Source organism: Streptomyces sp. GQ60 (assembly GCF_059758875.1).
Map to the genome: position 1 here is coordinate 1 of NZ_JCAXEG010000008.1, position 56,441 is coordinate 56,441.

Genomic DNA, 56,441 nt, shown 5'->3' on the forward strand with positions numbered 1-56,441 from the left:
ATGACGGTCATGGATCACGGCGCACACCACACCAGCACCTCGCCCGACCACACCGCACACCAGGCACGCCAGGCGCACCAAGCGCACGCCGGGCATCGGCCGGGCCCGGTGACCTGGGGATCCGCGGCGAAGGCGACGCTGCACTGCCTCACCGGGTGCGCCATAGGCGAGATCCTCGGCATGGTCATAGGCACCGCGCTGATGTGGGGCAACGTCCAGACGATGGCCCTGGCGATCACCCTGGCGTTCATCTTCGGCTATTCCTTCACCCTGTTCGCCGTCCGCAAGGCCGGGCTGGGCTGGAAGAGCGCGATCAAGGTGGCACTGGCCGCGGACACCGTCTCGATCGCCGTGATGGAGATCGTCGACAACGGCATCATCGCCTTGACCCCCGGGGCGCTGGACGCCCACCTGTCCGACGCCCTGTTCTGGTCCGCGCTGCTGGGCGGCTTCGCCGTCGCCTTCGTGATCACCACACCGGTCAACAAGTGGATGATCGGCCGCGGCAAGGGGCACGCCGTCGTCCACGCCCACCACTGAGCCGACCGCCGGACCCGGCCGCACAGGCCGCACAGGCCGCACAGGCCGGAGACTGCCCGGGCGCATCGTGAGGGTGCGTTCGGGCAGCTTCGCGTCGAGGCCGAGCGGGGGGCCTTCGGGTGGCCCACGGCGCGACTCGGGCCCGCGTTCCGGCCCGCCCGCGTCCTGCTTCCCGCGCCGGGCAGGATCGGCGCTGCGTGCGTGCGACGCACGAGGCTGGTGGACAGCGCCGCCGGGCCGCCGGGTAGGGTCGCGCCATGGTCACGGCCCGGGCTGCATTCGGCACGACGCGGACCCGCCGACCGGCGGGCCCGCTCAGGCTGCTGTGGCTGGCCGCGCTGCTGTTCGCCTTCCTCTACACCCACGCCGCCGGGGCCGAGAGCGCCTCCGCGCACGTCACCGGCGGGGCCGTGACAGTGCCCCACCAGGTGCCCGCCGAGGGCGACGGCCTCCACACGGCGCACGGCGACGGCGACGACGCTGGCGATGACGATGACGACGGCCAGAACCCCGACGGCCGATCCGGCGACGGCCAGCACGCACACCCCGCCGAGGCGTGCGCCTCCGGCCAGCCGCAGCACGGGATCGAGCTGCCCTGCCCGCACCTGGTCCCCCTGGGCGGGCTCACTCCGGCTTTCGCCGCGATGACGTCGCAGCCGTGGACCCAGACCCTCCCCTGCGGTCTGCCTCCCTTGCGGAGTTGCCTCGGTTCAGTGGTGCAGCAGGTATAGATCCGGGCCGTTCGCCCCGATCTGTCCCGACTCTCATCACCCAGTCCGGCCCGCCCCACCGCGGCGGTCCGCCGGGTGGCTGAGCCACGCACGCAGCACCCAAGGAACTCCACGACATGACCTCTCCCCGGCTCCTCGACGCCCGGACCGCAGACCACACGCCGCACGCCACCGGGCGGGCCGCCCGGCGCAAGGCGCACTCCTCGCGCAAGCGTTCGCTGGCCGCCCGCTACCTCGGGTACGTCGGCTACTTCGTCGGCGCCGGCCTGATCAGCGGCGCCGTCGTCCACCACCCGCTCGACCCCGACCGCTACACCCGCATCGCCGGCTACGGCGCACTCGTCTTCCTCGCCGCGACCGTCCTCAACGAGTTCCTCCTCACCCGCGAGCGGCCCGGACCCGCGCGCATGCTGGTCGTGATCGGCTCCTCGCTGCTGCTCTCGTTCGGCATCGGCATGCTCAGCGGCGGACTCCAGCACTTCGACGACTTCCCCGCCCGCGGCGCCGTCCTCGTCCCCGCCGGCATCGTCGTCTCCTTCGTCGCCTACGTCATCAAGGACGCGGACACCCCCTGGCAGCGCATCTTCAGCCTGCTGGGCCTGAGCGTCCTCGCCGTAGCGGCCCTCGCCCTGTTCGGCCTGCGCGAGATCGCGGCATCCATGGAGCCCGCGCCCGGCGGCCACGGCCACGGCACCGCGGACGCACCCGCCGCGGACGACCACGCCCCCGCCGACAGTCCCTCCACGGCCACCACTCCGGCACCGGCCTCCACTCCCGCACCCACGTCGGCCTCCACACCTCCGGCCCACAACGACGGTCACGGCCACTGACGACCGGACTCGGCACGGCCGCGCCCCCGGCAACCGGGCAACACCCTGTTGCCGGGGGGGCACGGCACGGCCAGGAACCGCCGGGCGGGAAGGGCGGGAGGGGCGGGAGGGGAAAGGTCGAACGGATGGGCGGGGTTACCCGTGGGTCCGGTGGCGCGTTGGCCCGGTATGACCACGATGGAGACTTCCACACCGAGGGCGGGGCGCCGTCGGCGTGCGCCCGCCGCAGGGTACGAAGAATCGGTTCGGCAGGCCCCCGACCCGCCCATCTACAGCGCGCTGCTCACCCGCTGGGAGGAGGACGGCCGGACCGTGCCGGGGCAGCGCGATCCGGAGTGGTCCCGGATCGCCTCCTCCCCCATCTGGCCGACCGGCCCCCTCTTCGGGGCGTAGGCCGTCCGCTCCGGACCGCCCTCGCGGCTCCGGCCCCGGCCCGCGGATCCCCGAACGGGGACGGGAACGGGAGAGGCTAGCGGGATTCCGGGCCCGCCAGGTGGCGGGCGATGACCATGCGCTGGATCTGGTTCGTGCCCTCCACGATCTGCAGGACCTTCGCTTCGCGCATCAGCCGCTCGACCGGGAAGTCCGCCGTGTAGCCGTAGCCGCCGAGCACCTGGACCGCGTCCGTCGTGACGGCCATCGCCGCGTCGGTGCAGAAGAGCTTGGCCATGGCCGCCTGCCGGGAGAAGGGCTTGCCCGCGTCCCGCAGCCGCGCCGCCGCCAGGTACAGTGCGCGGCCCGCCTCGATCTTCGTCGCCATGTCGGCCAGCATGAACCGCAGGCCCTGGAAGTCCGCGATGGGGTGTCCGAACTGCTTGCGGTCCAGGGCGTAGGCCACTGCCTCGTCGAGCGCGGCCTGCGCCACGCCGATCGCGCAGGCGGCGATGCCCAGACGGCCCGCGTCCAGGGCGGCGAGGGCGATGCTGAAGCCCTGGCCCTCCTCGCCGATGCGGCGCGAGTCCGGGACCCGTACGCCGTCGAAGTGCAGCTGGGCGGTGGGCGAGCCCTTCATGCCCATCTTCTTCTCGGGGACCGCCGCCGTGAGGCCCTCCGCGTCGCCCGGGACCAGGAAGGCCGTGATGCCCTTCGGGCCTTCCACGCCCGTGCGGGCCAGCACGGTGTAGAAGTCGGCGACCCCGCCGTGGGTGATCCAGGCCTTGGTCCCGGTGATCACCCAGTCGTCGCCGTCCCGGACCGCCTTGGTGGCCAGGGAGGCCGCGTCCGAGCCCGCGGCAGGCTCGGAGAGGCAGTACGCGCCGAGCAGTCCGCCGCCGAGCATCGCGGGCAGATGGGCGCTCCGCTGCTCCTTGGTCCCGTAGCCCGCCAGGCCGTGGCAGGCCAGCGAGTGGACGCTGACGCCGAGGCCTACGGTCAGGCGGGCCGCGGCCAGCTCCTCCAGCACCTGGAGGTAGACCTCGTACGGCTGGTCGCCGCCGCCGAACTCGCCGGCGTACGGGAGTCCCAGCAGCCCGGCCTCGGAAAGGAGTCCGAAGACCTCCCGGGGGAACCGGCCGGCGTCCTCCTCCTCGGCGGCCCGGGGGCGGATCTCCCGCTGCGCGATCTCGCGTACGAGCGCGAGCAGGTCTCGGGACTCCTCGGTGGGCAGCGATCGGTCCACCTGCGGCGCGCGGTCGGTCATGGCTGCGCTCTCCTCACTCGTCAAGCACGGGGCGGCGCGTGAGGGTGGTACGCGTCGCCGGGTCTCGGGGCTCACAGCCGATGGTGCCCTCCCGGATCGCGGGAAGGTCCAGTTCAAGGGGCTGCGGCGGTTGAGTATGCCCGATCAGGGGCTTCTCGTCACGGGTAGAGATCATCTTCGGGGACGGGCGGGGCCGGGCACTCGGGAACGAACTCCTCGATCACCGTCAGGGTCGCGCGCAGCGTGCGCACCAGCAGGGCGCCGACCTCGGCCCGGTCGGGGTGTCCGGGACGGCCGGGAGCCCCGGGTCCGCGGCCCTCCCGGGCCCGTGCCGGGGCCTGGGGAGAGGTCTGGGCAGAGGCCTGGAGAGGGGCCTGGTCAGGGAGCTCCTCAGGCGCCTGGTCAGGGGCCTGTGCAGCGGACCGGGCGGAGCCCTGCGCCGGCACCTGGGCCGGCGCCTCCGCCGGGCCGATCCAGTCGAGGGTGCTGCCCTCGACGCCGGCCAGCCAGCCGACCAGTGCCAGCCGGGCGACCGGCGGGATCTCGCGGCGGCCGTACGCGCCTTCGGCGATGGTCGCGATGAGTTCCTCGCGGACGGCGTCGCGGATGGCGAGGACCTCGGAGTCGGAGCCGACGCCGCCGGTGACGATGGTGCGGTAGGCGGCCTGGTGGTGCTCGGCGTAGTAGAGGTAGCCGTCGATGGTGGTGCGCACCCGCTGGGCGTTGGGCAGTTCGCTCTCGCCCGCGGCGCGGGCCACGAGCTCGGCCACCGAGTCCTCGACGATGGCCAGGTAGTAGCCGCGTTTGCTCTTGAAGTAGTAGTAGATGAGCCCCTTGGCCACGCCCGCGTGCTTGGCGATGTCGTCCATGGAGAGCGCGTCGTACGAGGTGTCGGCGAACAACTTGCGGCCGATCGCTATCAGTTCGGCCCGCCGAACCTGCGAACGTCCGGTCGTTCCGCGCTGTTGACTATTATTCAAATTCAGCCCTAGCCTCGAACTGCCACAGGATGCCCGAAGTATGGCAGACCCGTGTGCACTCCCTTTTGCACTTCCCTTTGCACTCCCCCTGCGCACCGGACGACGTACGGGAGGACCACATCATGGGCAACGGCAGGACGAGCACGACGAGAAACACCCCCGAGGGCCGGGTCAACTGGAAGAGGACGGCGGCCGTCGCGATGCCCGCGGTCGTCGCGGTCGGGGCGATGGCGATGGTCATGGCGCAGGGCGCGCTCGCCGCCTCCTTCGCCGTCTCGGGGACCAGCTTCCAGGTCTCCTCGTCGAAACTGAGCAGCAAGGGCCTGGCCTCCTACGTGCACACGGACCGCTCCGTCGACGGCAAGGGGCATCCCGTCGCGCTGCTCGGCATCGGCGAGGCCACCCTCACGGACATCTGCCAGGCCGCCGAGGTGGACACCCCGGTGGGCAGGGTGGTCTTCAAGCTGACCGCCGGCGGACCGGCCGGCAACGTCACCGCCAGCAATCTCGTCATCGACGGCGAGGACCTGGCCGGCGACGCGGTCTTCGGAACGGCCCAGATCGGCCGCGACGCCTCGACCCTCGACCAAGTCGGCGGGATCAAGGGCGAGGCCGGCAAGTTCGGCCTCCAGGCCGGGGACATCGAGGTCGTGGACGTGAAGTCGCACGCCTGGTCGGCGACGGGCGGCAACTTCCACCTCAAGGGCCTGAAGCTGAACGTCAGTCTGGACGGCAGGAAGTGCTTCTAGGCCAGCGCGGGCCCGCCGGGCCGGGCAGCGGGTGGCTGGAGCGACGGCTCCCGCTGCCCGGCCCCCGGCGGCGGCTGCGCGCCTGGCGCCGCACCCGCCCCTTCTGGGGCGGGCTGCTGGTGATCCTGGGCGGGACCGAGCTGCTGCTGGTCCCACTCTCCCCGCTCACCGTGCTGGTCAGCCTGGGACTCGGCGGTATCGCCGCCATCGGGATCGGCCTCGCGCTGATCGCGGCCGGCGTGTTCCTGTGGCTGCTGCCCCAGGCCCGGGCCTACGTCTCCGTCCACGCGCTGCTGCTCTCGGTGCTGTCCTTCGTGGCGACCAACCTCGGCGGCTTCCTCGTCGGCATGCTGCTCGGCATCGCGGGCAGCGCGCTGGCCTTCGGCTGGACCCCGCTGCCCGATCCGGAGGCGGGCGAAGAGGGCCCGTACGTCCCGAGCCTGGACGGGAGCGGGCCGCGCACGCTGGCCGCCGCGCTGCCGGTGGTGCTGCTCGCCTCGCTGGTGGCGGGCGGCGCTCCGCGGGCGGCGGCGGCCGGGCAGGGCGCGCCGATGGCGGCGCGCACTCCCCCGACCGTGACCACCTCGCTCTTCGCGCCGCAGGGGTTCGCCTTCGCCGGGGTCACCCACGTGCCCACGGTGGACGGCCCGCTGAAGGTGCTCGTGCTGCGGATGCGGGCCGCCACGCTCACCGACTACGAGCTGCGCAGCCGCGACGGCCGCGAGGAGTACGGGCTGGCCGCGAAGAGGCTCGACCTGAGCGGCGACGTGACCTTGTACCTGACGAGGTTCAGCGGCTGCATCGAAGGGCTGCTGTGCGTGACCTTCAGCCCGGACGGGCTGCCCGCTCCCCCGGTCATCCCGCCGTTCGTCTTCATGACCCGGGTCAGCGCGGAGCAGGCGCTCGTCACCTCCGACGTGATCAAGACGCAGCGCCTGCGGCTGGTGGCCTCGTGATCCCCGTCCAGGCCGCGCCGCTGTGGGCGTACGGCATCGGCGCCACCTTCGCGGTGGCCGCCGGGCGCCAGCTCCAGTGGTGGGAGCGGTCGGTCCGGGGCGAGGGAGTCCGTACGAGGAGCCGCGCGGCCCATCCGTACCTGGCGCTCACCCTGCTCTACGCGGCCCTGCTGCCCGCCCCGACCGGGGTCTACCTGCTCTGGCAGAACCCGGCCTGGTCGACGATGCACGTGGCCCGCGACCACGACGGGGTGTGGGCCGGCTTCGCCCTCTTCCACGTGGCCTCGGTGGTCGTCGGCGCCCTGCTCGGGTTCCTGGCGGCGCGGCTGTTCGTCCTGGTCGGCGCCGGATACTGGGGGTACCTCCAGGCGGTGGCCGGGTACTTCCTGCTGTTCCTCACCCTGATCCACGGGTGGGACGGCACGGGGTACGAGCGGCTGCTGAGCGCCGATCCGCAGGCCTTCGCCGACTGGGACGCGGGCGGCGTGGTGAACGGCGTCCTGGCCTTCGCGACCTCGGGCACCTTCCTGGCCGTGCTGATCTTCGGGACGGCCGTCATCGGCACGATGCTGCTGGCCGAGATCGGCTGGCTGGTGGAGGGCTGGCGGCTGCCGGGGGCCGCGGCGGACCTGAAGGTGCCCAGGGTGATCGCGGTGGCGATCGCCGGGGCCGGGGTCTACGGGCTGCCGTTCGCGGGGGCGGTCGGCGCGAGCGTCCTCGTCCGGCTGCTGGGGTGGTGGGCCGGGATCGGGGTGTTCGCCCTGCTGGCCGGGGTGGTGCTGCTGCCGGCGCGCTCGCCCGTGCGGACGCTGTACGGGCTGGTGGGCGTTCCGGACCGGCACTGGCGGGTGGAGCCCGAGGTTAGAAGAACCAGCCGACCTGGGTGACGAACATGGCCACGACCACGACCAGGGTCCAGCCGAGCACGTGCTCCAGCCAGGAGGACGAATCGCCCTCGGGTCCGCCGGTGCGGGCCAGGCTGCGGGTGCGGGCGGTCGGGGCGGCGCTGTGTGCGGTCATGCCCACCAATGTGACAGCGGGTGCGGCCCTCGCGGTAGAGACGACGGTCACTGGTGGCATGTCTCACGCCCCCGGCCGCGTGGTGCGGACCGGGGGCGCGAGGGGTGCGCGACGGATCAGGTGGTGCGGTCGCGGCCCGCCATGCCCGCCATGGCCAGGGCCAGGCACAGGGCGATACCGCCGGCGATGACGTTGCTCCACACCGTGCGCGTGGTGCTGACGTCGCCGGCGATGACGAAGGGCGCGACGATCGTCCAGGCGGCGAGACCGACCGCCGTCCAGGCCATGGCGTGGGTGCGCTCGTAAGCGGAGCCGAGTCCGCTCATGCACAGGCAGTACGCCAGGCCCGCGATCAGGTTGTTGATCGCCAGCGAGCTGAGCCCGCTGAATCCGGCGATCCACGGCGAGGCGGCGATGTACAGGCCCGTCATCAGGGCGAGCGCCTCGACGACCTGGGCGGTCGGGGTGCTGGTGACCCGCTCGAACCGCGAGCGCATCTCAGCGAGGTCGGGGTGGTGTTCGATTCTCGGTTGGGTGGTCATGACGGGCTGCCTCCTATGAGAAGCTCCTATTGCCCTTTTGCCCTTTATGTTCCACTTACATGCCGTCCGTGGCAACGCGAGTTCTCAGAGCACGCCGACCGCCCGCAGCGCGAGCACCTGGGCAGGGTTCGGCCGGATCGGACCGTAGAGGTAGCAGACGCCTCCGGTGCCCGAGACGACCTTGCCGGCGGCGTTGTACCGCTTGGTCCGCAGCCAGTTGTTTTCGAACTGCCGGCGCCGGTAGACGCGGCGCACGGCGGCGTTGTCTGCGGAGTTCGGGTCGTTGGCGACCACGTCGCCCGAGGCGGTGAAGCCGATGACGGTCATCAGGTGGCCGGCCGTGCCGTAGCCGGCGCCCGTGAGCTCCTCGGCCGTGAAGGACTGGGAGGTGATGACCGGGACCCCGGCCCGGACCAGGGTCTCCAGGTCGGCGAGGGAGGCGAGGCGGGTGACCACGCCGGCCAACTGCCGGTAGGTGGCGGCGTAGGCGGCGTTGAAGGGCCAGTTTCCGCAGCCCTTGTAGGCGGAGTCGTAGGTGGAGCGGGCGGCGTGGCAGACCTGCGGGTCCGCGTAGTCCTTCTTGACCCAGGCCACGGCGGAGACGCTGGCCCGGCGGCCCCAGAACTCGATGGTCATCTGCGAGGAGGTGGGGCTGCACCAGGCCTCGCCGCCGTTGTCGTACTCCGGGTACTGGCCGACGTGCGTCTCCTGCGAGTACCTCGGCACCTTCAGCTCGTGGGCCCCGCCGGAGGCGGCGGAGGCGGGGACCGTGAACCGGTCCGGGACGTCCGAGGCCATGGCGCCGGCCAGCCACACCGTGGGGCCACGGCTCGCCCCGGGCTTGCGGTACAGGGTCAGGCGCAGCCGCCAGTCCTTGATCCGGAGCCCGCCCGCGGGGGCGTCCACGGCCAGGGTGTCCGTCCAGACGGTGGACTTGCCGTCGGTCTGCCCGTCCACGGAGGTGCGCCGGATGTCGCCGTCGCCCGAGGCCCAGCGGCCCATCACGTACCAGGGGGTGGCCGTGCCGTCGGTATAGGTGCCGCGCAGTTCGGCCTGGATCCAGGTGCCGCCCGGGGTGCGGGCGTTCCAGGAGGCGATGGCCTCGGTGGCGGGCACGGTGGAGGTGTGGACCGGGGAGGTCCAGGTGGCGTACTCCCAGGTGCTCTTCTTCCCGGTGTGCGGGTCCTTGTACTCGGTGCGGCCCGTCGGGGTCTTGATCTCCAGGCCGGGGCGGGCGCCGCCGATGGCGGTGGTGCCCTGGTGGAGGCCCGCGGTCCAGTGGGCGTACGAGTACCAGAAGCGGTTGTCCACCGTCTTGCGGGGGGCTCCGCCGGTCGACCCGGCGGGCGGCGGGGCGGCCGGGGCCCGGCCCGGGGCCCCGGTGGCGGGCGCCTGCTGGGTCGCGGAGGCTCGGCCGCCGGGGACGGTGGCGGCGGCTGCCGCCAGGGCTACCGCCAGTAGGGCGCGGCGGGGTGTGGGTGCGGTCATCGGCGTGGCCCCCAGGGGTCGGTGCGGCGGGTCGGCTCCCGCACACCCTTCCAGTTCCCGCCTGCGGGGCGGTGAAGCCGGGGGGCCGTGTCGGGGTGACGGGCGCGGCCCCCGGCCCCGTTCCTCCCTCCCGGCCCCTGCGGGGCCGTCCCCCCGTCCTCCCCCGGACTCCGTCCGGGGGACTCCCGGTTCCGCCGTTCTCCGGGGCTTCGCCCCGGACCCGGTTCCGCGTGCGGCGCCGTTTCCGGGGGCCGGCCCCCGGACCCCCGCTCCTCAAACGCCGGAGGGGCTGGATTCTGGCCGGCGTCCGGCCGGGTGCGGTTCGCACGTGCCCGCACCTGCAGGCCGCACCCGGCTGAATCCAGCCTCGCCCGCCCGTTGCGGCGCGTGGTCTGGGGCGGAGCCTCAGCGGGTGCGGGCTGGGAACCGGCGGAGCCCGGGGAACCGGTGGGGGCAGGTCGGGGCTTCGCTCCGCGAAGCGGCAAGGGTCGCTGCGGGGGCTTTGCTCCGCAGGGCCCGTCCCTCGTGCGGGGGTGGAGGTCATACGGTGGGGGTGTGGAAGATCAACCGTCACTTCAGGCCCTCGCGCGCGAGATCCTCGCCCTGCCGCCCTCCCTCGGGCCCGTCCGTCTCGTCGGGATCGACGGGCACGCGGGGTCGGGGAAGACGACGTTCGCCACGGCGCTCGCCGCATCGCTCGGCGGGGTTCCGGTGTTGCGGCTCGACGATGTGGCCACCCACGAGGAGCTGTTCGGATGGGTGGGGCGGCTGCGTGCGCAGGTGCTGGAGCCGCTCGCCGCGGGGCGGGCCGCGCACTGGGAACCGTACGACTGGGTCGAGCGGCGGTTCGGTCCCGAGCGGGTGCTGGAGCCCGGTCCCGTGCTGCTCGTGGAGGGGGTCGGCGCCGGACGGCGCGCCTTGCGCCCGCACCTGGCGCGGCTGCTGTGGATGGAGACCCCGCGCGCGAAGTCCTGGGGGCGCGGGCGCGACCGGGACGGGCGTGAACTGTCCGACTTCTGGGACGGATGGGAGCGCGCGGAACTCGCGCACTTCTCGGATGATCCTTCGCGCCCCTTCGCGGACACCCTGGTACGCCAGAGCGGTACGGGATACGAGTGGACTTCCGGGGCTGCCGGGGCGGCTGAAATCGCCGCATGCGTGACTGAGGGTGACGAGGCCCCCCAGGCCTGACGGGCCGCGGGCAGACCCTCTCCGCAGGCACCTCCCGGGCGCTTGACCCGGGGGCCGGGGCGGCCTTACGTTCTGAAGAAGCGGCCCTCACCGGCGGCCGCGGACGCGAAGCCCCCGATTGTTCCCCCGTGATCGGGGGCTTCGTTCTGCCCCCGGTCTCCCGTGAAGTCCCGCCCGGCACTCCCCCGGCACGGCGTCGCACGGGTCACGTCCCGGCCGTTTTCTCACCCTGTGTCACCGCGGACTGCCCGGAAGCGCACCCGGCCCGTCTTCGCCACCCCCTACGTAAGGTGCGTAACCGCAGGTACGATGCACCCCTGATTTCATCGGCGCAGGGACAACTCGCGTACGCATCGCGGGGGTTGCTGGGCACCACGGGGGCAGGCTTGTGGGGGATGTGATGGATTTCGCCGCGCACGGCAGCAGCGCGCACGCCCCGGCCGAACTCGCCTGGCTGCGAGGAGTGGACGCCTGCACGATGGGCGCCTACCCGCAGGCCGAGGAGGAGTTCCGGACGGCCGTACGACTCGATCCCGCGATGGCCGACGCCTGGCTGGGGCTGCACGCGCTCCGCGTGGACACCACCAACGCGTTACTGCGCATGTACGCCCACCGGGACCGCTTCGGGGAACAGCGGGCCCGCCACCGGCGGACACTGAACTCCTGGTACTGGCTGGGCTGGTGGGTGCAGCCGGTACTGGAGACCCGGCGGGACCTGTTGCTGGCGCACGCCTCGCACTGGCTGGACGGGCGCCACGTCCCCGAGCTGGACCAGGCGCTCGCGGCCCTGCCTCCGGTGGACACCGACCCGCACGTCCGCTTCCTGCACGCCTGCCGGGCGTACCTGGTCAAGGACTGGGAGCAGTTGGTCCGCTCCACCGAATCACTGGTCGACGATCCGCTGCTGGGCATCGAGGCGGGCCTGTTCGGCGGGATGGCCCGGGTCCGGCTGGAGATGTACGGGCAGGCCGAGCCGCTGCTGGCGGCCTCCCTGATGCGCTGCCGCAGCGAGCAGCCCCAGCGCAAGGAGCTGCGGTACTGGCTGGCGCGGGCGCACGAGGGGACCGGGCGCAGCGCGGCGGCGCTGCCGCTGTACCGGGCGGTGCACCGGGTGGACCCGGCGTTCATGGACACGGCGGCCCGGCTGACGGCGATCGAGGACAGCGAGGACGCCGACGGCCTGGCCGGCTACGCGAGCGGCGCCGGGTACGAGGCCTTCGGCGGGCACGGACCGGCCCCGTCGGGCGGGGACTTCGCGGCGGTGGCCCTGGGCGGCGGCGGTCCGGTCCAGGGGCTCGCCGCGGACGGGCAGCCGGATCCGGACCCGCTGACCGCGGGCGACCCGCCGGAGCCGCGGCACGGCCCGGGAGCCCCGGGGCCCGGCGCGGGACTGCCGGCCGGCGTACGGCACAAGGCCTCGCTGCCCGCGCAGCCGGGACCGGTGGGGCTGCCGGCCGGGCCGGCGGATCCGGCGGCGCTGGCCGAGGCGCTCGCGGAGCTGGAGCGGATGGTGGGCCTGGAGCCGGTCAAGCGGCAGGTGAAGGCGCTCTCCGCGCAGCTCCACATGGCCGGGCTGCGGACGGGGCAGGGGCTGCCGGTGCAGCCGCCGAAACGGCACTTCGTCTTCTCCGGGCCGTCGGGCACGGGCAAGACCACGGTGGCGCGGATCCTGGGCCGGGTCTTCTACGCGCTGGGCCTGCTCGGCGGCGACCATCTGGTGGAGGCCGGGCGCGCGGACCTGGTCGGCGAGTTCCTCGGGCAGACCGCCGTGAAGGCGAACGAGCTGATCGACTCGGCGATCGGCGGGGTGCTGTTCGTGGACGAGGCGTACAGCCTCTCCAACTCCGGTTACAGCAAGGGCGACGCGTACGGTGACGAGGCCCTGCAGGTGCTGTTGAAGCGGGCGGAGGACAACCGCGACCGCCTCGTGGTGATCCTGGCGGGCTATCCGGCGGGGATGGACCGGCTGCTCGCCACGAATCCCGGACTGTCCTCGCGGTTCACCACACGGGTGGACTTCCCCAGCTACCGGCCGCTGGAACTCACGTCGATCGGCGGGGTGCTGGCGGACGCCAACGGCGACCGGTGGGACGAGGAGGCGCTGGAGGAACTGCGGAGCATCAGCGGACACGTGGTGGAGCAGGGGTGGATCGACGAGCTGGGGAACGGACGGTTCCTGCGCACGCTGTACGAGAAGAGCTGCGCGTACCGGGACCTGCGGCTGGCCGGTTTCGCGGGTGATCCCTCGCGGGACGACCTGTCCACCCTGCGGCTGGCCGACCTGATGCAGGCCTACGGGGAGGTCCTGTCGGGCCGTGGCCCCCAGGAGCGGCCGGAGCCGCCGCCGCTGTAGTCCGCTGCGCGGGGCGGAGTTCCCCTACCCGCCCTTCCACCGTTCCCCGGGGCTCCGCCCCAGACCCCGCGCCTCAAGCGCCGGCGAGGCTGAAATGTGCCGCACGGCGGCACATCCAGCCCGTCCGGCGTTTGAGGACCGGATCCGGGCGGAGCCCGGGGAACGGAAAGGGCGGGTAGGGGACTCGCCCCGCAGGGCCCGCCCCTGCTACGCGCTCCGGGCGTACCCCCGGTGGGCCGGGTCGCGGACCTCGCCGACCAGGGTTTCGAGGACGTCCTCCATGGCGACCAGGCCCAGCACCCGACCGGAGGGATCCGCCACCTGCGCCAGGTGCGTCGCGTCGCGGCGCATGACCGTCAGGGCGTCGTCCAGCGGGAGCGTCGAGCAGACCGTGGTCATGCGGCGCCAGACCCGCTGGGGCACGGCCCGTTCCCGGTCCTCCAGGTCCAGGACGTCCTTCACGTGCAGGTAGCCCATGAAGGCACCGCTGTCGGTGCGGACCGGGAAGCGGGAGTACCCGGTGCGGACCGTGAGCTGCTCGATCTGGCGCGGGGTGACCGCGGGGCCGACCGTGACCAGCCGTTCCGGGGCGAGGAGGACGTCGGTGACCGGGCGGCTGCCCAGTTCCAGTGCGTCCTCCAGGCGCTCCTGTTCGACCGGCTCCAGGAGTCCGGCCTGCCGGGAGTCCTGGAGCAGGCGGCCCAGCTGGGCGGAGGTGTAGACGGCCTCGACCTCGTCCTTGGGCTCCACCTTGAAGAGCTTCAGGACCAGCGTGGCGCAGGCGCCGAGGGCCGTGGTGACCGGGCCGCAGACCCGCGCGAAGGCGACCAGTCCGGGGCTGAACCACAGGGCCGTCTTCTCCGGGGCGGCCATGGCGAGGTTCTTGGGGACCATCTCGCCGATGACCAGGTGCAGGAAGATCACCGCGGTGAGGGCCACCGCGTAGCCCAGCGGGTGGATCAGGCCTTCGGGCACGTGCGCCGCGTGGAAGACGGGCTCCAGGAGCCGGGCCACGGTGGGCTCGGCGACGGCTCCGAGGGTGAGCGAGCAGAGGGTGATGCCGAACTGCGCGGCGGCCATCATGCGCGGCAGGTTCTCCAGGCCGTGGAGCACCTGGCGGGCCCGCTTGGAGCCGGCCGCCAGGGGTTCGATCTGGCTGCGGCGGACGGAGACGAGGGCGAACTCGGCGCCGACGAAGAAGCCGTTGGCCAGGACGAGGAGCAGGGCGAAGAGCAGTTGGAGCGCGTTCACCGGCCACCCACCTGGGCCAGCTCGGCGGAGGCGGCGGGCACCGGGCCGAGCCCGTGGGAGCCGAGCCCGCCCGAGCCCTGCCCCGTGCGGCCCTGCCCGTCGGAGCCCGGCGTGCCGGTGCCGGCGGGGGCGGTGCGCACGAGGCGGACCCGCTCGGCGCGGTAGCGGCGGACCTGGCGCACGGAGAGCTTCCAGCCGGGCAGTTCGGCGCGGTCACCGGGGGCGGGGATGCGGCCGAGCAGGTCGGCGACGAGTCCGGCGACGGTCTCGTACGGGCCTTCGGGGACCTCCAGGCCTATCCGGCGCAGGGTCTGCACGCGGCAGCTCCCGTCGGCCTCCCAGGAGGGGCGGCCGTCCTCGGCGGGTACGGCGGCCAGTTCTGGGCTGCCGTCCTCCGCGAGGTCGTGCTCGTCGCGGACTTCGCCGACGAGCTCCTCCACGATGTCCTCCAGGGTGACGACGCCGGCGGTGCCGCCGTACTCGTCGACGACCACGGCCATGGGCTGTTCGCTGCGCAGCCGTTCCAGCAGCGGCTGCACCGGCAGCGAGCCGGGCACCAGCAGCGGGGCCACGCAGATCCCGCTGACGCTGGTGCGGGCGCGCTCGGACTCGGGCACGGCGAGGGCGTCCTTGAGGTGGACGACCCCGGTGATCTCGTCGATGCGCTCGCGGTAGACGGGGAAGCGGGACAGGCCCGTGGCGCGGGTCAGGTTGAGCACGTCGGCGGCGGTGGCCGTGTGCTGGAGGGCGCTGACCTTGACCCGGGGGGTCATGACCAGCTGCGCCGTGAGCTCGCCCAGCGAGAGGGTCCGTACGAAGAGGTCCGCGGTGTCCTGTTCCAGGGCGCCGGCCTGGGCCGAATGGCGGACCAGGGAGACCAGTTCGCCGGGGGTGCGGGCGGAGGCCATCTCTTCGGTGGGCTCCACGCCGAGCGCCCGGACGAGCCGGTTGGCGACGGCGTTGAGGCCCGCGATGACCGGCCGGAAGACCCGGGAGAAGGCGTGCTGCGGGCCGGCCACGAAACGGGCCACCTGGAGCGGCCGGGAGACGGCCCAGTTCTTCGGGACGAGCTCGCCGACGACCATCTGGACGGCGGAGGCGAGCAGCATGCCGATGACGACGGCCACGCCGGGTACGGCGCCCCTGGGGAGGCCGGTCGCTTCGAGCGGCCCGGCCAGCAGGGCGGCGAGGGCGGGCTCGGCGAGCATGCCGACCACGAGGGAGGTGATGGTGATGCCGAGCTGGGTGCCGGAGAGCTGGAAGGACAGCTCCCGCAGGGCTGCGACGACCGTGCGGGCACGGCGGTCGCCCTCGGCCGCGGCGCGTTCGGCCTCGGGTCTCTCGACGGTGACGAGGCCGAACTCGGCTGCCACGAAGAAACCGTTGGCGAGGATCAGGGCGAATGCCGCCACGAGCAGGAGTAGCGGGATGGTCATGCCGCCGCCTCCGTGGGGAGGGCGGCGCGTGTACTACCGGACGATCCGTCCATTGCTGGAGGGAGTCACTCCTCGAGTCGCAGGTGTCCACGGGCCTCGGGGTCCCGGGGCCGGTGGGAGGGCGCACGGTCGCGCCCCCACACCAGGTTAGTCATTGAGATCGCCGCCGCAATGGGACGCAGCGACGAGGCCGGCCGGGCTCAGTCGTTCTTTGAGCCGGTTCCGTGGGCTTCGGCCAGGGCGCGCAGGGCGCGGGCGTCGCCGATCGCCTGGGCCTTGGCGACTCCGGGCTGGATGCCGAGGGCGGGCAGGGTGGTGCCGTCGTTCAGGTCGAGGAACACCCAGGCGTCGCCGGGGCGGAGGTTGACGCGCAGGATCTGCGCCCACTCCAGGCGGCGGGTGGTGGTGAGGTTGACGACCGTGACCCCGGTCTCGTCCGCGACCACCTTGGGGCGGCTGAGCAGGACGAGGACGGAGGAGAGCAGGGCGGCGGTGAAGACGAAGGCGATCCGCTCACCGGGGTGCAGGGTTTCGAGGACCAGCGCGATCGCCGTGATCGTGACGAACATGACGGCGCCCACGCCCAGCAGGACGGCCCGGGTGCGGGTCGGCCGGAAGGTGACCGGCAGGGCGGGCGGTGCGGGCTGGGCGGTGGCGTCGGCCATGTTCGTCAGATGCCTTCGGGTGGTGCCGGATGGTGAGGCGGATGGTGAGGCGGATGGTGACGGATGCGCGCGGCGGAGCGCCGGCGGACCCGTCAGAGGCGGCAGGCGTGGATCGAGGTGGTGAGGATCGCGCGGGCGCCGAGCTCGTACAGGTCGTCCATGATCCGCTGGGCCTCCTTGGCGGGGACCATGGCGCGGACGGCGACCCAGCCCTCGTTGTGCAGCGGGGAGACGGTGGGCGACTCCAGGCCCGGGGTGAGGGCCACGGCGCGCTCCAGGTGCTCGGCGCGGCAGTCGTAGTCCATCATCACGTAGCTGCGGGCGACCAGGACGCCCTGGAGGCGGCGCAGGAACTGCTGGGCCCGGGGGTCCTCGGGGTCGGTGCCGTTGCCGCGGATGACGACGGCCTCGGAGGTCATGATCGGCTCGCCGATGACCTCGAGTCCGGCGTTGCGCAGGCTGGTGCCGGTCTCGACGACGTCGGCGATGATCTGGGCGACGCCGAGCTGGATGGCGGTCTCGACCGCTCCGTCGAGGTGGACGACGGAGGCCTCGATGCCCTTGTCGGCCAAGTGCTTCGCGACGATTCCCTCGTACGAGGTCGCGATGGTCATCCCGTGGAAGTCCTCGGGGCCCTTCGCGGTGCCGGGGATGGTGGCGTAGCGGAAGGTGGAGCGGCCGAAGTTCAGCGGCAGGATCTCCTCGGCGCTGGCGCCGGAGTCGAGCAGCAGGTCGCGGCCGGTGATCCCGATGTCCAGCTTGCCGGAGGACACGTAGATCGCGATGTCCTTGGGGCGGAGGTAGAAGAACTCCACCTCGTTGTCGGGGTCGACGACCACGAGCTCCTTGGACTCCTTGCGCATCCGGTAGCCGGCCTCATGGAGCATCGCCGACGCCGGTCCGGAGAGTGAACCCTTGTTGGGGACGGCGATGCGCAGCATGGGGCTTCCTTTGGTGCGTAGGGGCGAAAGGGTGTGCTGGTACGGGTACGGGCGCGCGGACGCCCCGGCACGATGCGCCGGGGCCCGCCGGAGCTGCCGCGGTCTGAGGACTGCCGCGGCCTAGAGGTGCGCGTAGACGTCTTCGAGGGTGATCCCGCGCGCCACCATCATCACCTGGACGTGGTAGAGCAGCTGGGAGATCTCCTCGGCGGCGGCTTCCTTGCCCTCGTACTCGGCGGCCATCCAGACTTCGGCGGCCTCCTCGACGACCTTCTTGCCGATGGCATGGACACCCTTGCCGACCAGCTCTGCGGTACGGGAGGTGCTCGGGTCACCGTTGGCCTTGAGCTGGAGCTCGGTGAAGAGCTCTTCGAAGCTCTTGGGGGTTTTGTTCGCCATGATGGTCCTCAGAATACGGGGTCCGCGGCCGCCTACTGGCGCCAGGGTTCGCTGACGGTCCGCAGGGTCATGGCGGTGGAGACGGCGGCGGTGACCGCTTCGTGCCCCTTGTCCTCGTTCGACCCCTCGAGTCCGGCGCGGTCCAGCGCCTGCTCGTCGTTGTCGCAGGTCAGTACGCCGAAGCCGACGGGGACTCCGGTGTCGATGGACACCTGCACCAGGCCCTGGGTGACGCCCTGGCAGACGTAGTCGAAGTGCGGGGTGCCGCCGCGGATGACCACGCCGAGGGCGACGATGGCATCGTAACCGCGACCGGCCAGTACCTTCGCCACGACCGGGAGCTCGAAGCTGCCCGGGACGCGCAGCAGGGTGGGCTCGTCGATCCCCAGCTCGTGCAGGGCCCGCAGGGCGCCGTCCACCAGGCCGTCCATGACCTTCTCGTGCCACTGGGCCGCGATCACTGCGACGCGCAGGTCTCCGCAGTTCTTCACGCTCAGTTCGGGTGCGCCCTTGCCGCTCACAGCTCTGCTCCTCGGTGCGATTCGTGTGGTGTGGGGTGGTGCTCGGGGATGGTGTTACCGGTTACCGGTTACTGGTTACTGGTTGCCGCAGGCGGACGTGGTGGAGGCCCCGTCCAGCCAGGGCAGGTCGTGGCCCATCCGGTCCCGCTTCGTGCGCAGGTAGCGAAGGTTGTGCTCGCCCGCCTCCATGGGCATCGACTCCCGGTCGGAAACCTTGATGCCGTGGCTGATGAGGGCCGCCGACTTCTCGGGGTTGTTGGTCAGCAGCCGGACGCTGTGAACGCCGAGGTCGGCGAGCATCTGCGCGCCGGCCCCGTAGTCGCGGGCGTCCGCGGGCAGGCCCAGTTCCAGGTTGGCGTCGAGGGTGTCGCGGCCGCGCTCCTGGAGCTCGTACGCGCGCAGCTTGGACAGCAGGCCGATGCCGCGGCCCTCGTGGCCGCGCAGGTAGACGATCACACCGCGGCCGGCCGCCTGGACGCGCTCCATGGCGGTGTGCAGCTGGGGGCCGCAGTCGCAGCGCTGCGACTGGAAGATGTCTCCGGTCAGGCACTCGGAGTGCATCCGGACCAGGACGTCCTCGCCGTCGCCGATCTCTCCGTGGACGAGGGCGACGTGCTCGACCCCGTCCACGGTGGAGCGGAACCCGTACGCGGTGAAGTGGCCGAAGGAGGTCGGCAGATTGACCTGGGCCTCGCGGCGCACGGTCGGCTCGGCGGAGCGACGGTAGGCGATCAGGTCCTCGATGGAGATGATCGTCAGGCCGTGCTTGCGGGCGAAGGGGATCAGCTCGGGCAGCCGCAGCATCACCCCGTCCTCGCCGGCGATCTCCACGATGGCGCCGGCCGGGCGCAGGCCCGCGAGGCGGGCGAGGTCGACGGCGGCCTCGGTGTGGCCGTTGCGGACCAGGACGCCCCCGGGCTTGGCGCGCAACGGGAAGACGTGCCCGGGGCGGACGAAGTCGGCGGGGCCCGAGACCCCGTCGGCCAGCAGCCGCAGGGTGGTGGCGCGGTCGGCGGCCGAGATGCCGGTGGTGACGCCGTGGGCGCCGCTCGCGTCGACGGAGACGGTGAAGGCGGTCTGCATCGACTCGGTGTTGTGCTGGACCATCTGCGGGAGTTCGAGCCGCTCCAGCTCGTCGCCCTCCATCGGGGCGCAGATCAGGCCGCGGCACTCGCTCATCATGAACGCGATGATCTCGGGGGTGGCCTTCTCGGCCGCGATGACGAGGTCGCCCTCGTTCTCGCGGTCCTCGTCGTCCACGACGACCACCGGGCGGCCGGCCGCGATGTCGCGGATGGCCTGCTCGACGGGGTCGAGCCGGAACGTCTCCAGCTCGACGTCGGGCACGGGCCTGAGGACGGGGTTCGGGGTGTTCATGCCGTTGCTCCTTCCAGAGCCGGGGCGATAGTGGTGCGCGAGCGCTGGTACCAGTCGTAGGCGCCCCAGAGGACGAGGGCGAAGTACACGACGTAGACGAGGCCGGAGAAGGCCAGTCCGCTGTTGAAGGCGAGGGGTACGCCGACCAGGTCGACGAGGAGCCAGGCGAACCAGAATTCGACCAGGCCGCGGGCCTGGGCGACCATCGCGACGATGGTGCCGACGAAGATGTAGGCGTCCGCCCACGGGCTCCACGACAGGCTGGGGTAGAGGCTGAACAGTCCGCCGACGGCCAGGGTCCCGGCGGCCGCGCCGGCCAGCAGGAGGCCGCGCTCCTTCCAGGTGGCGGTGCGGACGGCGATGGAGCCGTCCTGGGCGTCCCGCTTGCCGCGCTGCCAGGCGCGCCAGCCCCACACGGCCACGCCGATGACGAGGAGCTGCTTGCCGACCCCGCCGGAGAGGTGGGCGGAGGCGTAGGCGCCGACGAGGATCAGACCGGAGAGGAGCTGGGCGGGCCAGGTCCATATGGAGCGCCGCCAGCCGAGCGCGAGGGCGCCCAGGCCGATCAGGTTGCCGATCATGTCGGACCAGATGACCTTCTGGCCGAAGACCTCGAAGGCCTCGGTGTTGAGCCAGGTCAGGGCGCTCACTTCGGCTCCCCCGTCCCGTGCGGCACGTTCGGGGCCGGCGGGGTGGCGCCGGCGGCCAGCAGTCGCTCCACGTACTTGGCGAGGACGTCGACCTCGAGGTTGACCGGGTCGCCGGGCTTCTTGATGCCCAGGGTGGTCAGCGCGAGGGTGGTGGGGATGAGGCTGATGGTGAACCAGTCGGCGGCGGCCTCGACCACGGTGAGGCTGACGCCGTCGACCGTGATGGAGCCCTTCTCGACGACGTAGCGGGAGAGGTTCTCCGGGAGGGCGACCTTGACGATCTCCCAGTGCTCGGAGGGGGTCCGCGAGAGGATCTCGCCGGTTCCGTCCACGTGCCCCTGGACCAGGTGGCCGCCGAGCCGTCCGCCGAGCGCCATCGGGCGCTCCAGGTTGACCCGGGAGCCCCGGGTGAGGGCGCCGAGGCTGGAGCGGTTCAGGGTCTCCTGCATGACGTCGGCGGTGAACTCCCCGTCGCCGGTCTCCACGACCGTCAGGCAGACGCCGTTCACGGCGATGGAGTCGCCGTGCTTGGCGTCCTCGGTGACGACCGGGCCGCGCAGGCGGAAGCGGGAGGCTTCGGCGAGCTCCTCGACGGCGACGACCTCGCCCAGTTCTTCGACGATTCCGGTGAACACTCAGTGCTCCTTGAGGGCTGTGGGGGCGGAGGGGGCCGACGCGGGGACGGCGGTGACGCGGATGTCCGTGCCGATGCGGACGGTCTCGGTGATCCGGAGCCGGAGCGCGTCGGCGAGGGTGCCGATGCCGGCGTCGGCGAGGACGGCGGGGCCCGCTCCGAGGAGGACGGGGGCGAGGTAGCCGATGACTTTGTCGACGGCCCCGGCGGCGACGAAGGCGCCGGCCAGGGTGGGGCCGCCTTCGAGGAGGACGGAGCGGATGCCGCGCCCGTGCAGCTCGCGGAGCAGGGCGTCCACGGAGATCCCGTACTTGTCGTACGGGAGCCGGGCCAGCTCCGCTCCGGCGAGGTGGCGGGTGTCCGCGTCCTCGGCGACGGCGATCAGCGTGGGTGCGGCCTCGTCCAGGACCCGGGCGGTGGGCCGGATCGTGGCGTGGGTGTCCAGGACCACGCGCAGGGGCTGGTCGGCGGTGGTGAAACCGTCGATCCCCCGTACCGCGAGGTGCGGGTCGTCGGCGCGCAGGGTTCCGGAGCCGACGACGACGGCGTCGGACTCGGCGCGCAGCCGGTGGACGTCGGCGCGGGACTCGGGGGAGCTGATCCAGCGGCTGGTGCCGTCGGCGGCCGCGACGCGGCCGTCGAGGGTCGCGGCGTACTTCCACACGATGTACGGGCGGCCCAGGCGCACGGAGGTCAGCCACGCGGCGTTGCCCGCCTCGGCGTCGTCGGCGAGCAGTCCGGCCCCGGTGTCGATCCCGGCGGCGCGCAGGGTGGCACCGCCGCCGCTGGCCTGCGGGTTCGGGTCGGAGACGGCGTAGACCACGCGGGTGATCCCGGCGGCGATGAGGGCCTGCGCGCAGGGTCCCGTACGGCCTGTGTGGTTGCAGGGTTCGAGGGTGACGTAGGCGGTGCCGCCCCTGGCCGCCGGGCCCGCAGCGTTCAGGGCGTGGATCTCGGCGTGCGGGCCGCCGGCCCGCTCGTGCCAGCCTTCGCCCACGATGCTGCCCGAGGCGTCGGTGATGACGCAGCCGACGACCGGGTTGGGGCTGGTGGAGCCGAGTCCGCGGGCGGCGAGCTCGATGGCTCGGCGCATGGCGCGGGTGCCCGCGTCGGGTGCTGCGTGCGCGGCGTGTGTCGCCACCGGGTCCTCCTGCCTCATCGGGCACGGACTCCGGGGCCTGTCGGGATACGACAGATGAAGCGGGTAGCACACGCGGGGACGCCGAGGCCGAAAACACGGTCCGTTCGACGGCATATCCCTGGGGCTACGCCGATGGACCGCCGACGGCGGCGTACCGGTGACTGGCCCGCCGCGCACTGCCTCCCATCCGGACTTTAACCGTCGGTCCAGGAATTTCACCTGGTCAACCGGCCGCTGGATGCGGACGGGTCGCGGACTATAACCGCCGGTTCGGAATTACACCGACCCCGGAGTGCGCTGCTACTGGTACTGGAGCCAGTGTGCCACGGGTGATCGGCAGCCATGCGAGTGAGTCAATGTGGCCTGGGTCACACCTTCGGTCGCTTTTGAGCGCGCCGGTTGCACCGTTCGGTCGATTCGCTCCCTTTACGCACGGTACGCGCACCACGTTCGAGCCGGATTCCCACCCGCCGCCCCTCTCCCCGCGCATGCCCCCCCCTCGGCCGCGAGCCCGAGCCCCTACGGCGGCTCGACGGCGGATCGACCGAACCCTGGCGGGGCCTCGACGGGACCCCGAAGGAAGCGCACCGAGCCTTGCCGGATCGCGCACTTTGGTCCAGACCTATTGACGGGTTGGTCTAGTCCTCTTAACGTTCCCTTCATCTTCCCCGGGAGACAGCCCGTCAGATGTGCGCACGTCACGGGCCAACACGCACCACGTTCCAGCCTGTTGTGTCCTGCCATCCTCCCCTCCCCAGGAGGCACAATGCTGTCCCCCACCAAGACGAGGGCCATGCTCCTGACGTCCGGCGCCGCAATCGCCGGTCTGCTGGTAGCCGGGCTCTCGGCGGGCGTCTCGCACGCCGCCGACAACGAGTCCTGTCGCCCCGACGGTCTGTACAAGACCGCGGGCGTGGACGTCCCGTACTGCTCGGTCTACGACACCGAGGGCCGCGAGAAGATGGGCGCCGACCACCAGCGCCGCGTCATCGGCTACTTCACGGGCTGGCGTACGGGCAAGGACGGCACGCCCGCCTACCTGCCCCACAACATCCCGTGGTCCAAGGTCACGCACCTGAACTACGCCTTCGCCCACGTGGGCAGCGACAACAAGATCTCCGTCGGCGCCGACAACGCGAACAACTCCGCCACCGGGATGACCTGGCCGGGCGTCGCGGGCGCCGAGATGGACCCCGCCCTCCCTTACAAGGGCAATTTCAACCTGCTGAACAAATTCAAGAAGCAGAACCCGAACGTCAAGACGCTGATCTCGGTCGGCGGCTGGGCCGAGACCGGCGGCTACTTCGGCGACGACGGCAACCGCGTCGCCTCCGGCGGCTTCTACTCGATGGCCACCAACGCCGACGGCTCGGTCAACCAGGCCGGCATCGACACCTTCGCGGACTCCTCCGTCGAGTTCATCCGCAAGTACGGGTTCAACGGCGTCGACATCGACTACGAGTACCCGACCACCATGAAGGACGCGGGCAACCCGCTGGACTGGCAGCTGGCCAACGCCCGCCGCGCCGGTCTGGTCAAGGGCTACGACGCCCTGATGAAGAGCCTGCGCGAGAAGCTGGACCGGGCCGGCGCCACCGACGGCAAGCACTACCTGCTGACCGTCGCCGCCCCCTCCTCCGGCTACCTGCTGCGCGGCATGGAGACCTTCCAGATGCAGAAGTATCTGGACTACGTCAACATCATGTCCTACGACCTGCACGGCGCCTGGAACGAGTACGTCGGCCCCAACGCCTCGCTCTTCGACGACGGCAAGGACGCCGAGCTCGCCGCCGCGAACGTGTACGGCAGCTCCCAGTACGGGAACATCGGCTACCTCAACACCGACTGGGCCTACCACTACTTCCGCGGCTCCATGCCGGCCGGCCGCATCAACATCGGCCTGCCCTACTACACCCGCGGCCACAAGAACGTCCAGGGCGGCACCGACGGTCTGTGGGGCAAGGCCTCCGCGACCACCTGCCCGGCCGGCGCGGGCCTGACCAAGTGCGGTGACGGCGCGGTCGGCATCGACAACCTGTGGCACGACAAGGACACCAACGGCGTCGAGTCGCCGGCCGGTTCCAACCCGATGTGGCACGCCAAGAACCTGGAGAAGGGAATCGTCGGCGACTACGTCACCAAGTACGGCTTCCCCGCGAACACCACGCTGACCGGCACCTACGCCCGCAAGTACGACTCGACCCTGGTCGCGCCGTGGCTGTGGAACGCGCAGAAGAAGGTCTTCCTCTCCACGGAGGACGAGCAGTCGGTGGCGGCCAAGGCCGACTACGTGATCGACCGCGGCATCGGCGGCACCATGGTCTGGGAGATGGCGGGCGACTACAGCTGGAACGCCGCCAAGGGCCAGTACGAGATGGGCGACACGCTCACCTCGCTGATGTACGACAAGTTCAAGGCCGCCTCCCCGTACGGCGCCAAGAAGTCCAACACCGCGCTGCCGACGCAGGCCGTGGACATCAAGACGGAGTTCACCGAGTTCAAGCTCGGCGACTCCAACTACCCGATCACCCCGAAGCTCAAGATCACCAACAACACCACGGCGACCCTGCCGGGTGGCACGGAGTTCCAGTTCGACTACGCGACCGCGTCTCCGGCCAACGCCTCCGACCAGTCGGGCTTCGGCACCAAGGTGATCAAGAGCGACCACACCGGCAGCAACGTCGGCGGTCTGAAGGGCGACTTCCACCGGGTCTCGCTGAAGCTCCCGGCGTGGCAGACCCTCGCCCCGGGCGCCTCGGTCGACCTGGCCTTCAACTACTACCTGCCGGTCTCCACGCCCTCCAACTGGACGGTGAACATCTCCGGCACGACGTACTCGCTCGCCGGTGACCTGGCGCGCGGCGTCACCGTGGTCCAGCCGGGCGGCACCACCACCCCGCCGACCACGCCGCCCACCACCCCGCCGACGACTCCCCCGACCACGCCGCCGACCACCCCGCCCACGACCCCTCCGGGCGGCACGTGCACCAACCCCGCGTACGTGGCGGGCACCGTCTACAACGCCGGCAACGTCGTCTCGCACCAGGGCCGCAACTGGAAGGCCCAGTGGTGGACGCAGAACGAGACTCCCGGCACCACCGGCGAGTGGGGCGTCTGGAAGGACCAGGGCGCCTGCTGACCCCGCACGGGGTGACCGCGTAGGTGAACCGACATGAGGACCCGGTGGCCCGGCGGCCACCGGGTCCTCGCGTTCTCCGGACCGCCCGGCGACCTCGCGGCGGCCGTCCAAGTCCCCTGGTCCCGGGGGCTCAAGCCGTGAAGAGGACGGCCTGCGCCGACTCGCGGGCGGCGAGCCGCGCCCCCGTGAGCACCGCCGGGTCGCCGAGGGTGCCGGCGCGGACCTCGGTCGGGACCGGGGACAGGGCGGTGAGGCGGCGGGCGACCCGGGCCGCCAGGGCAGGACCGCCCGCGCGGCCGAGCTCCCCGCCGAGCACGACGCAGCCGGGGTCCAGGATCGCCGCGACGGCCGCCGCCCCGAGCGCCAGCCGGTCGGCCAGGGCGTCGAGGAAGGCCGGTCCGGCCGCGCCCGCGACGGCCTCCTCGACCGGCCCGTCGAAGCCGTGGGCCGCGGCGAGCGCGGCCACCCCGGCCCGCCCGGCCAGCTCGTGGAAGCCGCCCTCGCAGGTGGTGGCCGACGGGAGGCCGCCCGTCCCGGGCACCGGCAGGAAGCCGATCTCCCCCGCTCCGCCGGAGGCGCCCCGGCGGAGCCGGCCGTCCAGGACCACCGCGGCGCCGACCCCTTCGCCGAGCCACAGCAGCACGAAGGAGTCCAGGTCCCGGGCGGCTCCGACCCGTTGTTCCGCCAGGGCCGCCAGGTTGGTCTCGTTCTCCACCACGACCACCGCCGGCAGCCGCCGCTGCACCGCCGCCACCAGGTCCCGGTGCCAGGCGGGCAGGCCGGCGGTGTCGCGGAGCTCTCCGCTGCCGGGGGCCACCAGTCCCGGCGCTCCGATCACCACGGTGTGGAGCCGGTCGGCGCCCGCCTCCCGGACCAGCTCCTCCAGCCGGTCCACCGCTTCGTCCACGGCGTCCACCGGCAGGTCCGCCTGCGCCAGCGGCCGGCCGAGCAGGTCGGCGATCACCGCCGTGGCGCTGTCGGTCCGTACGTCGAGCGCGGCGAGGTACGCCCGCCGCGCGACGATCCCGTAGAGCTTGGCGTTGGGTCCGCGCCGCTGCTCGCCGGATTCCCCCACGACCTCGATCAGTCCGGCTCCGGTGAGCCGTTCCACCAGGTCGGCGACGGAGGGGCGGGACAGGCCGGTCAGCTCCTTGAGCTGGGGGGCCGTCAGGGGGCCCTCCTCCTGGAGGAGCTGGAGGGCGAGCCGGTCGTTGATGGCCCGGGCCGTGCTCGGCGAGGCGGGGGACGGAGCGGGCGACGCGGCGCGGGTGGCGGCGGTCAGGGCCTTGGCAGGAGTCACGGCGCCCATCCTAGGAGTTCCGGGGGCTAACTATCAGGCAGGGTCCCTGATAGTTTACGACTCATGACCGGGGAAACCGACCTCAGCCCGGCGCGACTGCGCCATGCCCGCTTCGCCATCGCCGGCGTCTTCTGCGCACACGGCGCCGTCACCGGCTCCTTCGCCACCCGCATCCCGTGGATCCAGGACCACGCGCAGCTCAGCGCGGGCACCCTGGGCCTGGCCCTCGCCTTCCCCGCGCTCGGCGCGGCGCTCACGATGCCGCTGGCCGGGCGGATCAACCACCGGTTCGGCGCGCGCACCGCCCTGCGGATGCTGCTGAGCCTGTGGACGCTCGCCCTCGTCCTCCCGAGCCTCGCCCCGAACCTGTGGACGCTCTGCTTCGTGCTCTTCGTCTACGGAGCCACCGCCGGCATGTCGGACGTGGCGATGAACGCGCTGGGCGTGGAGACCGAGAACCGGCTGAAGCGCTCGATCATGTCCTCGCTGCACGGCATGTGGAGCGTGGGCGCCCTGATCGGCTCGGCCGCCGGCACGCTCGCCGCGCACGCCGGCGTCGATGCCCGTCTGCACCACCTGGTCGCCGCGCTCGCCCTGACGGCCGCCGGACTGCTCGCCGTACGGCGCGTCCTGGACCTGCGGACCGACACCGCCGGGGAGGAGGCGCCGCCGCACTTCGCGCTGCCCCCGAAGTCCGCGCTGTTCATCGGCGGGATCGGATTCTGCGCGGTCTTCGCGGAGGGCGCGAGCCTGGACTGGTCCGCCGTGTACCTGCGGGACGTGCTGCACACGGATGCCGGTCTCGCCGCCGCCTCGACCACCGCCTTCGCGCTGACGATGGCGGTCGCCCGACTGGCCGGGGACAAGGTCGTGGACCGGTTCGGGGCCGTACGCACGGTCCGCGTCGGCGGCGCCCTGGCGACCGCGGGCGGGCTGCTCGTGGTGACGGTCCACCACCCGGCGGCGGCCCTGACCGGGTTCGGGCTGATCGGGCTCGGCATCGCGGTCGTGGTCCCGCTGGCCTTCGCGGCGGCCGCGCGCAGTGGTCCGGCCCCGGCGCAGGCCATCGCCGGTGTCGCGACGATCACGTACACCTCGGGGCTGATCGCCCCGTCGGCGATCGGCGCGGTGGCCGACGCGACCTCGCTGGTGGTGTCGTTCGGGCTGGTCACGCTGCTGTCGTTCGCGCTGATCGCGGGGGCGACCGTACTGCGGCAGCGGCCGGTGGCCGCGGGGGCCGCCGGAGCGGCGGAGACGACCAACCGGGACGAACCTGCTGCTATGCGGCCGTAAAATATCGCCTGGCCGTCCGCGGCCTCGTAGTTTGACGATTCACCCGACCTGGCGATGAACGAACGAAAAGCGGTGGAACATGGGCCTCGGCGTGCGCTGGACCCTGCACGGAGACGGGCGGACTCCCGCCCCCGGCGCGGTGGTGCGGCCGGACGAGCGGCTGTCGTGGCCGCGGACCGCCGGGCTGGGCGCCCAGCACGTCGTGGCGATGTTCGGGGCGAGCTTCGTGGCTCCGGTCCTCATGGGACTGGACCCGAACCTCGCCATCATGATGTCCGGCGTCGCCACCGTGATCTTCCTGCTGGCGACCCGTGGCCGGGTCCCCTCGTACCTGGGCTGCTCGCTCTCCTTCGTCGGGGTCGCGGCGGCGATCCGGGCGAGCGGCGGGGACAGCGCGGTCGTCACGGGCGCGGTCTTCGTGGTCGGCGCGGCGTTGTTCCTGGCGGGGCTGGCGGTCCAGCGGTTCGGGGCGCGGATCATCCACGCGGCGATGCCGCCGGTGGTGACGGGCGCGGTCGTGATGCTGATCGGCTTCAACCTGGCGCCCGTGACGGCGTCCACGTACTGGCCGCAGGACCAGTGGACGGCGCTGCTGACCATGCTGTTCACCGGGCTGGCCGTGGTCTGCCTGCGGGGGTTCTGGTCGCGGATCGCGATCTTCCTCGGCCTGATCTTCGGGTACGGCATCTCCTGGGTCTTCGACCTCGTCTTCGGCAAGATCCACTCGACGGTGGGCGGTCCCGAGGCCGTGGACCACTGGCGGCTCGATCTGTCGGGGGTCTCCACGGCCGACTGGATCGGGCTGCCGACCTTCCACGCTCCGGCCTTCGAGTGGTCGGCGATCCTGATCGCGCTGCCGGTCGTCATCGCGCTGATCGCGGAGAACGCCGGGCACATCAAGGCCGTCGGCGAGATGACGGGCGACCCGCTCGACGACAAGCTCGGCACCGCCATCGCCGCCGACGGCGCCGCGTCGATGCTCTCCACGGCGGTGGGCGGCCCGCCGAACACCACGTACTCCGAGAACATCGGCGTGATGGCCGCCACCCGCGTCTACTCCACGGCGGCCTACTGGGCGGCGGCCGGCTTCGCGCTCCTCTTCGGCCTGTGCCCGAAGTTCGGCGCGGTCGTCGCCGCGATCCCCGGCGGGGTGCTGGGCGGGATCACCGTGATCCTGTACGGGATGATCGGCCTGCTCGGCGCGCAGATCTGGATCAACGGCCGGGTGGACCTGCGCAATCCGCTGAACCTGGTGCCGGCCGCGGCCGGCATCATCATCGGGGTCGGCGGGGTCGAGCTGAACATCACCGACAGCTTCGAGCTCGGCGGGATCGCGCTCGGCACGATCGTCGTGATCACCGGCTACCACGCCCTGCGGTACTTCGCGCCGGCGCACCTGAAGCAGCAGGAGCCCCTGCTGGACGCGGGCACGTCGGCGTACGACGACTCGGGCGCCGGGACGGCCGGCCGGGCCGCCGACGGGACCGTGGAGAGCGCCGCCGGCGAGGCCGGGGACAAGCAGGGTTGACGGAGTTTCGCCCGAACCGGCGAAGCGTACGGCCAAGTTCCCCTGATCCCGGCCCGCGGCTGCGACGCTGCGTCCCATGGTCCCCATGGAAGCGGTGCTGGCGCGGATGCGCGCCCTGGACGAGCGGCTCCCCGAGCGGGACGGCGTCGCCGTCTTCAACCGGGTGTACCTCACGGTGACGCAGACCCTGCACGAGGGGATCGCGCACGGCGCGTTCCCCTCGCCCCGCCGGGCGGAAACGCTCAGCGTCCGCTTCGCCGAGCGCTACCTGACGGCGGTGGAGGCCGACCGGGCCCCGGCCTGCTGGCGGCCGCTCCTCCAGTACCGCCGCCACCCCGGGATCCGGCCGCTCCAGCACGCGCTGGCCGGGATCAACGCGCACATCGGCCACGACCTGGCCCTGGCGGTGGTCGCCACCTGCCGCTCGCTCGAGTGTGAACCGGCCGCGCTCGAAGCGGACTTCGACCGGGTCGGCGACACTCTGGTCTCCTTGGAGGAGCACATCCGGGAGGACCTGATGCCGGGCCCGGACCTGCTGGAGATCGCGGACCCGCTGACGCACCTGCTGGGCGCCTGGAGCCTGGACCGGGCCCGGGCGGGGGCCTGGGCCTCGGCCCGCCTGCTCTGGTCGCTGCGCCGCTCCCCCGATCTGGCGGAGGAGTTCACCGAGTCCCTCGACGCGGGCGTCGGGCTGGTGGGCCGCTGCCTGCTGACACCGACCGGCTGACCCCGCTGCGCGGGCTCGTCCCCTCCCCCGCCCTTCCACCGTTCCCCGGGGCATGAGTACGGGCCGCCTCCGCGCTCGCGCGCGCGGGGGCGGCCCGTGGTCACGGGGCCGGAGGGCCGGAAGGTCAGTCCTCCGGGAGTTCGACCGGGGCTATCTCGTCGTAGACGTCGCCCGGGCCGGGGTTGGTGGCGTCCGTGGAGCCGCCGAGGTGGTGCATGACGCCCCAGACGGCGTTGAGGGCCGTCTGAACCGCGCCCTCCGCCCAGCCCGCCGTCCAGGAGATGTCGTCGCCCGCGAGGAAGATGCCCCGCTTGTCCGAGGGGAGGCGGTCCTGCATGAAGTGGGTGAACAGGCGGCGCTGGTAGCGGTAGTGGCCCGGCAGGTTGGCCTTGAACGCGCCCATGAAGTAGGGCTCGTTCTCCCAGGACACGGTCACCGGGTTGCCGATGATGTGGCGGCGGATGTCGACCTTCGGGTAGATCTCGCCGAGGGACTTCAGCATGACCTCCATCCGCTCGTTCGCGGACAGCGGCAGCCACTTCAGGCTGTCGTCGCACCAGGTGTAGGACAGGCAGATGACGGCCGGCTTGTCGGGGCCGTTGTCCAGGAGGTACGTGCCGCGGGTCATGCGGTCGGTCAGGGTCATCGACATGACGTCGCGGCCCGTTTCTTCGTCCTTGTCGAGCCAGAACGGCCGGTCGACGGGGATGAAGAGCTTGCTGGACTCCATGTAGTGGGTGCGCTCGATCGCCGTCCAGTGGTCGATCGGGAAGAGCGTGTCGTCGCACGCGATCTTCGACAGGAGCATCCAGGACTGGGCCGTGAAGATCGCGGCGCGGTACGTGCGGATGTCACCGGAGGCGTCCGTCACCGTGATGCGGTTGCCCGCCGTGCGGTGCAGGCGGGTGACCGCCGGGCGCGGGGTGCCGCCGTGCAGGGAGGAGAGGGAGGTGCCCTGGGCCCAGTGCACGATCTTCTCGGGCTCGCGGTCCCACATGCGCAGCGGGAGCTGCTGCGAGCCGCCCACGATGCCGCGGTGGTGGTCGTCGGCCTCGGTGTAGACGACGCGCAGGATCTCGAGGATCGAGTTCGGGAAGTCGGTGTCCCAGCCGCCCGTGCCGAAGCCGACCTGGCCGAAGATCTCGCGCTTGCGGAAGGACTTGAAGGCCTCGGACTTGCAGAGGAAGCCGTAGAAGGTTTCGTCGTCGAGCTTCTCGACGAGCTTCGCCCAGATCTCGCGGATGCGCGGGACGTCCCGCTCGCGCATCGCGGTGTTCATGTCGGAGAAGTCGGCGCCCTCGTCCAGGCAGGCGTTCCACGCGGCGGACACGTCGCGGTAGACCTGCGGGAGGTCGGCGATGGTCTCGGCGTAGTGGGTCTCGCCCTTGAGGTCGACCACCGTCGAGGGGGTGGCCTCGGCGAGCGGGTTCGGGAAGGGCTCGGTGACCAGGCCGACGAGGTCGATGTAGTGCTGGAGGGCCGTGGAGGACGGCGGGAAGCGCATGGCGCCCATCTCCGCGGTCAGCTCCTCGGTGCCCGCTCCCTCGAAGCCCACCGTGCGCAGCCGGCCGCCGATCTGGTCGGCCTCGTAGACGACGGGCTTGAGGCCCATCTTCATCAGCTCGTACGCGGAGATGATGCCGGACAGCCCGCCGCCGATGACGGCGACCTCGGTGCCGTGCTCGGTCGCCGGTATCTGCCCCAGGCCCGCCGGGTGGGCGAGGAAGTCGTCGTACGCGTAGGGGAAGTCCGGACCGAACATCGTGATCGGCTGCGAACCGTCGCTGTGCGGGACGGCGGTGGTGGGCACCGTGGACGTCATGGGGTACGACTCCTAGCGGGGTGGGGCAGGGGGGAAGGGCAAGCGGGGGGTGGGCGACGGCGGTCCGCGGGACCGCGGTCAGACGAGCGAGGCGTACAGACCGGGCCGGCGGTCGCGCAGGTACGGGTTGGTCTCGCGCGAGACGCGCAGCAGCTCGGGGTCGGCCTCGCCGAACACCAGCTCCTCGCCGCGGCCCGCCCTGGTCCGGGTGACGCCGTCGGGGCTCGCCAGGCAGCTGAGACCGACGAACTCGAACTCGCCTTCCGGACCGGTGCGGTTGACGTACGCGATGTACATCTGGTTCTCGAAGGCCCGTACGGGGACGAGCTGTTCGGCGACGAACTGGAAGGGGTGCATCTGCGCGGTCGGCACCAGGAGGAGGTCGGTGCCGGCGAGCGCGTGCGCCCGGACGTTCTCGGGGAACTCGACGTCGTAGCAGATCATCAGGCCGATGCGCAGGCCGTTCAGCTCCGCCTGGACGACGGGGGCGTCGCCGGGGGTGAAGGCCGCCTGCTCGAAGCAGCCGAAGAGGTGGGTCTTGCGGTAGTTCGCGAGCCGTACCCCGTCGGGGCCGATGAGCTGCGCCGCGTTGTAGACGGCGTCGCCGTCCCGCTCCGGGTAACCGAAGAGCACGGCCAGCCCGTGGCGGCGGGCGATCTCGCCGATGGCGCGGGCGGACATGCCGTCGGCCGGTTCGGCGAGCCGGGCGATGTCCTCGATCTCCAGCGCGTAGCCGGTCAGGAACATCTCCGAGGTCACGAGGAGCCCGGCCCCCGCCTGTGCGGCGCGTGCCGCGGCCTCTTCGAGCGCCTTCAGGTTGTCGGCGGTGTCGCCGAGCCGTCCGGAGCTCTGGAGGAGGGCGGTGCGCAGCGGGGGCATGGGCGTACCTCTGTGGCAGGAGGGGTGGGGGTCCTTAGACGGTACGTTCGCGCGTTCGACCGGGACAAGCCGTGACCGTTGCGCGCCGCGCATCGATTCGTTGCGCATTGGCGGGCTGACGCGGCGATTCGTTGCGTGGAGTCCCGGCGAACGGTTCGAAAGGCCTTTTCGGGGGGTTCTACGAGGCCGGGCGGAAAGCCGGGTGCACGCTCAGCCTGCGCAGGTCCTCCAGGATGTCGGGGGCTTGGTTGGAGACCACCCGGCCGCTCCAGCCGTCGCAGAGGGCCGGCACGGTGAGCGTGCCGTCGTGGTCGTGCCCGGCGGCCTCGTAGGCGCGCCGGAGCGCGTCGTGCCCCGCGGGGTCGCAGCCGGGCCGCAGGACGGTCAGGGCCACGGTGTCCCGGAGGCCCAGCTCGGCGAAGGCGGCGGTGACGCCGAGACAGCGCGGACAGTCGTCGGCGGCGACGTAGAGCCGGTACCGGTGGGGCTCGGGCGAGAACCCGGTCCCGATCCGGCCCCGGAGGACACGGCTCTGGGCCTGCGGCCGGACAGGCGGCTGGACAAGCGGCTGGACAGGCGGCTGGGCCTGCGGCCGGACAGGCGGCTGGACAAGCGGCTGGACATGGGTCTGGGGCACGGCTCTCCTCGGTCTGTGCGCGTACGTGCGTGCTCGGCGGGGCCTCAGGAGGCCGGGCGGGCCGTGGCACTGCAGACGCGGAGGAGATCTATGTGCAGCCGGCGGGTGAGCCAGGAGCGGCGCAGCGGGGTGGTGGCGGCGGGCGGCGTGGTGACCTGGTCCACCGGGTCCCCCTTCCGTCCGCAACCCCGATTACGCTGGCGTTCGCAGTCTCGTGGCACCGCCAGGGGGCGTCAAGACCGCCCGCACGAGTGCTTGAGCGCTCGGGCGCGCTACGGAAGGAAGCTCCCGCCCATGTCCCGTGAGTCCCGGCCCGGCGCGGTCCTCGACAATCCCGTCTGGGCCGCGCTCGACGGCCCGCACCGGAGGTTCGCCGAGACCGGCCCCGCCGGACTCGCCGCCCGTTACGCGGCCGGCGTGTCGCCCTTCGCCGCCCTCGCCGACCCCGAGGATCCGCGGGCCTGGGCCGATCTGGCCGAGCTCGTCGGCCCGGGCCGGGAGGTCTGGGTGACCGGGCTGCCGACCCCGCCCGCGGGCTGGGAGACCCTGATGTCGATACCGGGCGTGCAGCTGGACGGCCGGGCGGTACGCGGCAAGGAGGAACCGGAGGCGGTCCTGCTGGGGCCCGCCGACGTGCCCGAGATGCTGGAGCTGGTCGAGCTGACCCGGCCCGGCCCGTTCGGGGAGCGCACCGTCGAGCTGGGCACGTACCTCGGGATCCGCCGCGGCGGCCGGCTCGTGGCGATGTCGGGCGAGCGGATGCGGCCGCCGGGCTGGTCGGAGATCAGCGCGGTGTGCACGCACCCCGACCACCGGGGCGAAGGGCTCGCCGGGCGGCTGATCCGCGCGGTCGTGGCCGCCGTGGAGGAGCGCGGGGACGCCCCGTTCCTGCACGCCGCGGCGCAGAACACCTCGGCGGTGGGCCTGTACCTCTCGATGGGGTTCACCCTGCGCCGCGAGCCGGTCTTCATCGGGCTTCGTACGCCCGACACGAAGCATTAACACGGATTGACATTCCATCCGTTGTGGCCCGGTCCCCGCCGATCTAGCGTCGGAAGGACGACCGGAGCACGAGGCGAAGGGGGCCCGGCATGACCGTACGAACCGCCGGGGACGCCCTCGCCCCGCGCCGCCCGCGCCGCGCCGTCCGCCTGCACTCCCGCACCCACATCGACCTCCTGCGCGTCGCCGGCTCCCTCTGTCGTTCCTGATCAGCGTTCCGCGATCCGCGATCCGATCCGTCCTTCGCCGCGCCGCCCCGATCAGGAGGCCCTTCCGTCATGCCCGTGCGCCCTTCTCCCACCGCTGTCCCCGCCCCCGCCGCCTCCCCCGCGCTCCACCTCGCCGTGGCCCTCGACGGAGCGGGCTGGCACCCCGCCGCCTGGCGCGAGCCGGGGGCGGACGCCGACCGGCTGTTCACCGCCGGCTACTGGGCCGCGCTCGTCGCCGAGGCCGAGGCCGGTCTGCTGGACTTCGTCACCTTCGAGGACTCGCTGAGCCTGCAGTCCACCGATCCGGCCGGACCCGACGGCCGCACCGACCTGGTGCGGGGCCGGCTGGACGCGGTACTGGTCGCCGCCCGGGTGGCGCCGCTGAGCCGCCACATCGGGCTGGTGCCGAGCGTGGTGGCCACCCACACCGAGCCCTTCCACGTCTCCAAGGCGCTCGCCACCCTGGACTACGTGAGCCGCGGGCGCGCCGGGCTGCGCATCCAGATCTCGGAACGGCCCGACGAGGTACGCCACTTCGGGCGCCGCACGGCGCCCCTGGACCCGGCCGAGCTGTACGGGGAGGCGGCCGACCACGTGGAGGTGGTGCGGCGGCTGTGGGACAGCTGGGAGGACGACGCCGAGATCCGCGACGCGGCCACCGGCCGGTTCGTGGATCGCGCCAAGCTGCACCACATCGACTTCGAGGGCCCCCGCTTCAGCGTGAAGGGCCCATCCATCACCCCGCGGCCGCCCCAGGGCCTGCCGCCGGTCAGCGCACTGGCCTCCGACGCCGCCGTGTACCCCTTCCTCGCGCGCTCGGCCGACATCGGCTACGTGACCGCGCGGGATGCCGGCGAGGTCCGCACCGCCGTCGCGGCGCTCCCCGCCATCCCGCACCTGTTCGGCGAGCTGACGGTGTTCCTCGACGCGGAGCCGGCGACGGCGGAGCGCAGGCTCCAGCGGCTGGACGCCGTGCACGGGGCCGCGTACACGAGTGACGCCCGTGTCTTCGCGGGGACTCCGGCGGACCTCGCGGACCTGCTGCTGGAGTGGCGGGAGGCCGGGCTGACCGGCTTCCGGCTGCGGCCGGGGGCACTCGCCCACGACCTGCCGGCGATCACCCGCGGCCTGGTCCCGGAACTCCAGCGGCGCGGGGCGTTCCGGCGGGCCTACGAGGCCTCCTCGCTCCGCGGCCTGCTCGGGCTGGCGCGCCCGGCGAGCCGGTACGCCGCCTCCGCGGCCCCGGTCGCCACCGCTTCCCCCGCCGCCTGGTCCCCCAGGAAGGACCGACAGCAGCCATGGGCAAGCAGCTCAAGCAGATCCATCTCGCGGCGCACCTCCCCGGTGTCAACAGCACCACCGTGTGGAGCGACCCGGCCGCCGGCAGCCAGATCGACTTCGATTCCTTCGTCCATTTCGCACGGACCGCCGAGCGCGCGAAGTTCGACTTCCGCTTCCTCGCCGAGGGCCTGCGCCTGCGCGAACAGGGCGGTGAGATCTACGATCTGGACGTGGTGGGCCGCCCCGACACCTTCACGGTGCTGGCGGCGCTCGCGGCCGTCACCGAGCACCTCGGGCTGACCGGCACCATCAACTCCACCTTCAACGAACCGTACGAGGTGGCCCGCCAGTTCGCCTCCCTCGACCACCTGTCGGGCGGCCGCGCCGCCTGGAACGTGGTCACCTCCTGGGACGCCTTCACCGGGGAGAACTTCCGGCGCGGCGGGTTCCTGCCGCGCGAGGAACGCTACGAGCGGGCACGGGAGTTCCTGGACACCGCCCACGAGCTGTTCGACGCGTGGGACGGCGGGGAGATCCTCGCCGACCCGGTCTCCGGGGAGTTCCTGCGGGACGCGGGCCCCGGCGCCTTCGCCCACCGGGGGAAGCAGTTCGACATCTCCGGGCACTTCAACGTGCCGCGCAGCCCCCAGGGGCGGCCGGTCGTCTTCCAGGCGGGCGATTCGGACGAGGGACGGGAGTTCGCGGCGGCCGCCGCGGACGCCATCTTCGGGCGGTACGGCACGCTGGCGGAGGGCCGCGCCTTCTACGCGGACGTCAAGGGGCGCCTACCCCGGTACGGGCGCGGCCCCGACGAGCTGAAGATCCTGCCGGCGGCGACCTTCGTGCTCGGCGACACCGACGCCGAGGCCCGGGAGCTGGCCCGTGAGGTGCGGCTCCGGCAGGTCAGCGGAGCGACCGCGATCAAGCACCTGGAGCACGTGTGGAACCGGGACCTGTCGGGCTACGACCCGGACGGTCCGCTGCCGGACGTCGATCCCGAGCCCGGGGAGAACACCATCGCGCTGGGGCGGGCGAGCGTGCGCATGAACCGCGATCCGGTGGCCGTCGCGCGGGAGTGGCGGGAGCTGGCCGCCGCCCGGGGCCTGTCGATCCGGGAGCTGGTGATCGAGACGACTGCCCGGCAGTCCTTCGTCGGCTCGCCCCTCACCGTCGCCCGTGCCATCGACGGCCTGGTCCAGGCGGACGCCGCCGACGGATTCATCCTGGTCCCGCACCTCACGCCCGGCGGGCTCGACGCCTTCGCGGACACCGTCGTCCCGCTGCTCCAGGAGCGCGGGGTGTTCCGCCGCGAGTACGCCGGCCCGACGCTGCGCGACCACCTCGGGCTGGCGGCGCCCCGCGCCCCCGCCAGCGCCCCCGCCCCCGCCCCCGCCCACCACTGAGCCGGCGGACCGCCGCCGCCACCGGTCGCGGTTCCCCTCTCCGAAGGAGTCGTCCGCATGCCCGGCATCCCGCTCGGGGTCCTCGACCTCGTACCGATCCCGCCCGGCTCCACGGCCGCCGAAGCGCTCCGCGACAGCGTCGACCTCGCCCGGCAGAGCGAGCGGTTCGGCTACGCCCGCTACTGGTTCGCCGAGCACCACCTGAATCCCGGCGTCGCCGGGACCTCGCCCGCCGTGGTGCTGGCACTGACCGCTTCGGCCACCTCCACGATCCGGATCGGCTCGGGGGCGGTCCAGCTCGGGCACCGCACGGCGTTGTCCACGGTCGAGGAGTTCGGCCTGCTGGACGCGGTGCACCCGGGGCGGATCGACCTGGGGCTGGGGCGTTCGGCGGGCGGCCCGCCGGCGCGCCGTGCCGGGGCCGAGCCGCCGGCGGCGTACACCACGGCGAACGGGCTGCGCATACCGGAGCCCTTCTCCTTCGCCCACCTGCGCGATCACCCGCGGATCGCGCTCCAGCAGCGGCTGCTGCAGCTGCCGGGGGCCGCGCCGCAGGAGTACTCCGAGCAGGTGGGCGACGTACTGGCCCTGCTGCGCGGGGAGTACCGCTCCGTGGACGGGGTGAGGCGCACGCCGTGCCCGGGGAGGGCGCAGGGGTCCAGGTGTGGGTGCTGGGCAGCAGCGCGGGGGTGAGCGCGGCGACGGCCGGCGCGAACGGGCTGCGGTTCGCGGCGAACTACCACGTCAGCCCGGCGAGCGTGCTGGAAGCCGCCGGGGCCTACCGGGCGGCCTTCAAGCCCTCGGCCGGGCCGGGTGGGCTGGACCGGCCGCACCTGACCGTGTCGGCCGATGTCGTGGTGGCCCCGGACGACGCCGGGGCCCGGGAGCTGGCCACCGGGTACGCGCCCTGGGTGCACGGCATCCGGACCGGCGCGGGCGCGATCCCCTTCCCGTCGCCCGAGGAGGCCCGGCAGCTGACCCGGGGCTGGTCGGCGGCGGACCACGAGCTGGTCGCGGACCGGGTGGAGACGCAGTTCGCGGGCTCCCCGGCGACGGTCGCGGACGGGCTGGAGCGGCTGCGCGACGCGACCTGCGCGGACGAGCTGCTGATCACCACGATCACGCGCGCCCACGCCGACCGGGTGCGCTCGTACCGGCTGCTGGCCGCGGAGTGGGCCCGGCGGGGGTGAGGCCCCGGCTTTCGTCCCGGGCCCGGGAAGAGGATGGTGGGAGGTGAGTCCACCACCGCCTGCCCCCAGGGAGGTACATCATGCGCAAGGTTCTGGACTGCAGGGAGTACCCGAGCGAACTGAACTGCACCCTCACCATGGCGGGTGAGGAGGAGGAGCTCCTGCGGGCGGCCGTGCAGCACGCGGCCGACGTCCACAGCCACACGGACAGCCCGGAGTTCCGCAAGCAGCTGCGGAGCCTGATGAAGGACGACGTCCCGCAGCACGCCTGAGGCCGTACGCCGCACGCTTCACCTCGTGCGCCCGGCGTGGCATCAGGGGTGCTACGCCGGTGCGCCCGAGGTGAAGCGGCGCAGCAGCGGCGAGAGGACGAGGACGGACTTGGTGCGCTCCACGAAGGGCTCGCCCGCGATCCGCTCCAGGACCCGCTCGAAGTGCCGCATGTCGGAGGCGAAGATCTGGACGAGGGCGTCCGCGTCACCGGTGACGGTGGACGCGGACACGACCTCGGGGTAGCGCTCCAGCCCCCGCCGGATGTCGTCCGGCGAGGTGTTGTGGCGGCAGTACATCTCGATGAAGCCCTCGGTCTCCCAGCCCATCGAAGCGGGGTCCACGCGGACGGTGAAGCCGGTGATGGCTCCTTCGGCGCGCAGCCGGTCCACCCGCCGTTTGACGGCGGGGGCCGAGAGTCCGACCTCGGAGCCGATGTCCGCGAAGGAGCGGCGGGCGTCCTTGGCGAGGGCGTGCACGATGCGTTCGTCGAGATCGTTCAGTCGCACTGCGCGTGGATCACTTCTCTGCTGCGGCCGGTTCTGCTGCGGCCAGACGGGAGCGGCGGATGCCGTACAGGAAGTAGAACACGAGGCCAGCGGCCATCCAGCCACCGAAAACGATCCACGTGGCGGTGTCCAGGCTGAACATCATGTAGCCACATGCCAGCAGGCCGAGGATCGGCGTGACGGGGAAGAGCGCCACCTTGAACGTGCGCGGCATGTCCGGGCGGGTGCGGCGCAGGATGACGACGGCGACGTTGACCAGGGCGAAGGCGAAGAGCGTGCCGATGCTGGTGGCGTCCGCGAGCTTGCCCAGCGGGATGAAGGACGCGAGGGCTCCGCAGAAGAGGGAGACGATCACCACGTTGGCGCGGGGGGCGCCGGTCTTCGCGTCGACCTTGGCGAAGACCTTGGGGACCAGGCCGTCGCGGGACATGGCGAAGAGGATGCGGGTCTGGCCGTAGAGCACGGCGAAGACGACGGAGGCGATGGCGACCACGGCGCCGGCGGCGAGGACGACGCCCCAGAAGCTGTGGCCGGTGACGTCGGTCATGATCTGGGCGAGCGCGGCCTCGGTGCCCTCGAAGTCCTGCCAGGGCATGGCGCCGACGGCGACGAAGGCGACGAGGACGTACAGGACGGTGACGATGGCCAGCGAGAGCATGATCGCGCGGGGCAGGTCGCGCTTGGGGTTCTGGGCTTCCTCACCGGCGGTCGACGCGGCGTCGAAGCCGATGTACGAGAAGAAGAGGGTGGCCGCGCCGGCGCTGATGCCGGTGATGCCGAGCGGGGCGAGCGGGGCGTAGTTGCCGGCCTTGATGCCCATGAAGCCGATGCCGATGAAGAGCAGCAGGGTGACGATCTTCACAGCGACCATGATCGAGTTGATCCGGGCGCTCTCCTTGGCGCCGCGCATCAGGAAGACCATGGCGAGCAGGACGACGACCAGCGCCGGCAGGTTGATGAAGCCGCCCTCGCCCAAGGGGGCCGAGACGCTCTCGGGGATGGTGATCCCTATCGTGCCGTCGAGGAGTTCGTTGAGGTACTCGCCCCAGCCGACGGCGACGGCCGCGACGGAGACGCCGTACTCCAGGACCAGGCACCAGCCGCAGACCCAGGCGACGAGCTCGCCCATGGTGGCGTACGAGTACGAGTACGAGGATCCGGAGACCGGCACCGATCCGGCCAGCTCCGCGTAGGAGAGGGCCGAGAACAGGGCGGTCAGGCCCGCGATGACGAAGGCGATCGTGACGGCGGGGCCGGCCTTGGGGGCCGCGGTGCCGAGGACGACGAAGATGCCGGTGCCGAGCGTCGCGCCGATGCTGATCATCGTCAGCTGCCACATGGTGAGCGAGCGGCGCAGTGAGCCGCCCTCGCCCTGGCCGCCTTCGGCGACCAGCTGCTCCACCGGCTTGCGGCGCAGCAGGGGGTGGACCGCCTTGGGAGGAGCGGGGGCGAGCGGTGGCGCCTGGCCGTGGTCGAGCACGAGGGGACTCCTTTGTCACTGCGGGTGGGGTTTCAGGCGTCGACCGCAGCGGTCCGGAGCAGAGCAGGCCGAGGGCCTGGGCATGGGGGACCGCGAGCAGGCGGTCCACGCCACTCCACGTACAGCGAGTGAGCCTACGAGCTGAGTGATACCGCCCGTAATGCACCATCCTTGCACATTGGCGACTGATCGTTGCGCGGATCTGTCCTGGATGGTCCTTTGTTGCGCGGGGATGATCGATCAGTGCGCAGCCGATCCCGACTCACGTTCTTGACACTTCGTCAGATCTGCCGCAGCGTGCCGCCATGGACCTGGACGTGCTCTACGAGATCGACGTGCCGCGGCCCTGGCCGGGAGCCCACCCGCACGGCCAGCGGGCCGCCGAGCAGCGCGCATACCGGGAGGCGGTGGAACAGATCCGGCTCGCCGACCGGATGGGATTCCGTACCGTCTGGGCGGTCGAACACCATTTCCGCGAGGGCCGCTCGCACTGCCCGGCCCCCGAGGTGCTCCTCGGACACCTGGCCGGGCTGACCGAGCGGATCCGGCTGGGCTTCGGCGTCACCCTGACCCCCTTCGCCTTCACCCCGCCGCAGCGCATCGCGGAGAAGGTCGCCACCGTCGACGTGCTCTCCGGTGGCCGGGTGGAGTGGGGCACGGGGCGGTCCACGCCCATGGAACAGGCGGCCTTCGGGGTGGACCGGGAGAAGTCCCGCGACGACTGGCGCGAGGCCATCGAGATCGTGACCGGAATGTGGCGCGAGGAGTACTTCGCCTACGAATCTCCGCGCTTCACCTTCCCGCGCCGCATGGTCACCCCCAAGCCGGTGCAGGATCCGCACCCGCCCGCCTGGATGGCGGCCACTTCTCCCGGCTCCGCGGAGGTCGCGGGCGCGCACGGCCTCGGTCTGCTCTCCTTCTCGATCATGCAGCCGCTGGAGGCGATGGCCGCCCAGGTGGCCGCCTACCGGGCGGCGGCGGCCGCACCGCGTCCGCTCACCGACGTCACCACGGACCGGGTCGCCGCCTACACCCTGGTCCACGCGACGGCGCCGCGCGCCGAGCCGGGCCCCCGGGTCTGGGACTCGGTCGCCTGGTGGTACTCCAACCTGGCGCGGTTCACCCTGGACTGGGAGCTGCCGCACCTGAGCCCCGAGGAGCGGGAGCGGACCTTCCCGCTGCTCACGCCGATCCTCGAAGGGAACGTACCCGTACGGGAGTTCAGCGACGGGGACATGATCCTCATCGGGGACGCGGAGACCATCGTCGCCAAGGCCAAGCGGTACGCGGACCTCGGCGTCGACCAGCTCATCTGCTACGTCCAGTGGGGGTACCTGGAGCACCGGGAGATCCTGCGCACCCTGGAGATCCTGGGCAAGGAAGTCATCCCGGAGCTGGCCCGCTACACCCCCCGGAAGGCCTCGGCGTGAGCGGCGGCCCCGCCCCCGGCGGCGGGCCGGGCCGCGCCGGACCTGACCGCGCCGGGCCGGGCCGCGCCGGGCCGGACTGTGGCCCCGACGCCTCCCCCGTCCCCGACTACGCCGCCCTGCACCGCCTCGACGGCCGCGCCCTCGTGCTGCTCGGCGCGGGCAACGGCATCGGCCGCCAGACCGCGCACGCGCTGGCCGCGGGCGGCGCCCGCGTGCTGTGCGTGGACGTGGACGAGGAGCGGGCCCGGGCGGTCGCGGCGGAGACCGGCGGCGTCCCGTACGCCGCCGACGTCACCCGGCGCGAGGCCGTACGGGAGCTCTTCGCCGCGGCGCCGGACCTGCTCGGCGGCCGCCCGGTCGGCGGGGTCGTCGACATCGTCGGCATGGCCCGGTACGCCGCGCTGCCCGAGCTGGACGACGCCGACTGGGACTGGCACTTCGACCTGGTGCTGCGGCACGCCTGGCTGGCCGTTCAGTACGGCGGCCGGGCCGTCGCCGAGGCCGGTGGCGGACCGCTGGTCTTCGTCGCCTCCGTCTCCGGGCTCACCGCGGCCCCGCTGCACGCCGCGTACGGGGCCGCGAAGGCCGGCCTGATGTCCTTGGTGCGCTCGGCGGCGGTAGAACTGGGGCCGCGCGGGGTACGGGTCAACGCGGTGGCACCGGGGGTGGTGTGGACCCCGCGGGTCGCCGCCCTGCTGGGTCCGGAGGGGCGTCGGCTCAACGCGGAGAACGCCCCGCTGGGCCGGGTCGCGGAAACCCGGGACATCGCGGCCGCGCTGTACTTCCTGGCTTCGCCGCAGTCCTCGTACGTGACGGGCCAGACGCTGGTCGTGGACGGCGGCGTCGGCGTGAAGTTCCCGTACCCGACGGTCGGAGGCGCACGTTGAGCACACGAGAAGTCGGGCCGGACGGGGGCGCGGGTGTAGGTGTAGGGACAGGTGGGGTCGCGGACACGGGCTTGGACACAGACTTGGACACGAACGTGAGCTTGGACTTGAGCTTGGACTTCGGCTTGGACTTGGACTCGGGCCTGGAATCGGGCCCGGACTCGGGCCCGGACACGCCCGCGGGCCCGCACGCGGTCGCGGCGGACGGCGGACCGTGGCTCGACCCCGCGCCCTTCCTCCGCGGCGTCGCCTGGCTCGACGGCGGCCGCCCCGTGCGGGCCGACCCCACCGACACCATGCGGCTGCCCTGGGACACCGGCGAGCGGGCCACGCTGCCCATCGGGGTGCGCCTGGAGTTCACCGCGCCCGGCGCCCGGGCAGTGGAGATCCACTACCGGGCGACCGTGCCCGGCCCCACCGACGCACTGCGCGACCTCGCGCACGGGTTCGCCCTGTGGGACCGCCACGGGGTGGTGAGCGAGCTGTACACCGAGCCGGCCGCCGAAGCCGTCGTGCGCCTCGAACTGCCGGGCGGATCGGGCCCGTTCACCGTCCATCCACCCGAGGCCCAGTCTCCGCTGATCCTGGGCCTGCGCGGGATCGGCGGCCCGGTCGCCCCCGCGCCGACCACCACCCGCTGGGTGGTGCACGGCGACTCCATCACCGAGGGCTGGTGGTCCACCCGGCCCGCGCACGGCTGGCCGTCGGTGGCCGGGCGGGCGCTCGGCTGGGACACCGTCAACCTCGGCTACGCGGGGGCCGCGCGCGGGGAGCTGGCCTGCGCCGAGCAGATCGCCGCACTCCCCGCCGACGCCCTCACCCTCGCCTTCGGCACCAACTGCTGGTCCCGCGTGCCCTTTTCGGCCCCACTGCTGTACGAGACCACCCGCGCGTTCCTCGAACTGGTCCGCCAGGGCCACCCCCGGACCCCGCTGCTCCTCCTCTCCCCCGTGCTGCGCCCCGACGCGGAGCGCACCCCGAACAAGCTGGGCGCCACCCTGGGCGCCCTGCGCGACGCGATGGAGCGCGCCACCCGGGAGCGGATCGCCGCCGGGGACGAACGGCTGGTGCTGCTGCCGGGACGGGAGCTGCTCGGCCCCGAGCACCTGGCGGACGGCCTGCACCCCAACGACGCCGGACACCGCACGCTCGGCCTCGCTGTGGCCACGGCCATGAAGCGGGCCGGGTTCGACGCGGGGTGAGTGAAACAGCCCACATCGGAGGAATTGAACAGACCGGCTCCGACGGGGCGTGTCCTGCGCACAGTTGCCGCCGCTCCACTCCGCTCGGACGGATGGACGCGGCGGCGCGGGCAGGGACACACACGTGGGAGAGATCAAGATGGGCATCAAGCGCGGAACCACCCTGGCGGCCGTGGCGGCCGCCGTCGCACTCACCGCGACCGCGTGCGGCGGGAGCGACCCGGCGGGCGACGCCGCCAAGCCGGCCGGAGCGGTCGCTCCCTCCCAGGCGCCCTCCTCGGGCGACGGCTACGGCTCGGGCTCCGACGCCGCCGCGGGCGGCGCCGCCGAGCCGGCCGGCCAACTGGCCATCGCTCAGGACGAGAAGCTCGGCTCCGTCCTCGCCGACAGCGCGGGCTTCACCCTCTACCGCTTCGACAAGGACACCGCGAAGCCGTCGAAGTCCACCTGCGACGGGGACTGCGCGAAGGTCTGGCCGGTGGTCGTGGCCGGCGACGCCACCGCCGCGGCGGGCATGGACCCGGCGCTGCTGGGCGAGGTGGTCCGTACCGACGGCAGCAAGCAGCTCACGGTGGCGGGCTGGCCCGTGTACCGGTACAGCAAGGACACCAAGGCGGGCGAGACCAACGGGCAGGGTGTCGGCGGCACCTGGTTCGCGGCGGCCCCCGACGGCAAGAAGGCGGCGAAGGCGGCCGCCGCGCCCAGCGGCGCGGACCAGGCCTCCGGCGCGCTGACCGTGGCCAAGGACCCGAAGCTGGGCGACCACATCGTCGACGGCAACGGGATGACGGTCTACCGCTTCAAGCCGGACACCGCGTGGCCCATGGTCTCCAAGTGCGCGGGCGACTGCGTGGCCAAGTGGCCGGTCGTGCCGCCGGTGGACCAGGCCAACACCAAGGGGATCATCGAGAAGAACTACCTGGTGCTCGACCGCCCCGACGGGAAGAAGCAGCAGACGGTGAACTGCTGGCCCGTCTACACCTTCACCGGCGACAAGAAGGCCGGCGACATCAACGGGCAGGGCGTCGGCGGCACCTGGTACGCGGTCGCCCCCGACGGGAAGCTGATCACCGTCCAGTAGACCGGGCCGGCGGACCGGCCCCCGTGGACCGGTCCCGTAGACCGACCCCGTAGACCGATCCGTAGACCGACCCCGTAGACCAACCGGCCGCGCGGCCCCCGCTCCCCTCCCCCGAGGGCGGGGGCCGCGCACCGTTTCGCCCCGGCCGGGCGGAACCTAGACTCCGCACCATGCTGCGCGTACTGGCCGTCGACGACGAGAAGCCCCTGCTCGAAGAGCTCCTCTACCTGCTGCGCTCCGACCCCCGGGTACTCAGCGCCGAGGGCGCCTCGGACGCCACGGAGGCGCTGCGCCGGATCACCCGGGCGCTGGAGAGCGGCCCGGACGGGGCCGACGTCATCGACGTGGTCTTCCTCGACATCCACATGGCGGGGCTGACCGGGCTGGACGTCGCCCGGCTGCTGGCCGGGTTCGCGCGGCCGCCGCTGATCGTGTTCGTCACCGCGCACGAGGGGTTCGCCGTACAGGCCTTCGACCTCAAGGCCGTGGACTACGTGCTCAAGCCCGTACGGCCGGAGCGGCTGGCCGAGGCCGTGCGGCGGGCCTGCGCGCAGTCAGCGCGGTCGGGTGAGCAGCCCGCGGCGGCCGCCCCCGAGGCCGTGTACGCCGTACCGGCGGCCCGCGCGGCCGCCCCCGAGACACCCGGGGCCCCCGTCCCCGCCGTCGCCGCGTCCTCCGCCGGCCGCGGCGCGGACCGCGCACCCGACCAGATCGCCGTCGAACTGGGCGGCGTCACCCGCTTCGTGGCGATCGCCGACATCGCCTACGTGGAGGCCCAGGGCGACTACGCCCGGCTGCACACCGACGAGGGCAGCCACCTGGTACGGATTCCGCTCGCCACGCTGGAGGAGCGGTGGGCGGCACGCGGATTCGTCCGCATTCACCGCCGCCACCTGGTCGCACTGGCGCGTATCGACGAACTGCGCCTGGACGCGGGCACCACCACGGTCCGCGTCGGCGCCGCCGAACTCCAGGTGAGCCGCAGGCACACCCGGGAACTGAGGGACCTGCTGATGCGCCAGGCAATGGGCTGAACCGCGCGCGCCGACCGTCCGGCGCGGCGACGCACCGTTCACCGCGCGGGGAGGCGCGTACGGCGATCGGCCCGGGCCGTCGGCCGCAGCGGTGGCCGGGCCGCCCGCCCGGGCGGAACCCCGCGGGTATCGTGGATCTTCGGCCCCGGGAGGAAGCAGATGTCCGAAATCCAGGCGCTGCTCGACGCGCTGACCGGACTGCCCCGCACCCGGCCGGCCGGTCCCGCCGAGGCCGAGGTGCTGCTGGCCCGCCTGCGGAGCGCGGCCGCGCGCTGGGCCGACGTCCTGTACGAGGCCCACGAAAGCGCTTACGGACACCTGCCGCCCCGGGCCGAGGCGGCGCTGACGCTGGCCTTCCGGCGCGCCGAGGAGTCGTACGTGGAGCTGGAGATCGCCCTGCGGGACTGCGCGGAGCACCGCGATCCCGCCCGCTGAGCCATATCCGGCCTGACCTGCGGGAGGGCCTGTTGCCCGGTCCGGGGGCGTGCGTAGACTCCCGGAACCCCGACACCCGCGCCGGGCCGCGCCCGCGCCCCAGCCGAAGGACCCGCCGGTGAACCAGACGTACGCGCTGACCGCGGTCGCCGTCGTCGTCCTGGTCACGGTGCTGGTCGGCGCGCTGGGCCTGCGGATATCCCGGACCACCTCGGACTTCTACGTGGCGTCGCGCACGGTCGGCCCGCGCCTCAACGCGGCGGCCATCGGCGGCGAGTACCTCTCGGCGGCCTCCTTCCTCGGCGTGGCCGGTCTGGTGCTGCTGCAAGGGCCGCAGATGCTCTGGTACCCGGTCGGCTACACCGCCGGGTACCTGGTGCTGCTGGTGCTGGTCGCGGCCCCGCTGCGGCGCTCGGGCGCGTACACGCTGCCCGACTTCGCCGAGGCCCGGCTCGAATCGCAGGCGGTGCGCCGGATCGCGGTGCTGTTCGTGCTCGGCGTCGGCTGGCTGTACCTGCTGCCGCAGCTCCAGGGCGCCGGGCTGACCCTGGAGATCCTGACCGGGGCCCCGCACTGGGTGGGCGGGGTGGTCGTCGCCTGCGTGGTGACGGCGGCGGTGGCGGCCGGCGGGATGCGGTCCATCACCTTCGTGCAGGCCTTCCAGTACTGGCTGAAGCTCACCGCCCTGCTGGTGCCGGCGTTCTTCCTGCTGGCGGCCTGGGCGGGGGACGGCGCTCCGCGCGCCTCCTTCGACGCCCCGGCGGTGTTCCGCGAGCACACCGCCGTCACCCTGGCCGAGGACGTACGGCTCTCCCTGGACGCGCCGCTGACGGTGACGGTCACCGGGCAGGTGGACGGGCACGCGTACGCGGGGCAGGCCGTGACCCTCGGGGCGGGGCAGCATTCCGTACGGGCGCACGCGCGGCTGGAGTTCGCCCCGCATTCCGCGGTGCCGCAGAGCCGGGCGGAGGCCGCGCCCGGCGTGTCGAGCTGGTCGGAGCCGCTGTCCGGGGACCGGCCGGAGCTGCGCCTGTACGCCACGTACGGGCTGATCCTGGCCACCTTCCTCGGGACCATGGGGCTGCCGCACGTGGCGGTGCGCTTCTACACGAGCCCGAACGGCCGGGCGGCGCGGCGCACCACGCTGGTGGTGCTCGGCCTGGTCGGCGCCTTCTACCTGCTGCCGCCGGTGTACGGGACGCTGGGCCGGATCTACACCCCGGAGCTGGCCCTGACCGGGGAGGCGGACGCGGTGGTCCTGGTGCTGCCGGCCCGGGTGGTGGGCGGGCTCGCCGGGGAACTGCTGGGGGCGCTCCTGGCGGGGGGCGCGTTCGCGGCGTTCCTGTCCACGGCTTCGGGGCTGACGATGGCGGTGGCGGGGGTGCTGCACCAGGACGTGCTGCCTTCGCGCGGGGTGCGCAGCTTCCGGGTCGCGGTGCTGGTGGCGATCCTGGTGCCGCTGGCGGGGAGCGTGGCGGTGACCGAGGTGCCGGTGGCGGACGCGGTGGGGCTGGCCTTCGCGGTGTCGGCGTCCTCGTTCTGTCCGCTGCTGGTGCTGGGGATCTGGTGGCGCGGCCTGACGCCGCCGGGGGCGGTCGCGGGGCTGGTGACGGGGGGCGGGGCGGCGCTCGGCGCGGTGCTGGCGACGCGGGCCGGGCTGGCTCCGGCGGGATGGGCGAACACGCTGCTGGCGTGGCCTGCGGTGTGGTCGGTCCCGCTGGGCTTCCTGACGATGGTGGTGGTGTCGCTGGGTACGCGCGGGCGGATCCCGCCGGGCACGGCGGCGACACTGGCCCGGCTGCACCTGCCGGAGGACGTGGCGGGAACGGCGCCCGGGGGCGCGGGGGCCGCGTCGGCCGCCCCGGCCAGCAAGGACGGTGCTCTGTGACCGGAGCGGCAGACCGGACCGGGAGCAGTGCTCTCGTGACAGTGCGGTGCTCCCTCCGCGGGGCGGCGCTCACAGGAAGGGCGTGCGCTTCATGACCGGAGCACTGCTCTCCGTACTGGCCGCGGCGGGCGCCGTGCTGCTGGTGGGGCTCGGCTGGGCGGCGGGGCTGCGGCAGGCCCGGCGGGGCGAGCGCGCCTTCGGCCTCGACCTCGGCACCCCCGTCGAACGGGCCACCTTCCACACCCTGCACACCGCCTCCCTCGCCGCTCCCCCGCTGCGCGCCGGCCTCACCGAGGACGCCGCCCGCAAGGCCGCCCGGCGCCTGCGCTCCCTCCTCGGCACCGAGGCCCTGTGCCTGACGGACCGCCGACACGTCCTCGCCTGGGACGGCCCGGGCGCCGACCACCACGAGCGCCGGGTGATGGCACGGGTCGCGGTGATGCTGGACTCGGGGCGCAGTCAGAGCGTGCGCACCGAGTGCGAGCGGCCCGACTGCCCCCTCAAGTGGGCCGTGGTGGCCCCGCTGACCGGCGAGGACGGGATGCTGGGCGCGCTGGTGGCCTACGGGTCGCGGGAGTCGGCGGTGCTGGTGCGGGCCGCCACCGAGGTCGCGCGCTGGGTCTCCGTACAGCTGGAGCTGTCGGAGCTGGACCGTTCGCGGACCCGGCTGATGGAGGCCGAGATCAAGGCGCTGCGCGCGCAGATCTCCCCGCACTTCATCTTCAACTCCCTTGCGGCAATCGCCTCGTTCGTGCGCACTGACCCGGAGCGGGCACGGGACCTACTGCTGGAGTTCGCGGACTTCACCCGGTACTCCTTCCGGCGGCACGGGGAGTTCACCACGCTGGCCGAGGAGTTGCGGTCCATCGAGCAGTACCTGGCGCTGGCCGGCGCCCGGTTCGGGGAGCGGCTCAAGCTGACCTTGCAGGTGGCGCCGGAGGTGCTGCCGGTGGCGCTGCCGTTCCTCTGCCTGCAGCCGCTGGTGGAGAACGCGGTCAAGCACGGGCTGGAGGACTCCACCGAGGAGTGCCGGATCACCATCGCGGCCCGGGACGCGGGCGCGGAGGCGCTGATCACCATCGAGGACAACGGCGTCGGGATGGATCCCGCCCTGCTGCGCCGGATCCTGGCCGGGGACCACGCGGGCTCCTCCTCGGGCATCGGACTGCCCAACGTGGACGAGCGGCTGCGCCAGGTCTACGGGGACGGCCACGGGCTCGTCATCGAAACGGGCGTGGGCGCCGGCATGAAGATTACGGTTCGGATTCCCAAATACCGTGCGGGAGTGCACAGTTCGGCCCCACCTGGCCGAATTCCCCGGCGCTGAGCGGCCCGTGAGCTGCCATCCTGGAGGGGGCGCGAACGACCGGAGGGATCGCCGACGTGCGGGTCGGGCGAGAACAGCACCGCGACGAGTGCCGTGACGCGTTGCGGACGTGGGTACGAGCGGGCGCGGAGGGCGGCGGAGCCTGCCTCCTCGTGGAAGGGGAGCCGGGCGCGGGCCGTACCGCCCTGCTGCGCGAGGCGCTGGCCGAGGCGGCCGCACTCGGCTGCCGGGTGCGGTACGGGGCCGCCGAGGCGCTGGGGACCGGGCTCCCGCTGCGCGCGGCGCTGGACTGCCTGCACCCGGCCGGCCCCGGGCGGGCGCGGGCACTGGCCCTGCTGCGGGAGGCCGCCCGGTCGGCCGAGCCCGGCGGGGCGCTGCTGGCGGCCGTGGACCTGCTGGCCGCCGACGTGGCGGAGTGGTGCGCGCGCCGGCCGCTGCTCCTGGCCCTGGACGACCTCCAGTGGGCGGATCCGGCCTCCCTGCTGCTGTGGCGCCACCTCGCACGGGCCACGCGGAGGCTGCCACTGCTGCTGCTGACCGCCCGGCGACGGCTGCCCGGGCGGGTGGAGGTGGACGAGCTGTGCGCCTCCCTGGGCGGCGGGCCGGGCGGGCGGACACTGCGGCTGGAGCCGCTGACGGGGGCGGAGTCGGCCGCCCTGGTCCGGGAGGTGCTGGGCGCTGCGCCGGGCCCCCGGCTGCGGGAGGCCGCCGGGCACGCGGGCGGCAATCCCCGGCTGCTGCGGGAGCTGCTCGCGCACTGGTCCGGAGTCATCGAAGTCCGCGAGGGCACTGCCGAACTGACCCTTCACGTCCGGGACTTGCCGCCGCCCCCGGAGGCGGCGACCCGCGAGCTGAACGGGCTCCCTCCGGCGGCCCTGGCCACGCTCCGGCACGCCGCCCTGCTCGGACCGGCCTTCACGGCGCGCGAGCTGACCCTCGTACGGACGCCCCCGGCCCGGGACCTGCTCGCGGACCTGGAGGCCCCGCTCCTGGCCGGGGTGCTGGAACCGTGCCCGCTGCCGACCGGGCTGCCGGCCGGTCCGCCCGGGTACCACCCCACGGACGGCGACGCCTTGCGGTTCCGGCAGCCGGCCGTGCGGCTCGCCCTGTACGCGGGGCTGCCCCGGGCCGCCCGTACCGTCCTCCACCAGGACGCCGCCCGGGCCTTCGCCGGGGCCGGGCTCGATCCCGCCCGGACCGCGGGGCAGTTGCTGGCGGGCGGGGCGCTGGACCCGTGGGCGGTGCGGTGGGCGGCGGAGTCGGCGCGGGCCCTGATCGCGGCGGCACCCGAGACGGCGGCCGCGCTGCTGCGCCGGGCCGTGGACCAGTGCGCGGACGGGGACGGCGGTCGGCCCCCGGGGCACGGCGCGGAACACCGTGCGGAGCAGAGCCCGGGAGAGTACGCGGAGCAGCCCCCCGGCCGGACCTGGAGTCCGTACCGGGAGGCCCTGGAGGACGGGCTCGCCAATGCCGCGCTGATGCTGCGGCGGCCCGAGTCCGTGGAGCTGCTCCGTACGCTGCGGGAGCGGACGCGGGATCCCGCCCGGCGGGCGGCCCTCGCCTTCAAGCTGGTCTCGGCGCTGATGATCCAGGGGGACATGACCCGGTCCCTACAGGTCACCGAGGAAGCCTTGGCCGAGGAAGCCTCGGCCAAATCAGCCCCGACCGAGGCCGCGCCGGCCAAGGCGGGCCCGACCGAGGCACCCCCGGCCAAGGCAGCCCCGGCCGATCCGGTGCCCGCCGAGCCAGGCCCAGCCGAGGCAGCCACGGCCGAGCCGGTGCCTGGCGATCCGGTGCCGACCGAGCCTGCCCCGGCCAAGGCAGCCCCGGCCAAGCCGGTGCCGGCCGAGCCAGCCCCAGACGAGGCAGCCCCAGCCAAGGCAGCCCCAGCCAAGACGGTGTCGGCCGATCCGCTGCCGGGCGAGCCCGCCCAGACCAAGGCAGCCCCGGCGGAGCCGGGCTCGGCCGAGGCCCCCCGCGCGGGACTGCGGTTGCGCCTGGAGGCGTGCCGGGTCCTGGCGCTGGCCGATCTGCACCGGCCGGAGGAGGCGTACGCGCTGGCCGGTCCGCTGGTCGCCCGGGCGCGGCTGCTCGGCGATCCGCTCTGCGGCGCGGAGGCCGAACACGCCATGTCCTTCGCGCTGTTCCACCTCAACCGGGGCCGGGAGTCCCTGCACCACGTGGCGGCCGGGATCGCGTACGCCCGCCGCAGCCCGGACGCCAACGACATGCGGCTGCTGCTGCTCGCCAACCAGGCCGAGGGCCATCTGCGGTTCGACGAGCCGCACGCCGCCGCGGCGGCGCTGCGCGAGGCCCGGCACCTGGCGGCCCGCACCGGTTCGACCGGCCGGCTCGTGGTCACCGAAGCCCTGCTGTCCGACCTCCGCTACCGGCTCGGCGACTGGGACGCCGCCATGGCCGGCCTCGCCCGGGCGGACGGCATGCCCGTTTCGGACGGCTGGCTGCCGGTGCTGACCCGCGGGCTGCGCGCCCTGATCCTGGGCCACCGGGGCGAACAGGACGCCGCCCGAGCCGAGTTGGCCGGCCTCGGCCCGGACGCGTGCGAGTCGCCCGCGGCCCGCCGGCACGCCGCGCACGTCCTGCTGGCCCGCGCCCTGCTGGCGGAGCGCGACGGGCGTCCCCGCGAGGCGCTGGAGGCGCTGCTGCCCGCGCTGGAGGACGGTGTGGACGAGGCGGTGGCCTTCGACCGCCCCTGGGCGCTGTCGGAAGCCGTCCGGCTCGCGCTGGAGGAGCGGGACACCGGTGCGGCCCGGTCGGCGGTGGCCGCCTGCGCCCGCACGGCGGCGGCCCTGCCGGAGCAGCCGGGGCCGGCGCTGGCGCTGCTGCGCTGCCGCGGACTGTTCGCGCAGGACCCGGAGCTGCTGGCGGAGACGGCCGCGCTGGCGCGGGGCGGGCTGGTGGCGGGCCAGACCCTGGAGGACCTGGCGGTGGCCCGGGCCTGGCACGGGGACCTGCCGGGCGCGCGGTCGGCGCTGACCGGCGCGGTGGCCTCGTACGAGCTCCTCGGCGCCCGGTGGGACATCGCCCGGGCCGACGCCCGGCTGCGGAGCCTGGGGGTGCGCCGGGGCAGCCGGGCGGCGCGGCGGCGGCCGGCGCGGGGGTGGGAGGCGCTGACTCCGGCGGAGCTGAAGGTGGCGCTGCTCGTCGCGCGGGGCCGGACGAACCCCGAGATCGCCTCGGCGCTGTTCCTGTCCCGCCGGACCGTACAGACGCACGTCTCGCACATCCTGGCGAAGCTGGAGGTCCGCTCACGCGCGGAGGTGGCCGTCATCGTAGCCGGGCAGCAGGGCGCGCAGGGCCCGCAGGGCGTAGTACGTACGGGACTTGACCGTGCCGGCGGGCACCCCGAGCGCTTCGGCGGCCTCGCGGACGCTGGCTCCGCGGAAGTAGATCTGCAGGAGCACGGCACGGTGATCGGGGCTGAGTGATCGCAGGGCTCCGCGGACGTCGAGGACGGCGGCGGACCGCTCGGTGCGGTCCTCGTCGGCCGGCGACTGCTCCAGCCCGTCGGGTCCCACCTCGGCGGGGCGCGCCAGGCGGGCCCGGCGGGCGTCGATGGCCACGCGCCGGGCGACGGTGTACAGCCAGGGCCGCAGGGACGCGTGGGCGCCGCTCTCCAGGGCCTCCGGGTGCTTCCAGGCGCGGAACAGGGTCTCCTGGACGAGGTCCTCGGCCCGGTGGCGGTCACCGAAGGTGAGGCCGAGGAGGAATCCGTGGAGCGCCTTGCCGTGCTCCCTCTCCAGCCGGGCGAGGGCGTGCGCGTCGGTGCGGCGGCGGCGGGTGACCGTGACGGTGCCGGCATCCACCGACAGCGGCGACATGAGCGACATGGGCTGCCCCTTCCGGGTCGGGATGCCCTGAGCGTGCCGTTCCGTGCGCGCGGAGTTATCCGCCGCCTGACGTATCCCGCACCGTCCTGCGCCCACCGGTCGCCCGCCGTCGGCGAACGGTCGCCGGGGCACGGCGGCGGGCGGTACGCGGCCGGCCCCGCCGCCGTCCGGGTGGACGGCGGCGGGGCCGGGGGGAGAGGAGGGCCGGGGGGAGAGGAGGGCCGGAGGGGCTCAGGCCTCGGTCGGGGTCAACACCACGAAGTCGGCGTTCGACGGGTCGAGGCAGACGGCCAGCCGGCCGACGCCCTCGGCGTCCGCGGGCCCCATCTGCACGCTGCCGCCGCGCGCGGTGACCTCGGCGACCGCCGCGTCGCAGTCGGTGACGTGGAAGACCGGGTGCCAGTACGGCCGTCCGCCCGCCACGGCCAGGTCCTCCGCGGAGAGCTCCATCAGACCGCCCTGCATGCGCCCCTCGGGCAGCCCGGCGGGAGTGATCAGGGTGTACGTGCCCCCGCCTCCCGGCATCTGCATGTCGCTGAACTGCCACCCGAAGACGCCCCCGTAGAACTCCCGGGCAGCCGCGGCGTCGCTCGTGTACAGCTCGGTCCAGGACAGCGATCCCGGCTGGTCCACGAGGTCGACGCCCTTGTTCTCACCGGGCTGCCAGACGGCGAACTGGCCCCCCAGCGGGTCGCTGTACTGCGCCATCGTGCCCCACTCGTCGAGCTTCCGCGGCTCCACCCGCACGGTGCCGCCGGCGCCCCGGACGGCGCGGGTCGTGGCCTCGGCGTCGGGAACGCTGTAGTAGATCATCCAGGCCGGCCGGGCACCCTCCTCGGTGAGCTTGCCCAGCCCGGCGACGGTCTTGCCGTCCTTCCGGAACATGCCGCCTTCCATGTCTTCCCCCTCGCCCTCCATGGCCTCGTAGTCCCACCCGAGGACGGCGCCGTAGAAGGCCGCGGCGGCGGGGACGTCGGGTGCGCCGAGGTCGAGCCAGCAGGGGGAGCCGGGGACGAAGTCAGTGGTGATCATGACGACTGCCTTTCGCGGATCGAGTACGACCAGCGTGGCACCGGACACCTGCCCGCGCCCGTCGGTCCACGGGCCCGGGCACGGGCCCTAAGGGGCGACCTTCCCGAAGGCCCGGCGGGCGAAGTGGGTCAGCGCGTGCTCCTCGCGCAGTTCCCGGAGGCGCCGGAGTGCCGGAGCTCCGTAGAAGCGCTCCAGCAGGTCCGTGTCGAAGTCGTGGGTGCCGTAGAGGTACGGACGGCCCTTGGCCTCCGCGCAGGCTTCCAGCAGTTCGCGCAGGACGCGCCTGGTCTCGGCGATCCCGCGGGAATCGCCGGTCCCGGCTGCCGTGAAGATGCCGATCAGGTACTGGACGGGGGCGTCCACCACGGGCGCGAGGACGAAGGGGGTGGCCGGTTCGGGGCGCCGGATCACCAGGAAGTAGAGGGCGACCAGGGTCTCGGAGAGCGGATACTCGTCGAGCATGCACTCCACCTTCTTCGTGAAGAGCTTGAAGCCCTCCTCGTCGAAGATGTGGTCCACCCACATGTTCGCGTGGGAATCCTCTTCGAGCAGGTGGTGGAGGTGCTTCGCGGTTTCCCCGTGGCTGAACCGCATGTAGTCGGGGACCGGGAACTCCTGCGCCGGGTCCGCGGGCGCGGGTGCGTCGTCGGTGAGCGATACGTGCGAATACCAGGCGGCCCGGTCGTACATGCCGAAGAAGCTCGACACCCACGGCTCTTGCACGCCGTGCGTCATGAACTCCGTGAGGTCGGCCAGGCCGGTGTGCTCGATCCGGGCCGCCCGCGTGACGGGCTGGTACGGAACCGTCTTCAGGACCACCTTCTTGATGAACCCCACCTGTCCCAGGCCGCCGAGGGCGTAGCGGAACAGTTCGGAGTTCTCCCGGTCGGAGCAGCGGCGCGAGCTGCCCGTTCCGTCGACGAGCTCGATCTCGTGGACCTGGTCGCTCTGCAGTCCGGACCGGACGGAAGCGAGGCCGAACCCTCCGATGGAGAGGTTTCCTCCGACGGTGATGTCGAGGTAGCTGGGCAGGACGGGATTGGAGCGGCCGTGCCGGTTCAGCCACTTCTCCAGTTCGAGCCAGGTGATCCCGCTCGGGACCTCCACCAGGTGTTCGTCCCCGCCGTCCCCGCGCCCGCCCCCGACGAAGCGCGGAGTGGCGTCGGGACGGTAGTTGTCGATGACGACCCCGGGGGAAAGCGTCTGCGTGTTGGTCGAGCGGCCGGCTCCCCGGACGGTCATGTCGCGGCCCGCCGCGGCCGCCTCCCGCATGGCCTCCGCCACGGTGTCGCCCTCGTCCTCCCGCACCACCGCCTGGGGAGGAACGACGGAGGTCCGCCCGAAGTCCCGGCTGAATGTGTCCACCTGTCTTCACCTTTCCACGGCCTGGGGCAGCGCGACGCATCGTCGGCGGTCGACAGTGTGGGCGGGGGCGCTAGCGCAGCACTCGGACGGGCGACGGCCGGCAGGCGGGCACGGCGGCAGGGCGGGCGGGGCCGGGGCGGGCTGGGCCGGGCGGGGCGGGGGCGGACAGCACTGCGCCGGGGCCCCCGTGGGGACCCCGGCGCAGT

48 protein-coding genes, 4 pseudogenes and 1 riboswitch are annotated in these 56,441 nt (G+C 73.2%); of the genes and pseudogenes, 28 read left to right on the plus strand and 24 right to left on the minus strand.

What is annotated here, in order from left to right; translation table 11 throughout:
* The first annotated feature begins 9 nt into the window (after positions 1–9).
* From AC6CKD_RS20760 to AC6CKD_RS20775, 4 genes are all read left to right on the plus strand, one after another.
* Complete coding sequence (locus AC6CKD_RS20760) at positions 10–540, plus strand: DUF4396 domain-containing protein (protein WP_498329322.1); 531 nt, start codon at positions 10–12, stop codon at positions 538–540.
* Between the two features lie 257 nt (positions 541–797).
* Complete coding sequence (locus AC6CKD_RS20765) at positions 798–1,271, plus strand: hypothetical protein (protein WP_498328948.1); 474 nt, start codon at positions 798–800, stop codon at positions 1,269–1,271.
* 116 nt (positions 1,272–1,387) lie between these two features.
* Positions 1,388–2,101, plus strand: a complete 714-nt coding sequence (locus AC6CKD_RS20770; RefSeq protein WP_498328949.1) for a hypothetical protein — start codon at positions 1,388–1,390, stop codon at positions 2,099–2,101.
* A gap of 177 nt (positions 2,102–2,278) precedes the next feature.
* Positions 2,279–2,494 (plus strand): hypothetical protein, encoded by a 216-nt coding sequence (locus AC6CKD_RS20775; RefSeq protein WP_498328950.1) that lies wholly within the window; start codon positions 2,279–2,281, stop codon positions 2,492–2,494.
* A gap of 76 nt (positions 2,495–2,570) precedes the next feature.
* Here AC6CKD_RS20775 and AC6CKD_RS20780 read toward each other — a convergent pair whose 3' ends face one another.
* The gene (locus AC6CKD_RS20780; RefSeq protein ID WP_498328951.1) at positions 2,571–3,740 is read right to left on the minus strand and encodes an acyl-CoA dehydrogenase family protein; all 1,170 of its coding nucleotides are present in this window, start codon (positions 3,738–3,740) and stop codon (positions 2,571–2,573) included.
* Positions 3,741–4,198: 458 nt separating this feature from the next.
* Positions 4,199–4,720 (minus strand): annotated as a pseudogene (locus tag AC6CKD_RS20785) (TetR/AcrR family transcriptional regulator); the annotation flags it as partial.
* Between the two features lie 200 nt (positions 4,721–4,920).
* Here AC6CKD_RS20785 and AC6CKD_RS20790 point away from each other — a divergent pair.
* The 3 genes from AC6CKD_RS20790 to AC6CKD_RS20800 are packed head-to-tail and all read left to right on the plus strand — an operon-like array spanning position 4,921 to position 7,312.
* Positions 4,921–5,469 (plus strand): DUF6230 family protein, encoded by a 549-nt coding sequence (locus tag AC6CKD_RS20790; RefSeq protein ID WP_498329324.1) that lies wholly within the window; start codon positions 4,921–4,923, stop codon positions 5,467–5,469.
* Positions 5,460–6,425 (plus strand): DUF6114 domain-containing protein, encoded by a 966-nt coding sequence (locus AC6CKD_RS20795; protein ID WP_498328952.1) that lies wholly within the window; start codon positions 5,460–5,462, stop codon positions 6,423–6,425. The genes AC6CKD_RS20790 and AC6CKD_RS20795 overlap by 10 nt, the downstream gene beginning before the upstream one ends.
* Positions 6,422–7,312: a hypothetical protein gene (locus AC6CKD_RS20800; RefSeq protein WP_498328953.1), complete on the plus strand. Its 891-nt coding sequence runs from the start codon at positions 6,422–6,424 to the stop codon at positions 7,310–7,312. Before AC6CKD_RS20795 ends, AC6CKD_RS20800 begins: the two co-directional genes overlap by 4 nt.
* On the opposite strand, the gene AC6CKD_RS20805 is transcribed toward AC6CKD_RS20800, so the two are convergent.
* The 3 genes from AC6CKD_RS20805 to AC6CKD_RS20815 all read right to left on the minus strand — a co-directional run bounded on the left by AC6CKD_RS20805 (position 7,287) and on the right by AC6CKD_RS20815 (position 9,475).
* Entirely contained in the window at positions 7,287–7,445 is a 159-nt protein-coding gene (locus AC6CKD_RS20805) for an SCO1431 family membrane protein (RefSeq protein WP_498328954.1), read from the minus strand. The two genes, AC6CKD_RS20800 and AC6CKD_RS20805, sit on opposite strands and share 26 nt — an antisense overlap.
* Positions 7,446–7,561: 116 nt before the next feature.
* Complete coding sequence (locus tag AC6CKD_RS20810) at positions 7,562–7,987, minus strand: SPW repeat protein (RefSeq protein WP_498328955.1); 426 nt, start codon at positions 7,985–7,987, stop codon at positions 7,562–7,564.
* Positions 7,988–8,071: 84 nt separating this feature from the next.
* Complete coding sequence (locus AC6CKD_RS20815) at positions 8,072–9,475, minus strand: C39 family peptidase (RefSeq protein ID WP_498328956.1); 1,404 nt, start codon at positions 9,473–9,475, stop codon at positions 8,072–8,074.
* A 555-nt stretch (positions 9,476–10,030) separates the two neighbouring features.
* Here AC6CKD_RS20815 and AC6CKD_RS20820 point away from each other — a divergent pair.
* Both AC6CKD_RS20820 and AC6CKD_RS20825 read left to right on the plus strand, forming a co-directional pair.
* Positions 10,031–10,666: a uridine kinase family protein gene (locus AC6CKD_RS20820; protein ID WP_498328957.1), complete on the plus strand. Its 636-nt coding sequence runs from the start codon at positions 10,031–10,033 to the stop codon at positions 10,664–10,666.
* A 400-nt stretch (positions 10,667–11,066) separates the two neighbouring features.
* Positions 11,067–13,019 carry an AAA family ATPase gene (locus AC6CKD_RS20825; protein WP_498328958.1) on the plus strand — a complete coding sequence of 651 codons (1,953 nt, stop codon included), beginning with the start codon at positions 11,067–11,069 and terminating at the stop codon, positions 13,017–13,019.
* Positions 13,020–13,226: 207 nt separating this feature from the next.
* Here the strand turns inward: AC6CKD_RS20825 and AC6CKD_RS20830 are convergent, their stop codons facing one another.
* From AC6CKD_RS20830 to ribD, 10 genes are all read right to left on the minus strand, one after another.
* Complete coding sequence (locus AC6CKD_RS20830; RefSeq protein WP_498328959.1) at positions 13,227–14,270, minus strand: hemolysin family protein; 1,044 nt, start codon at positions 14,268–14,270, stop codon at positions 13,227–13,229.
* Positions 14,267–15,706, minus strand: a complete 1,440-nt coding sequence (locus tag AC6CKD_RS20835) for a hemolysin family protein (protein WP_498328960.1) — start codon at positions 15,704–15,706, stop codon at positions 14,267–14,269. Before AC6CKD_RS20835 ends, AC6CKD_RS20830 begins: the two co-directional genes overlap by 4 nt.
* 200 nt (positions 15,707–15,906) lie before the next feature.
* Positions 15,907–16,371 carry a PH domain-containing protein gene (locus tag AC6CKD_RS20840; RefSeq protein WP_498328961.1) on the minus strand — a complete coding sequence of 155 codons (465 nt, stop codon included), beginning with the start codon at positions 16,369–16,371 and terminating at the stop codon, positions 15,907–15,909.
* Positions 16,372–16,463: 92 nt separating this feature from the next.
* Positions 16,464–17,312, minus strand: a complete 849-nt coding sequence (gene hisG / locus AC6CKD_RS20845; protein ID WP_389696226.1) for an ATP phosphoribosyltransferase — start codon at positions 17,310–17,312, stop codon at positions 16,464–16,466.
* A 120-nt stretch (positions 17,313–17,432) separates the two neighbouring features.
* A complete protein-coding gene (locus AC6CKD_RS20850; RefSeq protein WP_266876437.1) occupies positions 17,433–17,711 on the minus strand; it encodes a phosphoribosyl-ATP diphosphatase in 279 nt (92 codons plus the stop codon).
* A gap of 32 nt (positions 17,712–17,743) precedes the next feature.
* Positions 17,744–18,232, minus strand: a complete 489-nt coding sequence (gene ribH, locus AC6CKD_RS20855; protein ID WP_150520523.1) for a 6,7-dimethyl-8-ribityllumazine synthase — start codon at positions 18,230–18,232, stop codon at positions 17,744–17,746.
* Positions 18,233–18,307: 75 nt separating this feature from the next.
* Positions 18,308–19,609 carry a bifunctional 3,4-dihydroxy-2-butanone-4-phosphate synthase/GTP cyclohydrolase II gene (locus tag AC6CKD_RS20860; RefSeq protein ID WP_498328962.1) on the minus strand — a complete coding sequence of 434 codons (1,302 nt, stop codon included), beginning with the start codon at positions 19,607–19,609 and terminating at the stop codon, positions 18,308–18,310.
* A complete protein-coding gene (locus AC6CKD_RS20865; protein WP_498328963.1) occupies positions 19,606–20,259 on the minus strand; it encodes a nicotinamide mononucleotide transporter family protein in 654 nt (217 codons plus the stop codon). The genes AC6CKD_RS20860 and AC6CKD_RS20865 overlap by 4 nt, the downstream gene beginning before the upstream one ends.
* On the minus strand, positions 20,256–20,894 hold the full coding sequence (locus AC6CKD_RS20870) for a riboflavin synthase (protein WP_498328964.1): 639 nt from the start codon (positions 20,892–20,894) through the stop codon (positions 20,256–20,258). The genes AC6CKD_RS20865 and AC6CKD_RS20870 overlap by 4 nt, the downstream gene beginning before the upstream one ends.
* Complete coding sequence (gene ribD, locus AC6CKD_RS20875) at positions 20,895–22,052, minus strand: bifunctional diaminohydroxyphosphoribosylaminopyrimidine deaminase/5-amino-6-(5-phosphoribosylamino)uracil reductase RibD (protein ID WP_498328965.1); 1,158 nt, start codon at positions 22,050–22,052, stop codon at positions 20,895–20,897.
* A 151-nt stretch (positions 22,053–22,203) separates the two neighbouring features.
* Positions 22,204–22,334, minus strand: a riboswitch (FMN riboswitch).
* Between the two features lie 466 nt (positions 22,335–22,800).
* Between ribD and AC6CKD_RS20880 the strand changes: the two genes are divergently transcribed.
* The gene (locus AC6CKD_RS20880) at positions 22,801–25,173 is read left to right on the plus strand and encodes a chitinase C-terminal domain-containing protein (protein WP_498328966.1); all 2,373 of its coding nucleotides are present in this window, start codon (positions 22,801–22,803) and stop codon (positions 25,171–25,173) included.
* Between the two features lie 130 nt (positions 25,174–25,303).
* Here AC6CKD_RS20880 and AC6CKD_RS20885 read toward each other — a convergent pair whose 3' ends face one another.
* Positions 25,304–26,482: an ROK family transcriptional regulator gene (locus AC6CKD_RS20885; RefSeq protein ID WP_498328967.1), complete on the minus strand. Its 1,179-nt coding sequence runs from the start codon at positions 26,480–26,482 to the stop codon at positions 25,304–25,306.
* 54 nt (positions 26,483–26,536) lie between these two features.
* Here AC6CKD_RS20885 and AC6CKD_RS20890 point away from each other — a divergent pair, with 54 nt between their 5' ends.
* The 3 genes from AC6CKD_RS20890 (at position 26,537) to AC6CKD_RS20900 (ending at position 30,021) form a co-directional block, all read left to right on the plus strand.
* Positions 26,537–27,766 carry an MFS transporter gene (locus tag AC6CKD_RS20890; RefSeq protein WP_498328968.1) on the plus strand — a complete coding sequence of 410 codons (1,230 nt, stop codon included), beginning with the start codon at positions 26,537–26,539 and terminating at the stop codon, positions 27,764–27,766.
* Between the two features lie 79 nt (positions 27,767–27,845).
* The gene (locus AC6CKD_RS20895; protein ID WP_498328969.1) at positions 27,846–29,294 is read left to right on the plus strand and encodes a uracil-xanthine permease family protein; all 1,449 of its coding nucleotides are present in this window, start codon (positions 27,846–27,848) and stop codon (positions 29,292–29,294) included.
* Between the two features lie 76 nt (positions 29,295–29,370).
* Complete coding sequence (locus AC6CKD_RS20900) at positions 29,371–30,021, plus strand: DUF5995 family protein (RefSeq protein WP_498328970.1); 651 nt, start codon at positions 29,371–29,373, stop codon at positions 30,019–30,021.
* A 124-nt stretch (positions 30,022–30,145) separates the two neighbouring features.
* Here the strand turns inward: AC6CKD_RS20900 and AC6CKD_RS20905 are convergent, their stop codons facing one another.
* The 3 genes from AC6CKD_RS20905 to AC6CKD_RS20915 form a co-directional block, all read right to left on the minus strand.
* Complete coding sequence (locus AC6CKD_RS20905) at positions 30,146–31,843, minus strand: flavin monoamine oxidase family protein (protein WP_498328971.1); 1,698 nt, start codon at positions 31,841–31,843, stop codon at positions 30,146–30,148.
* Between the two features lie 78 nt (positions 31,844–31,921).
* The gene (locus AC6CKD_RS20910; RefSeq protein WP_498328972.1) at positions 31,922–32,722 is read right to left on the minus strand and encodes a carbon-nitrogen hydrolase family protein; all 801 of its coding nucleotides are present in this window, start codon (positions 32,720–32,722) and stop codon (positions 31,922–31,924) included.
* Between the two features lie 178 nt (positions 32,723–32,900).
* Positions 32,901–33,359, minus strand: coding sequence for a hypothetical protein (locus tag AC6CKD_RS20915; RefSeq protein WP_498328973.1), 459 nt, complete (start codon positions 33,357–33,359; stop codon positions 32,901–32,903).
* Positions 33,360–33,653: 294 nt separating this feature from the next.
* Here AC6CKD_RS20915 and AC6CKD_RS20920 point away from each other — a divergent pair, with 294 nt between their 5' ends.
* From AC6CKD_RS20920 to AC6CKD_RS20945, 6 genes and pseudogenes are all read left to right on the plus strand, one after another.
* Entirely contained in the window at positions 33,654–34,361 is a 708-nt protein-coding gene (locus AC6CKD_RS20920; RefSeq protein ID WP_498328974.1) for a GNAT family N-acetyltransferase, read from the plus strand.
* 89 nt (positions 34,362–34,450) lie between these two features.
* Entirely contained in the window at positions 34,451–34,570 is a 120-nt protein-coding gene (locus tag AC6CKD_RS20925; RefSeq protein ID WP_498328975.1) for a putative leader peptide, read from the plus strand.
* Positions 34,571–34,639: 69 nt separating this feature from the next.
* A pseudogene (locus tag AC6CKD_RS20930) lies at positions 34,640–35,806 on the plus strand (LLM class flavin-dependent oxidoreductase); the annotation flags it as partial.
* Positions 35,807–35,868: 62 nt separating this feature from the next.
* Entirely contained in the window at positions 35,869–37,254 is a 1,386-nt protein-coding gene (locus AC6CKD_RS20935; protein ID WP_498328976.1) for an NtaA/DmoA family FMN-dependent monooxygenase, read from the plus strand.
* A gap of 57 nt (positions 37,255–37,311) precedes the next feature.
* Positions 37,312–38,444, plus strand: a pseudogene (locus AC6CKD_RS20940) (LLM class flavin-dependent oxidoreductase).
* An 80-nt stretch (positions 38,445–38,524) separates the two neighbouring features.
* On the plus strand, positions 38,525–38,716 hold the full coding sequence (locus tag AC6CKD_RS20945) for a DUF1059 domain-containing protein (protein WP_498328977.1): 192 nt from the start codon (positions 38,525–38,527) through the stop codon (positions 38,714–38,716).
* 51 nt (positions 38,717–38,767) lie between these two features.
* Here AC6CKD_RS20945 and AC6CKD_RS20950 read toward each other — a convergent pair whose 3' ends face one another.
* Entirely contained in the window at positions 38,768–39,223 is a 456-nt protein-coding gene (locus AC6CKD_RS20950) for an Lrp/AsnC family transcriptional regulator (RefSeq protein ID WP_243334460.1), read from the minus strand.
* 10 nt (positions 39,224–39,233) lie between these two features.
* A complete protein-coding gene (locus AC6CKD_RS20955) occupies positions 39,234–40,703 on the minus strand; it encodes an amino acid transporter (RefSeq protein WP_498328978.1) in 1,470 nt (489 codons plus the stop codon).
* A 305-nt stretch (positions 40,704–41,008) separates the two neighbouring features.
* Here AC6CKD_RS20955 and AC6CKD_RS20960 point away from each other — a divergent pair, with 305 nt between their 5' ends.
* The 9 genes and pseudogenes from AC6CKD_RS20960 to AC6CKD_RS21000 all read left to right on the plus strand — a co-directional run.
* Positions 41,009–42,133, plus strand: a complete 1,125-nt coding sequence (locus AC6CKD_RS20960; RefSeq protein WP_498328979.1) for an LLM class flavin-dependent oxidoreductase — start codon at positions 41,009–41,011, stop codon at positions 42,131–42,133.
* Positions 42,130–43,020 (plus strand): SDR family NAD(P)-dependent oxidoreductase, encoded by an 891-nt coding sequence (locus tag AC6CKD_RS20965; RefSeq protein ID WP_498328980.1) that lies wholly within the window; start codon positions 42,130–42,132, stop codon positions 43,018–43,020. The genes AC6CKD_RS20960 and AC6CKD_RS20965 overlap by 4 nt, the downstream gene beginning before the upstream one ends.
* A gap of 101 nt (positions 43,021–43,121) precedes the next feature.
* The gene (locus AC6CKD_RS20970) at positions 43,122–44,222 is read left to right on the plus strand and encodes a GDSL-type esterase/lipase family protein (protein ID WP_498328981.1); all 1,101 of its coding nucleotides are present in this window, start codon (positions 43,122–43,124) and stop codon (positions 44,220–44,222) included.
* 139 nt (positions 44,223–44,361) lie between these two features.
* On the plus strand, positions 44,362–45,303 hold the full coding sequence (locus tag AC6CKD_RS20975) for an SCO0930 family lipoprotein (protein ID WP_498329325.1): 942 nt from the start codon (positions 44,362–44,364) through the stop codon (positions 45,301–45,303).
* A 170-nt stretch (positions 45,304–45,473) separates the two neighbouring features.
* Complete coding sequence (locus tag AC6CKD_RS20980) at positions 45,474–46,337, plus strand: LytR/AlgR family response regulator transcription factor (protein ID WP_498328982.1); 864 nt, start codon at positions 45,474–45,476, stop codon at positions 46,335–46,337.
* 159 nt (positions 46,338–46,496) lie between these two features.
* The gene (locus tag AC6CKD_RS20985) at positions 46,497–46,772 is read left to right on the plus strand and encodes a hypothetical protein (protein WP_498328983.1); all 276 of its coding nucleotides are present in this window, start codon (positions 46,497–46,499) and stop codon (positions 46,770–46,772) included.
* A gap of 118 nt (positions 46,773–46,890) precedes the next feature.
* The gene (locus AC6CKD_RS20990) at positions 46,891–48,660 is read left to right on the plus strand and encodes a sodium/solute symporter (RefSeq protein WP_498328984.1); all 1,770 of its coding nucleotides are present in this window, start codon (positions 46,891–46,893) and stop codon (positions 48,658–48,660) included.
* Positions 48,661–48,751: 91 nt separating this feature from the next.
* The gene (locus AC6CKD_RS20995) at positions 48,752–49,987 is read left to right on the plus strand and encodes a sensor histidine kinase (RefSeq protein WP_498328985.1); all 1,236 of its coding nucleotides are present in this window, start codon (positions 48,752–48,754) and stop codon (positions 49,985–49,987) included.
* Between the two features lie 56 nt (positions 49,988–50,043).
* Positions 50,044–53,220: pseudogene (locus AC6CKD_RS21000) on the plus strand (helix-turn-helix transcriptional regulator); the annotation flags it as partial.
* A gap of 36 nt (positions 53,221–53,256) precedes the next feature.
* Here the strand turns inward: AC6CKD_RS21000 and AC6CKD_RS21005 are convergent.
* The 3 genes from AC6CKD_RS21005 to AC6CKD_RS21015 form a co-directional block, all read right to left on the minus strand.
* The gene (locus tag AC6CKD_RS21005; RefSeq protein ID WP_498329326.1) at positions 53,257–53,829 is read right to left on the minus strand and encodes a sigma-70 family RNA polymerase sigma factor; all 573 of its coding nucleotides are present in this window, start codon (positions 53,827–53,829) and stop codon (positions 53,257–53,259) included.
* 240 nt (positions 53,830–54,069) lie between these two features.
* A complete protein-coding gene (locus tag AC6CKD_RS21010) occupies positions 54,070–54,870 on the minus strand; it encodes a VOC family protein (protein WP_498328986.1) in 801 nt (266 codons plus the stop codon).
* 87 nt (positions 54,871–54,957) lie between these two features.
* Complete coding sequence (locus AC6CKD_RS21015) at positions 54,958–56,235, minus strand: FAD-binding protein (RefSeq protein ID WP_498328987.1); 1,278 nt, start codon at positions 56,233–56,235, stop codon at positions 54,958–54,960.
* Between the last annotated feature and the right edge of the window lie 206 nt (positions 56,236–56,441).

Bases quoted from the DNA above. Each gene is read 5' to 3' on its own strand.
- AC6CKD_RS20760 (WP_498329322.1), top strand. From the start codon at position 10: ATGGATCACGGCGCACACCACACCAGCACCTCGCCCGACCACACCGCA.
- AC6CKD_RS20765 (WP_498328948.1), top strand. From the start codon at position 798: ATGGTCACGGCCCGGGCTGCATTCGGCACGACGCGGACCCGCCGACCG.
- AC6CKD_RS20770 (WP_498328949.1), top strand. From the start codon at position 1,388: ATGACCTCTCCCCGGCTCCTCGACGCCCGGACCGCAGACCACACGCCG.
- AC6CKD_RS20775 (WP_498328950.1), top strand. From the start codon at position 2,279: ATGGAGACTTCCACACCGAGGGCGGGGCGCCGTCGGCGTGCGCCCGCC.
- AC6CKD_RS20780 (WP_498328951.1), bottom strand. From the start codon at position 3,740: ATGACCGACCGCGCGCCGCAGGTGGACCGATCGCTGCCCACCGAGGAG.
- AC6CKD_RS20790 (WP_498329324.1), top strand. From the start codon at position 4,921: ATGCCCGCGGTCGTCGCGGTCGGGGCGATGGCGATGGTCATGGCGCAG.
- AC6CKD_RS20805 (WP_498328954.1), bottom strand. From the start codon at position 7,445: ATGACCGCACACAGCGCCGCCCCGACCGCCCGCACCCGCAGCCTGGCC.
- AC6CKD_RS20810 (WP_498328955.1), bottom strand. From the start codon at position 7,987: ATGACCACCCAACCGAGAATCGAACACCACCCCGACCTCGCTGAGATG.
- AC6CKD_RS20815 (WP_498328956.1), bottom strand. From the start codon at position 9,475: ATGACCGCACCCACACCCCGCCGCGCCCTACTGGCGGTAGCCCTGGCG.
- AC6CKD_RS20825 (WP_498328958.1), top strand. From the start codon at position 11,067: ATGGATTTCGCCGCGCACGGCAGCAGCGCGCACGCCCCGGCCGAACTC.
- AC6CKD_RS20835 (WP_498328960.1), bottom strand. From the start codon at position 15,706: ATGACCATCCCGCTACTCCTGCTCGTGGCGGCATTCGCCCTGATCCTC.
- AC6CKD_RS20840 (WP_498328961.1), bottom strand. From the start codon at position 16,371: ATGGCCGACGCCACCGCCCAGCCCGCACCGCCCGCCCTGCCGGTCACC.
- hisG (WP_389696226.1), bottom strand. From the start codon at position 17,312: ATGCTGCGCATCGCCGTCCCCAACAAGGGTTCACTCTCCGGACCGGCG.
- AC6CKD_RS20850 (WP_266876437.1), bottom strand. From the start codon at position 17,711: ATGGCGAACAAAACCCCCAAGAGCTTCGAAGAGCTCTTCACCGAGCTC.
- AC6CKD_RS20860 (WP_498328962.1), bottom strand. From the start codon at position 19,609: ATGAACACCCCGAACCCCGTCCTCAGGCCCGTGCCCGACGTCGAGCTG.
- ribD (WP_498328965.1), bottom strand. From the start codon at position 22,052: ATGAGGCAGGAGGACCCGGTGGCGACACACGCCGCGCACGCAGCACCC.
- AC6CKD_RS20880 (WP_498328966.1), top strand. From the start codon at position 22,801: ATGCTGTCCCCCACCAAGACGAGGGCCATGCTCCTGACGTCCGGCGCC.
- AC6CKD_RS20885 (WP_498328967.1), bottom strand. From the start codon at position 26,482: ATGGGCGCCGTGACTCCTGCCAAGGCCCTGACCGCCGCCACCCGCGCC.
- AC6CKD_RS20890 (WP_498328968.1), top strand. From the start codon at position 26,537: ATGACCGGGGAAACCGACCTCAGCCCGGCGCGACTGCGCCATGCCCGC.
- AC6CKD_RS20895 (WP_498328969.1), top strand. From the start codon at position 27,846: ATGGGCCTCGGCGTGCGCTGGACCCTGCACGGAGACGGGCGGACTCCC.
- AC6CKD_RS20900 (WP_498328970.1), top strand. From the start codon at position 29,371: ATGGTCCCCATGGAAGCGGTGCTGGCGCGGATGCGCGCCCTGGACGAG.
- AC6CKD_RS20905 (WP_498328971.1), bottom strand. From the start codon at position 31,843: ATGACGTCCACGGTGCCCACCACCGCCGTCCCGCACAGCGACGGTTCG.
- AC6CKD_RS20910 (WP_498328972.1), bottom strand. From the start codon at position 32,722: ATGCCCCCGCTGCGCACCGCCCTCCTCCAGAGCTCCGGACGGCTCGGC.
- AC6CKD_RS20920 (WP_498328974.1), top strand. From the start codon at position 33,654: ATGTCCCGTGAGTCCCGGCCCGGCGCGGTCCTCGACAATCCCGTCTGG.
- AC6CKD_RS20925 (WP_498328975.1), top strand. From the start codon at position 34,451: ATGACCGTACGAACCGCCGGGGACGCCCTCGCCCCGCGCCGCCCGCGC.
- AC6CKD_RS20935 (WP_498328976.1), top strand. From the start codon at position 35,869: ATGGGCAAGCAGCTCAAGCAGATCCATCTCGCGGCGCACCTCCCCGGT.
- AC6CKD_RS20945 (WP_498328977.1), top strand. From the start codon at position 38,525: ATGCGCAAGGTTCTGGACTGCAGGGAGTACCCGAGCGAACTGAACTGC.
- AC6CKD_RS20960 (WP_498328979.1), top strand. From the start codon at position 41,009: ATGGACCTGGACGTGCTCTACGAGATCGACGTGCCGCGGCCCTGGCCG.
- AC6CKD_RS20975 (WP_498329325.1), top strand. From the start codon at position 44,362: ATGGGCATCAAGCGCGGAACCACCCTGGCGGCCGTGGCGGCCGCCGTC.
- AC6CKD_RS20980 (WP_498328982.1), top strand. From the start codon at position 45,474: ATGCTGCGCGTACTGGCCGTCGACGACGAGAAGCCCCTGCTCGAAGAG.
- AC6CKD_RS20985 (WP_498328983.1), top strand. From the start codon at position 46,497: ATGTCCGAAATCCAGGCGCTGCTCGACGCGCTGACCGGACTGCCCCGC.
- AC6CKD_RS20995 (WP_498328985.1), top strand. From the start codon at position 48,752: ATGACCGGAGCACTGCTCTCCGTACTGGCCGCGGCGGGCGCCGTGCTG.
- AC6CKD_RS21005 (WP_498329326.1), bottom strand. From the start codon at position 53,829: ATGTCGCCGCTGTCGGTGGATGCCGGCACCGTCACGGTCACCCGCCGC.
- AC6CKD_RS21010 (WP_498328986.1), bottom strand. From the start codon at position 54,870: ATGATCACCACTGACTTCGTCCCCGGCTCCCCCTGCTGGCTCGACCTC.